We start from the raw sequence: 43,824 nt of genomic DNA, 5'->3' as shown, positions 1-43,824 counted from the left end.
CACCTCCAACGCGATAGCAGACCTGTCGAGCTTCCCATTGGCATTACGCGGCAATCCATCCCGCCACAGATACATCCCCGGCTGCATGAAGCTCGGCAGTGCCGCCCGCAACCGCGCCCGCAACGCCGTCTCCGCGCCACTATCCCCGGCCAGCATCACCACGATCGCCTGCCCCAACCGCTCGTCCGGCACCCCAACCGCGACCGCCTCGCGAGCCTCCTCGCCTGCCAGCACCGCCTCCTCGATCTCCAACGGGCTGATCCGGTTCCCCGCGCTCTTGATCATCTCGTCATCACGCCCGACGAACCGGAGCAAGCCGTCCTCACCCTCGACCACGGTATCCCCCGACCACACCGCCATGCCGTTGCCGTCAGGCGCAGGCCGAAACCGTTGCGCCGTCCGCTCCGCATCCCGCCAATAACCTTGCGCAACGAGCGGCCCGGCATGCACGAGTTCTCCCGCCTCGCCCGGCGCAGCGCGCGTGCCGTCGGGCTTCACCACCGAAACCTCCGCAAACGGGATCGCCCGCCCCATCGCATCAGGATGAGCATCGATCAGCGCCGGGTCGAGATACGTCGACCGGAACGCCTCCGTCAGCCCGTACATCGCGTACAAATCCGCCGCCGGAAAGCGCTCGCGCAGGCCCCGCACGAGCCGCGGCGTCAGCGCGCCGCCCGAGTTGGTCAGCCGCTTCAACCGCGCCGCAGTCTCCACCGGCCATTCCGCCTCCAGCAACTGCACCCACAAGGGCGGCACGCCCGCCAGCGTCGTCGCCCCGACCCGCTCGACCGCCTTCACCACGTCGCGCGCGACCAGATAATCGAGCGGCGCCACCGACGCACCCGCCGCCCAGGTCGAGAAAAGCTGGTTCTGGCCATAGTCGAACGACAGCGGCAGCACGCCGAGCACGCGGTCGTCGGGCTCCAGCTTCAGATAATGCGCAACAGAAATCGCCCCGAGCCACAGGTTCGCATGGCTCAGCATCACGCCCTTCGGCCGCCCGGTGGACCCCGAGGTGTAGAGGATCGCAGCCAGACCGTCCGTATCCGCATCCGATGGCCCCATCATCCGGTTCCCCCGCGAAGGCGGGGGTCCAGGAATCACGGGCGGTGCACTCTGCAATCCTGGCCCCCCGCTTTCGCGAGGGAACGAGAGTAGCTCCACCTCGTCCACGATCGAACACCCATCCGGAACATCGCTATCATCCAGCGTCCCGGCCCGCGCGCCCTGAGTTACCAGCAACAGCGCCCCGCTATCCCCAAGAATATGCGCGACCTGCGCCCGTCGCAGCAGCGGATTGACCGGCACATGCACCAGCCCCGCCCGCGCCACCGCCAATGGCATCAGGCACGCGACGCGCGTCTTGGGCAGCCACGTCGCCACCCGATCACCCGCCGCCAGTCCCCGACCGGCAAGCCACCCCGCCAGCGCCCCGACCCCAGCCTCAAGCTCGGCAAACGTCATCGCGCCGGCCTTGTCGACCAGCGCAACGGCGTCAGGCGCACCACGCAACGCGATGTGGTCGATAGGGTATGGCTTGGGGTCGAGCGCGATCATGGGGCCCTAATAGCGCCAAGCCCCCTTGGCGCGAACCCGTTGCCGAATTCACCCCCACACGCTAGCGGGGCCCGGTTCGTAACGGTTCAGGCGATGCTCGTGATTTTCGAAGGTACTTCCCAAGTCGAAACGACGGTACGCGCCGTCCTCGCCGACATCCTCGGCCTCAGCGCCGACCGAGTCGCGACGTTCACCGCCGACACCCCGCTGTTCGGTGCGCTGCCCGAACTCGATTCGATGGCGGTGGCGAGCGTGCTCACCGAACTCGAGGACCGGCTCGGCATCCTGATCGAGGACGACGAGATCGACGGCGAGATGCTCGAGACATTCGGCGCGCTCGTCCAGTTCGCCGCGGGCAAGGCGCTGGTCTAACCCTGACAGGTGGTCTAGCCTCCGCGGGAATGACCGGCCTCCGCTTCGATACCTATGACTGGAATGGTGGCCGCGAAGCGATGCTGCGGTTCGGGCCCGAGAGCGGCCCGATCGTCATCGCCGCCCTCCCTTTGTTCGAGGAAGCGAACCGGACGCGGCAGTTCACCTGCACGATCCTGCGCGCGCTGGCGGATCACGGCATCGGCAGCATACTCCCCGACGTCCCCGGCTCTGGCGAAAGTGTCGTAGCGACCATCGATGCGAAGCTGTCCGACCAGCGCCGAGCCTATCGCGCGCTAAAACAGAGACTTGGTACCCGTAGCTACGCGCTTTCGATAAGAAGCGGCGCGCTCCTCGATACCGACGCCGACCTCGCCGGCCGCTGGCACCTCGCTCCACAAACGGGCTGCGACCTCCTCCGCGACCTGGAACGCACCCGCGCCGCAGCGGGTAAGTCCGACCGGGGGGACGAGTATGCCGGCAACCGCCTGTCCCCCGAGATGCTCGCCGAACTGCGAGATGCCGTGCCGCGCGAGGACGGAGGACGGTACCGGGTCGTCCGCCTGGATACCGATCCCCGAGCCGCCGACGCAACCTACGCCGGAGCGCCGCTCTGGCGCCGGTCGGAACCCGGCAACGATATTGCCTTGGCGCAGCAGCTTGCGGCAGATATCTCGCATTGGATAGCATCATGCGAAGGCTGATCGGGTTTGCGTGCGAAGGCGAAACGCTCGCCGCCACGCTGGACGAAGCGCCCGGCACGACAGGCCTTCTCATAGTCTCCGGCGGCAACGAAATCCGCAGCGGCGCGCATCGCGGGATGGCGATTCTGGCCCAACGCCTCGCCGCCACCGGCACGCCCGTCTTCCGCTACGACCGCCGCGGCGTTGGAGACTCGACAGGCCACAATGGCGGCTTCCTGAGCGCAGAGCCCGACCTGATCGCAGCCGCCGCCGCGTTCCGGAACGCGGCCCCGAATGTCACCCGCCTGATCGGCTTCGGCAATTGCGACGCGGCCAGCACGCTGGCGCTGTTCGGACGATCGGCCGGCTTCGACAAGGTCGTCCTCGCCAACCCCTGGGTCATCGAACCGATCGACGACCTCCCGCCCGCCGCCGCCATCCGAGCCCACTACCGCACAGCATTGCGAGACCCAGCAACATGGCGCCGAGCGCTGTCCGGAAAGCTGAATTTCACGAACCTTATCAAGGGCTTGTTGAGGATAGTTCAGACAGATCAGGAAAGCCGAAACCCGCTAGCCAGCCGGGTCCTGACCGCGATCGCAGCTTGGCAAACCGACGCCGCCGTCATCCTGGCCCGCGGCGACGCGACCGCCATCGCCTTCGCGGCGGCAGCCGGCGCCGCCGTCCCGTCAGAGACGATCGACACCGACTCGCACAGCTTCACCGGCCCGGCGGCCGCCGCGCTGGAGACCGCACTTAGGCGTAACCTGGCCTAATCTTCTTTCCCGATAATGCCGGTTATTCAGCGGCTTCGGCAAGCTCCGCAAACTCGGCCGCCGCCAGGAAGCGCTCCGCATCCAGCGCCGCCATGCAGCCCGTGCCCGCCGCGGTCACTGCCTGCCGGTACACCTTGTCCGCCACGTCCCCGCACGCGAACACGCCCTCGACGCTGGTCCGTGTCGAGCCCGTCTCGACCGAGATATAGCCGTCCGAATCGAGATCGATATGCCCGCGGAACAGCTCGGTCGCCGGATGATGCCCGATCGCCACGAACCCGCCATCGACGTCAAGTCGCGACCGCTCGCCGGTGACCGTGTCCTCCAGCTCCAGCGCGACCAGCCCCGCATTGCCGCCGCCATCGACGAACTCGCGAACCTCCTTGTTCCACAGCACCGTCACGCCCTTGTGCGCGAACAGGCGCTCCTGGAGGATCTTTTCCGACCGCAGCGAATCGCGACGGTGGATCAGCGTCACGTCGGGCGAGTGGTTGGTGAGGTACAGCGCCTCCTCGACCGCGGTGTTGCCGCCGCCGATGACGGCCACCTTCTTGCCGCGGTAGAAGAACCCGTCGCAGGTCGCGCAGGCGCTGACGCCCTTGCCCTTCATCGGCTCCTCGCTGTCGATCCCGAGCCACTTCGCCTGCGCGCCGGTCGCGATCACCAGCGTGTCGCCTTCATAGACGTCGCCGCTGTCGCCGATCAGGCGGAACGGGCGGCTGGTCAGGTCGACCTGCACGATCGTGTCCCACATCATCAGCGTGCCGACATGCTCGGCCTGCGCCTGCATCTGCTCCATCAGCCACGGGCCCTGGATCACGTCCTTGAAGCCGGGATAGTTCTCGACATCGGTGGTGGTGGTCAGCTGGCCGCCGGGCTGGATGCCCTGCACGACGATCGGCGCCATCCCGGCACGCGCGCCATAGATCGCAGCCGAGAGCCCGGCAGGCCCCGAGCCGAGGATAAGCATGCGGGTGGTATGGGTCGTCATCATTGTTCCTTGGAGATTCGAGACTGCATCTAGGGGATGCGCGCCCGGATTTGAACCGCCGGTAAATCTGTCTCGCCTGCATCGAAAGCTTTGCCGCTTCGTTGGGGTATAAAAGCGGAGATGAGCATGAGCGACGACCGGACCGTAGAGATCGAGGACTACACGGCACCAGCGGGCGGCTGGGGCTCGATGAAGTCGCTCGTCGAGATTTCCGCCCGCGAGAAGGTCGGGCCGGAAGTGATCCGCGAACTCGCTCGCCAGAACAAGCCAGACGGCTTTGCGTGCGTCAGCTGTGCGTGGGGCAAGCCCGCGCATCCCCATGTGGCGGAGTTCTGTGAGAACGGGGCGAAGGCGACCGCATGGGAGCTGACCTCGTTCCGTGTCACCCCCGCATTCTTCGAACAGCATACCGTCAGCGAACTGATCGGCTGGAAGGATTACGATCTCGAACAGGCCGGGCGCCTGACGCATCCGCTGAAATACGATCCGACCACCGACAAATACGCCGCGTGCAGCTGGGACGAGGCGTTCGCCGGGATCGGTGCCAAGCTGAAGACCTACGACCCGACCAAGGTCATTTTCTATGCCTCGGGTCGCGCCAGTCTCGAGACGTCGTACATGTATAGCCTTCTCGCGCGGATGTACGGCAGCCACAACCTGCCCGACAGCTCGAATATGTGCCACGAGACGACCTCGGTCGGCCTCAAGTCCGCGATCGGTTCGGCGGTCGGCACCATCCATCTCTCCGACTACGAGAAATGCGACGCGATCTTCTACTTCGGGCAGAACCCCGGCGTGAACAGCCCGCGGTTCCTGCATCCCTTGCGCGATTGTGCAAAGCGCGGGGTCGAGATTGTCGTGTTCAACCCACTCAAGGAGCGCGGGCTGGAGAAATTCCAGGACCCGCAGAACCCGATCGAGATGGTGACGGGCAAATCGACGCCGATCGCCTCGCAATATCACCAGGTGAAGACCGGCGGCGACGTCGGCGCGATCATGGGCATGTGCAAATACCTGATCGAGGCCGACGACCACGCCCAGCGGATCGATGGCCTGCGCGTGCTGGATCATGCGTTCCTCGCCGAGCACACGACCGGGTTCGACGCGTTCGCCGACGTCGCGCGCAAGACCGAATGGTCGGTGATCGAGCATGAGAGCGGCCTTACTCGCGCCGAGATCGAGGCGGCCGCCAAGGTCTACGCCAAGTCGAAGGCGGTCATCGCTGTGTACGGCATGGGGCTGACCCAGCATGTCGGCGGGATCGACAACGTCCACATGGTCGTCAATTTGATGCTGCTCCGCGGCAATATCGGCAAGCCCGGTGCGGGCATGGGGCCGGTCCGCGGTCACTCTAACGTGCAGGGCCAGCGCACCGTCGGCATCACCGAGAAGCCCGAGCTCGCGCCGCTCGACAAGCTCGCCGAGCAATATGGCTTTGAGCCGCCGCGCGAAAAGGGCTGGGATACGGTCGAAGCGTGCGAAGCGGTCCTCGACGGCACGGCGCAGGCCTTCATCGGGCTTGGCGGCAATTTCGTGCGCGCGATCCCGGACCATGCGCGGATGGAGCCGAAATGGCGCGGGCTCGACTTGACCGTGCATATCGCGACCAAGCTCAACCGCTCGCACTTGTTGCCCGGCGAGACGTCGTACCTGCTCCCCTGTCTCGGCCGGATCGAGACGGATATGCAGGGCACCGGCCCGCAGAGCGTGTCGGTCGAGGATTCGTTCAGCCAGATCTACGGATCGAAGGGCAAGGCGACGCCGGCCGCCGAAACGCTCCTGTCAGAACCCGCGATCGTCGCCGGGATCGCCAAGGCGACGCTCGCACCCAATCCGAAGCTCGACTGGGATGCGTGGGTGCGCGATTATGCGCGCGTTCGCGATGCGATCGAAGTGACGTATCCGGAGCTGTTCAAGGACTTCAACGCGAAGATGTTCACGCCCGGCGGCTTCTGGAAGGGTGTGCCCGCAGCGCATCGCGAGTGGAAGACCGAGAGCGGCAAGGCGGAGATCAACGTGCCGCAATCCCTCAACGTCACCGGGTTCGAGGAGGCGGAAGGCCGTTTCCGCCTGATGACGCTGCGGTCGAACGATCAGTTCAACACGACCGTCTACGGTTATCACGACCGTTTCCGCGGCGTGAAGGGCACGCGCGACATCGTCTTCATGAACCGCAGCGACATGATCCGGATGGGGATCACCGACGGCGACGACGTCGATCTGGTCGGCGATGCGGGCGGCAATTCGGATCGCCGCCTCAACAAGCTGCGCGTGGTCGAATATTCGATCCCCGAGGGCTGCGTCGGTGCCTATTACCCCGAGAGCAACCTGCTCATGCCGGTCGCGCACCATGCCCGCGAAAGCCATGTACCGGCGGCGAAGTCGGTGCCGGTACGGATCGAGAAGACGCGCTGACCGACACGCATATCCTCGGCGTCGTGCTGGCCGGCGGGCGATCGTCCCGGTTCGGTTCGGACAAGGCACGGGCAATGTTTCGAGGGCGTACGCTGTCCGAGCATGCGCGCGACCTGCTGGTGCCGTACGTCGATACGGCGGTCATCGTTGGCAGAGACGGCCCGATCGCCGACCTACCCGGCCCCGATCTCGGCCCTTTGGGCGGGATCGCCGGAGCCTTGTCCTATGCCGGCGAACGCGGCTTCACGTCGGTCCTGACGATCGCCTGCGACATGCCGGTGCTCCCCGACGGCTTGCTGGCCGCGCTCGCAGGTGAAGCGCCCGCCTATTGCCCGGATGCGCCGGTGCTCGGCCACTGGAATACCGCGTCGCTGGAGGCTCTGCTCGAGCATATCGCGACATCGCCACGCCGGTCTGTTCGCGGTTGGGCGGAGGCGATCGGCGCCGTGCCGATCGCTGCGCCCGCGCCGATCCCCAACATCAATTCGCCGGAAGACATCGCTGCCCTATGACGACCTCTCGCACATTGCCGATCAAGATCCTTCGCCCTGATTCGGTCATGGCGGGAGAGCGAACGATCGCGGTCGAGGTGCCCGTCGCGATCGAGATCGACGGGCTCGGCTATGCGGTGATGATGATGACGCCGGCCGATCTCGCCGAGTTCACGACCGGGTTCCTGCTGACCGAGCGGCTGGCCGACAGCGCCGAGGACGTGCGCGACATTGACGTGTTCGAGGCGGAGGCGGGCTGGATCGTCCGCGTCGGCCTGTCCGAGCGGTGCAAGGGGCGCATTCACGACCGTGTCCGCCATCGGACCAGCGACACGAGTTGCGGGCTTTGCGGGATATCCGGGCTCGAACAGCTCCGCAAACCTGTCCCTCGAACGCCACCGAAGCCCGACACGCCTGTAAGCGCGTTGTTTGCCGCACTCAGTGGCTTGCGCGCGCATCAGCCGCTCAACGCCGCCACGGGCGCCATTCACGCGGCAGCGGCATGCGATCGTGAAGGCCAGGTCGTTGCCGCCTATGAGGACGTCGGTCGCCACAACGCGCTCGACAAGCTGGTCGGAGGACTGGCGATAAAAGGCCACGCGATCGACGGGTTCATCCTCGTCACGTCGCGGATCAGCTTCGAGATGGTCGACAAGGCGCTGATCGCCGGCGCGCCGATGCTGGTCGGGATCTCCGCACCGACCAGTCTCGCGATCGATCACGCGCGCGCGCATGGCCTGACGCTGCTCGCCCTCGCGCGCAGCGATGCGATCCTGGTGGTGAACGATCCCTGGAAGGTCTTCGACTAGCCGCAGACGATGCGGCTAGTCGAAGCAGGCCTCACTTGGTGGCCGTCACGACATCGGTCTTGGCCGCCACGAGATAGCCTCCGACGACGAACACCAGCCCGCCGATGATGTTGCCGACGCTGACGATCGCGAGGTTGCGGATCATACCCGCCATATCGATCGAGGCGTTCGGGACGAGCAGCCCCAGCGTCAATGCAGTCATGTTGGCGACCGAATGCTCGAACCCGGCCGCTACGAAGGCCAGCAGGATCCAGGCCATGCCGATGCACTTGGCGGCATCGCCGGTCATGCGGGCCGCGGTCCAGATCGCGAGGCAGACGAGCCAGTTGCAGAGGATGGCACGTGCCAGCAGCGCAGTCGCATCCACGGACACCTTGTGCTGGACATAGCCATGGAACATCGCATCGGCGTTGGCGAAGATCGCGCCGCCGCCGCCCGCCGCAAATACGAGCGACAGCACCACACCGCCGACGAGGTTACCGATCCAGACGACGACGGTCAGCTTCACGGCGTCCGCGACGGTGATCGTCCGCTTGGCCAGACCGAAGCCGAGATACATCACATAGCCGGTGAAGAGTTCGGCGCCCGCGAAGACGGTCAGGATCAGCCCCAACCCGAAGGTCGCCCCCATCACCAGCGGGCGCACGCCCGGTTCGAGCCCCGACCCGGTGCTGAGCGCGAGGATCATCGCGATACCGATATACGTACCCGCAAGGATCGCCCCGGCGAAGAACCCTGCCGGAGAGCGCCGGAGCGCATCCGCCTTGGTCGCGGCGAGGGTAGCGTAGGTGTCGATCGTCGACGTGTAACCGGTGCTCATGCGCCAATTTTGCTTTTCTGGCCGACGATCCCGGCACGCACCACGCCGCGATCCGAACCCATGTCGGCCGCCGCGGGACGGACGGTCACCGGAATGGATTTGTAGGAGGGTGTGAAGCTCTGCGGATCGTGATCCTCGAGCGCGATCAACGGCTGCGTCTCGGGGTAGTAGGAGGCGACGCAGCCATCGGGCAGCGCGTACCGGACCAGCATCAGCTTCTGCACGACGCGATCGGGCCGCGCGAACTGAAGCGCGGTGGCGATGTCGACGACGTCGCCTTCCTTGTGTCCAAGCCGTGCCATGTCGCGCTCGTTCATGAACAGGATGTCGCGACGTCCGAACACTCCGCGATAGCGATCGTCGAGGCTGTAGACGGTGGTGTTGTACTGGTCGTGCGCGCGCAGCGTGGTGAGCCGCAGCACGGTCGGATCGCCCGCGCTCTCGTCCTTCTCCACGCCCTGGGTGACGATGAAGTTGGCCTTGCCGCTATCCGTCTTCCACTCGCGCATCGCCGCCGAATTCGGAAGGTGGAAGCCGCCCGGCTTGCGGATGCGTGCGTTGTAATCGGCAAACGCCGGGAACACCGCTTCGATCTTGTCGCGGATCAGGCTGTAGTCGCCGACATAGGCATCCCAGTCGATTGCGATCGGCGCGCGGCCCTTGGCGGCGAAGGTCGCCTTGGCGATCTCGCCGACGATCCAGATCTCCGACTTCACGTTCTCGCCCGGCGGCATCAGGAAGCCGCACGAAGCGTGGACCATCGACATCGAATCCTCGACCGTCACCGCCTGCTGGCCGGTCGCCTGCATGTCGAGTTCGGTCCGACCAAGACATGGCAGGATGTACGTAGACTTCGCCATCAACAGCATCGTGCGATTGAGCTTGGTGGTGATGTGCACGGCAAGATCGAGGTTGCGGAACCCTTCCGCGCAGGCCTGCGGATCGGACGAGGCGATCGCGAGATTGCCACCGAGGCAGACGATCGCCTTGGCCTTGCCGTCGCGCATCGCGGCGATGCTCTCGACCACCGAATGGCCGTGCTCGCGCGGTGGCTCGAAGCCGAAGACGTCACGCATGTTGTCGAGCAGCATCGGCATCGGCCGCTCGGTGATGCCGACGGTGCGGTCGCCCTGGACGTTGCTGTGGCCACGCAGCGGACAGATACCCGCGCCCGGCTTGCCCATGTTGCCACGCAGGAGGAGCAAATTGGCGATCTGCTGGACGTTGGTGGTGCCGGTGCGGTGCTGGGTGACGCCCATGCCGTAGCAGCAGATAGCCGCTTTCGACTTCGAATAGGCGAGCGCCACCTCTTCCAGATCGGTGCGCGAGAGCCCGCTGGAGCGTTCGATGTCCGCCCATTCGGTGGTCGCGAGGTCGGCGATATAGTCGTCGAGCCCCGCGGTATGCTCGGCGATGAACGCGTGATCGAGCGCGCGTTCGCCGCCCGACACCTTCGCGGCCTCGTCGAGCGCAACAAGCGCCTTGGCGATACCCTTCAGCGCGGCCGCGTCGCCGCCGACCTTCACCTGGTAATAGCTGCTGGCGATCGGGGTCGCCGACATCGTCGCCATCTCGACCACCGACTGCGGCGATTCGAAGCGTTCGAGCGAGCGTTCCTTGAGCGGGTTGAAGACGATGATCTTGCCACCGCGCTTCGACACTTCGCGCAGCGTCGCCATCATCCGCGGATGGTTGGTGCCGGGGTTGTGGCCGATCGACAGGATCAGGTCGGCGTGGTCGAAATCCTCGAGGCTGACGGTGCCCTTGCCGATGCCGATCGACTTGGGAAGGCCGACCGAGGTCGCCTCGTGGCACATGTTCGAGCAGTCGGGGAAGTTGTTGGTGCCGTACAGCCGCACGAACAGCTGGAACAGGAACGCCGCCTCGTTCGAGCAGCGGCCCGAGGTGTAGAATTCCGCCTGGTTCGGGTCCGGTACGGCGGCGAGGCCAGCGCCGATCCCGCGCATCGCCTCGTCCCAGCTCACGACCTCATAGTGATCGGTCGCGGCGTTGTAGCGAAGCGGCTCGGTGACGCGGCCCTGGTCCTCGATCCAGTGATCGCTCTGCTGCCAGATGTCGGAGACGCTATGCGCGGCGAAGAAATCGGCGCCGATCGTCTTGGCGGTCGATTCCCACGCGACGGCCTTGGCGCCGTTCTCGCAGAATTCGAACGACGAAGTATGTTTCGGGTCTGGCCAGGCACAGCTTGGGCAATCGAAGCCGTCCGGCTGGTTCGACTTGAGCAAAGTCTGGCCGCCGCGCACGACGATCTGCTGCGCCTTCAGCGAGACGGCGACTGCCTTCAGCGCTCCCCAGCCGCCGGCCGGACCCGTATAATCGGCGATCCCATCAGGGCGCCCATCAGGGCGTTTGTCACGCATACTCGTATCTCCCGTAAGGCCGGGCCGACGCGTGCGCTCGAAATGCGGCACACAGGCTGACCATTAACCCAAGGCAATAGAAGCGCATTTTGCGATTGCGAAGACGAGTTTCCCGCAGTTGGTGATCGCCTGCGTCGGTCTGCGGGAAATATGCCGGCGGCGCCTTGCGCCAGGTCCGAAATGGTAGCGAAGGAGGGACTTGAACCCCCGACCCCAGGATTATGATTCCCGTGCTCTAACCAACTGAGCTACTTCGCCGTACCGTCCGTCAGGGAAGCATTCTTCCCTGCGAGGCGCGGCCTATAGGAAGCGGTTTCCAGACGGTCAAGCGAACATATGCCGGGAAATCGCTTCCCACGGTCCGCCGCGATACCACCATGCGCCCAGACCGGCGATTTCGACGTCCTTCGGGGCGAAATCGCGTTGCAGATTGCCGAGCAGGAGCTTGGCCACCTGGGGGCTGACCTTGTTCTGGATCGTGACGTGCGGCCGCCAGCCGCCCGCGTCCTGCGGCGTCAGCATGCCGGTGAACGCGTCGGCGAGGCGCGCGCGGATGCCGACGAGGTCGGGGGATTCGATCCGATAGGCGACACCGCGGCCGAGCGACATCAGGCCGCCGATCCGCGCTTGCGGCGCGCGGATGCCGCGGGTTTCCTGGTTGAGGCGGTGCTTCAGCTCGTCGAGCCCTGAGGGCGGCAGGTGGTGGAACAGCGTCAGATGCGCGTCGAGCTGGTTGCGCTCGGGCGGGAAATGCTCGCGGCGCATGGCATCGAAGAACGCGGTGTCCTGGCGACCGAACAAGGCGGTGACGATGATCGGGGCGACTTCGGACGGACCCGTCATGGGAGAGCCACCCCCCCGGCGAAGGCCGGGGTCCAATTGGGAAACGTCAATGACGAAGGCCGCGCTCCGTTACGGCAACCTCTCCAATTGGGCCCCGGCCTCCGCCGGGGGGGCGCAAACGTCTGGAGGATAGGCGCGCCGAGCGAGTCCGGGATATCGACCAAACGAGCCATCAAATCTCGACCTGGCTACCCAGCTCGACAACGCGATTCGTCGGCAGCCGGAAGAACTCCATCGCGCTCTCCGCGTTGCGCAGCATCCACGCGAACAGCTTTTCGCGCCAGATCATCATGCCGGGCTTGTCGGACGCGAGCAGCGTCTGGCGCGACAGGAAAAAGCTCGTGTCCATCATCTTGAAGTCCGCACCGCAGCTATGGACCTGGCGCAGCGCCGCGGGCACGTCGGCATCCTCCATGAAGCCATAGCGCAGGATCAGCCGGTGGAAGCCGTCGCCGAGATCCTCGCGCACCGCACGATCATTGGCGGGCCAATAAGGCTGGCCGACGATCTTGACCGTCAGCAGGATGACGCGCTCGTGCAGAACCTTGTTGTGCTTGAGGTTGTGGAGCAGCGCGTGCGGCACGCCATCCGCCGTCGAGGTCATGAACACCGCGGTGCCGGGCACGCGTGACGCCGACCCCGCCGCCGACCCGATGAACACCTTGATCGGCATGGCGGCCTCGTGCATCCGGTCGATCATCAGCTGCCGCCCCTTCGACCAGGTCGTCAGGAAGGTGAAGATGATGAAGCCGACCAGCAGCGGGAACCAGCCGCCCGCCGGCACCTTGGTGAGGTTCGCCGCGAAATAGGCGCCGTCGACGGTGAAGAAGATCGCGAGCAGCGGGATCGCCGCGATCTTCGGCCAGTTCCAGAGGCGGAACAGCACCACGCCGAGCAGGCAGGTATCGATGAACATCGCCCCGGTCACCGCGATCCCGTACGCGCTGGTCAGGTTCGACGAGGTGCGGAAGAACAGCACGAGCAGGATCACCATCACCATCAACGCGCCGTTGACGAGCGGGATGTAGATCTGGCCGGCGGTGGAGGCACTGGTGTGCTCGATGCGGAGGCGCGGGATGAAGCCGAGCTGGATCGCCTGCTGGGTCACTGAGAACGCGCCGGAAATGACCGCTTGCGACGCGATCACCGCAGCCATCGTCGCGAGGATGACGAGCGGAAGCTGGAGGCTTTCGGGCGCGAGATTGTAGAACGGACTGACCAACGCCGCCTGCCCGTCGCGGAACAGCAGCGCGCCCTGCCCCATGTAATTCAGGATCAACGCCGGCAGCACGAAGAACAGCCACGAGATGCCGATCGGCTTGCGGCCGAAATGCCCCATGTCCGCATACAGCGCCTCGGCACCGGTGACCGCGAGCACGACCGAGCCGAGTGCGAGGAACGCGCGCTCCGGGTCTATGATGAAGAACTCGACTGCATAATGCGGCGACAGCGCCCAGAGCACGCCGGGGGTTTGGACGATGCTGAGGATGCCGAGCACCGCAATTACGCTGAAATACACCAGCATGATCGGCCCGAACACGAGGCCGATGCGCGCGGTGCCGCTCTTCTGCACCCAGAACAGCGCGATCAGGATAACGATCACGATAGGCAGCACCAGGCCGGCAAAGGCTGGCGCTGCGACGGCGAGACCTTCGACCGCAGACAGCACCGACACCGCGGGCGTAATCATGCTGTCGCCGTAGAACAACGCCGTCGCGAACACGCCGAGCAGGATGATGCCCTTGCTCCAGCGCCTCGTCTTGGTCTTGCCCGAGACGAGCGCGAGCAAGGCGAGGCTTCCGCCCTCGCCCTTGTTGTCGGCGCGCATGATGATGATGACGTATTTGACCGTCACGACGATCATCATCGACCAGAACATCAGGCTGATGACGCCCATGATGTGCGCCGCGTCGAGCGCGAGCTTGTGGTGGCCGGCGAAGGTCTCGCGAAAGGCATAGAGCGGGCTCGTGCCGATATCGCCGAAGACGATGCCGATCGCCCCGAAGGCGAGCTTCAGCATGCCGTCCGAATTGTGATGCCCCGTCTCGAGATCGAGATTGGCGGGTGGCACGGTCGAAGCCGCGGCGGTCTGGTCGACGCTCACTGGACGGTGAATCGACCCGGAAGTGCAGCAATCTTCATCGAATTTCCGATTTCACCCTGTGCCCCAAGCGCGCGCATTTAGCATGAGGGGTAAAGGGCGGCAACGGCGGCGCGGTTAGCGTGGATTAACCGGGGCTGATCACTCATGTTCTCCTGCGCACGCAGGAGCCCAGGGTAACGGGGGATATCGCTCGTGATCCTGGATTCCTGCGTGCGCAGTAAAACGTCAGCGGGAGAAGTTCTCCCCTCCCTGAAAGGGAGGGGTTGGGGGTGGGTCGGTCCGCTTGTGCCGCCGACGTCCGACAATACGGAAGCCGACCCACCCCCGCCCCTCCCTTCCGGGAAGGGGAGAAGAGCCGCGGGCCTTCAACGCGTGACGACCTCGCGGATCACGAAGTGCGACGCCAGCCGCGTCACCCCCGGCAGTTGCGACAACGTCTCGCGGTGAATGCGCTCGAACGTCTCGCCGTCGCGGATCTCGACATGGAGCATGTAATCCGCCTCGCCGCTCATCAGGAAGCATTGCACAACCTGCGGGCAGTCGACGATCTCCGCCTCGAACGCGGCCATCGTCTCCTTGCGCTGGTCCCGCAGCGTCACGTTGACGAGGACGATGCTCGGGTCGCCGCGCGCGGCCCTCGACAGGACGGCACGGTAGCCGGTGATCGCGCCGCTCTCCCGAAGCTGCGCGACCCGGCGATGCGCGGCGCTCGCCGAGAGGCCGACCGCGTCGCCGAGTTCGGCGCTGGTCAGGTCGGAATTGGCGGCGAGCAGGTCCAGAATCCTGCGTTCGATCGTAGCGCTCAAGATTCTCTCGTTCTGATGGCGATTGATGCACGCATCTTGCAAACGCGCTACCGTATCGAAACGAGTTTGCGAACCCTTCCCGTCCAAGGCGCGCTAGTATCGCGCAAACGATAATGGAGTGGAATCAATGCGCGTCGGTGTCCCCAAGGAAATCAAGAACCACGAATATCGCGTCGGCCTGACGCCGCCGTCGGTCGCCGAACTGGTCGCCGCCGGTCACGAGGTCGTCGTCGAGACGCAGGCGGGTGCCGGCATCGATTTCGAGGACCAGGACTATATCGACGCGGGCGCGACGATCCTGCCGACCGCGGCCGCAGTGTTCGCCGGTGCCGACATGATCGTGAAGGTCAAGGAGCCGCAGCCGGGCGAGATCGCGATGCTCGAACCGCGCCACCTGCTGTTCACCTACCTCCACCTCGCCGCCGACAAGCCACAGGCCGAGGGGCTGATGAAGTCCGGCGCGACCTGCATCGCGTACGAGACCGTCACCGACAATCGCCGCGGGCTGCCGCTGCTGAAGCCGATGTCCGAGGTCGCAGGCCGCATGTCGGTGCAGGTCGGCGCGCATTATCTCGAGAAGGAGCAGGGCGGACGTGGCGTCCTGCTCGGCGGCGTGCCCGGTGTCGCGCCGGCCAAGGTCGCGATTCTGGGCGGCGGCGTCTCGGGCGTCAACGCCGCGCAGATGGCGGTCGGCATGCGCGCCGACGTGACGATCTACGACATCTCGAACGACCGCCTGGCCGAACTCGACATGTTCTTCTCCAGCCAGATCAAGACCGCCTATGCCTCGAAGGCAGCGATCGCAGCGGCGGTGAAGAACGCGCATCTGGTGATCGGCGCGGTGCTGGTGCCGGGGGCCGCTGCACCGAAGCTGGTGACACGCGAGATGCTCAAGACGATGAAGCGCGGCTCGGTGCTGGTCGACATCGCGATCGATCAGGGCGGGTGCTTCGAGACGTCGCACGCGACGACGCACGAGGATCCGGTGTTCGAAGTCGACGGCGTGATCCATTACTGCGTCGCCAACATGCCCGGCGCGGTCGCACGGACATCGGCGTTCGCGCTGAACAACGCGACGCTGCCGTTTGCGCTGAAGCTCGCGAATCTTGGCGCCGAGGCCGCGATGAAGGCCGACCCGCACCTCGCCAACGGGCTGAACGTCTACAAGGGCAAGATCGCCTACAAGGCGGTCGCCGATGATCTAGGTTTACCTTACGAGGCATGGGCCGGCTGACTCGGGAACGGATACGGAACACGGGTGTTGGACAGGGGAAAGGAATTACCCATGTCCGACACCCCGAACCCCAAGTCCGAACCGTTCTCGAACGCCGAGAAGGACCCGGACGACTGGACCACCGGCGACGAGAAGATGACCGGTGCGCAGGCGAGCTACCTCAAGACGCTGTCCGAGGAAGCACACGAAGAATTCGACGAGACGCTGACCAAGGCGGATGCGTCGAAGAAGATCGACGAGCTTCAGGCGAAGACCGGCCGGGGACAGTAAGGGGCCGCCAGCCAGAGATTATCGCTACCCGGCCCCGGACCTTCCCCAATGCCGTCATCCCGCGGAGGCGGGGATCCATAAACTCCAGACTCGGTGATCGATCGCCATAGTTTGCCAATATGGATCCCGGCTTCGGCGGGAATGACGAGATCTTCAGGGTCGTCCCGGAACGTCCTGCGCCGCCAGCAATCGATCGAGCAACGCCAGTCGCGTCGCGATTTCGCCACGATACGAAATGTCAGCCGGCGTCAGCGCCAGTGCCTTCGCCCAATACGGCCGAGCCTTGGCGAACTCCCCTGCTCTGACATACGCCAGCCCCAGAAAGAACGGCGGCGCGGGATGTTTCGGGGCTAGTCGCATCGCCTGCTGAAACGCAAACAACGCGGGCGGCGAAACCTGGTTCGCATCATGTGCGGACAGCGCATTTGCCAACCCCGTCCACAGCACCAAGCTCTTCGGCGCGATCCGGATCCCGCCGAGCAATACCTGCACCGCCGCGCGGCGGTCGCCGATCCGCGTCATCGCATCGGCAGCCACCAGATATGCCGCCGCACCGGTATACCGCTCCAGCATCTGGTCGCGCAGCTCGAGCATCGCGCCATCGTCGGGCGTCGGCGCAAGCCCGGTGGCGACTGGATGCCCGGCGAGCCCCGGCTGCCCCTGCAACGCATAGCCCGCCGCGCCCAGCATCAAAGCCGACGCAACCATCGTCCACAACAGCCGATCGACCTTCAGCACCGCGAGCAGCGCAAACACGCCCGCACCGATCACGGCAAGCCATACCCAGCCCATCAGCGTGTCCTCCGCCGGAAGCTCGACCGCGCGATCCAGCCGCCGACGCCCAGCAGCAGGATCGGCGCGAGCCACAGCGGCCATGTCAGCCCCGACAGCGGCGGATCATAGGTCACGTAATCGCCGTAGCGCGCAATCAGCCAGTCGCGGATCGACGCGGGCTTCTCCCCACGCTCGATCCGTTCGCGGACGAGCGCGCGCATGTCGGCGGCCATGTCGGCATCGCTGTCGGCGATCGACTGGCCCTGGCAGACGAGGCACCGCAGCGTCTCCATGAGCGCGCGCGCGGACGCTTCCTTGGCGGGATCGGCGAGCTGCACGTTTGCATAACGGGCTGGCGGCGTGACCGGCTGCGCGAATGCAGGCGACATGCACAGCAACAGCGCCGCAAGAACCTCCCCTCCCGCTCGCGGGAGGGGTCGGGGGAGGGCATGACGCGAACGCGCGCTCGTTAAGCGGGGAGAAGCCCCTCCCCTAACCCCTCCCGCAAGCGGAAGGGGAACTAGGTTACGCCCGTTCACCGCGCGTCCTTCACAGCTTGCACGATCTCCGCCACATTCTCCGGCCGGATATCGCCGATGATCTGCTTCACGACGATTCCGCGACCGTCGATCACGAACGTCTCCGGCACGCCCGACGAGCCGAGTGCCAATTGCACCTGGCTCGCCTTGTCGCTGCCGATCCGCTCGTAGGGATCGCCATTACGCCGCAGGAACCCGGCGATCGCCGGCGCGGTATCGCGGATCGCGATCGCGTCGACCGGCACGCCCATCGCCTTCAGCCGCATCAGTTGCGGCGCCTCGGCGATGCACGGGATGCACCAGCTCGCGAACACGTTGAGCAACCGCGGCTTGCCCTGCCGGAACGATGCGCTGCTCAAGCCCGGCTTGCCGGGGACCATCGCCGGCAACGCGAAATCGGGGAGCGGCTTGCCGATCATCGCCGACCGCACCACCTTCTCCGCCGGCCGGAACAGCCCGCTCGCCACCACCGCGAACAGCAGCGCAAAGATCGCCAGCGGCGCCCAGAGTACGAACCGCTTCATGCCCATTGTGTCCGCATCGTCGCCCGCCGCTCGCGCCGCACCCGGCCGAGCAACGACAGCATGCCGCCCAGCGCGATCAAGACGCCGCCGAACCAGATCAACGTCACGAACGGCTTCCACCACAGTCGAAGCTGCCACCGTCCCTGCCCGTCCGGCTGGCCGAGCACGGTATAGAGCTGACCGTCGAGCACCGTCAGGATGGCGGACTCGTTGGTGCTGGTCGGCGGATTGGCGAAGAAGCGGAGCTGCGGGCGGAGGATGCGCTCGCTGCTGCCGCGCGTCGCGGTAAGGCGCGCTTCCAATGCCGACCAGTTTTCGCCGATCACCGGCGCGATGCCGTCGAGCGTCACGGTGTAGGGACCGACCCGCGCCGGCTCGCCCGTGCGTACCGCGACCAGGGTTTCCTGGGTGAAGGCGCTATCCGAGGCCATGCCGGCAAGACTGACCGCGATGCCGAGATGCGCGATGACCATGCCGTAGGTGAACAGCGGCGTGCGCTTGAGATTGCGCTTCCACAGCGGCGCGACGCTGGCGACCGCAAGACCGGCTGCAAGCGACAGCCCCGCCCAAGGTAGCACGCCCGGCCAGACGAACAGCAGTGCGATCGCCGCGACCAGTGTCGCACCGATCGGCACCATCACACGGCCGAGCACCGCCTTCGCATCGTCGCGTCGCCAGCGCAGCAGCGGCCCGACCGCCATCACCGCGACCAGCAGCAACGCGATCGGCCCCGCCGCCTTGTTGAAGAACGGCGGTCCGACCGATAGCTGCACGCCAAAGCTCGCCGCGACGATCGGATAGAGCGTGCCGATCAGGACGATCCCGAGAATCACCGACAACAGCAGGTTGTTCGCGACCAGCGCGCCCTCGCGGCTGACCGGATCGAAGGTCGTGCCGGCGCGGACGGTGCCGATCCGCGCCGCAAACAGCGCCAGCGCGCCGCCGATGTAGATCGCCAGCAACGCCAGGATGAACGCGCCACGCTCCGGATCGACCGCGAACGCGTGGACGCTCGTCAGGATGCCCGAGCGGACCAGGAACGTGCCGATCATCGACATCGAGAACGCGACGACCGCCAGCATGATCGTCCACGCGCGCAGGCCGTCGCGCGTCGCGAGCACCGTCACCGAGTGAAGCAGCGCGGTCGCCGCGAGCCACGGCATCAGGGAGGCGTTCTCGACCGGATCCCAGAACCACCAGCCGCCCCAGCCGAGTTCGTAATACGCCCAATACGACCCCGCGGTGATGCCCAGCGTCAGGAATATCCACGCGATCAGCACCCAAGGGCGCATCGCTTTCGCGAACGCTGGCCCCACATCACGCGTGACAAGGGCACCAACCGCGAACGAGAACGCGACCGAGAGCCCGACATACCCCGTGTAGAGCGTCGGCGGATGGAACGCCAAACCGGGGTCCTGCAGCAGTGGGTTGAGCCCCAGGCCATCCGCCGCCGCCGGGTTGAGCCGCGCGAAAGGGTTCGAGGAGAACAGCAGGAACGCGTAGAAACCAAGCGCGATCGTCGCCTGCGCGCCAAGCGTCGCGGTCAGTGTACGTTCGGGCAACGAGCGCTCGAAAATTGCGACCGCCCCGCCGGCGAGCCCGAGAATCGTCACCCAGAGCAGCATCGAGCCTTCGTGATTCCCCCATGCGCCGGCGAACTTGTAAAGCCAGGGCTTGGCGGAATGACTGTTCTCGACGACCAGCTTCACCGACATGTCAGACTCGAGGAACAGCTCGATCAGGAGCGCCATCGCCAGCAGCGCAAGCAGCCCCTGGACGATCGCCACAGGTCGTACCGCCGCCGCCACATCGTCACGATCGCGCGCGATGCCGATCGCCGCCATCACCAGCTGCAACGCAGCCAGCGCGCCCGCGAACCAGAGCGCGGCGAGGCCCGCTTCGGCGATCACTGCTTTGCGTCCGGTTCGAGCGTCTTGGTCTCGTGCATCTTGCCGGCCATTTCCGGCGGCATGTATTTCTCGTCATGCTTGGCGAGTAGGTTCGAGGCGACGAAGCTACCGTTCGGCTGGAACTGGCCCTCGGCGACGACGCCCGATTTCTCGCGGAACAGGTCGGGGACGATGCCGGCGAACACGACCGGCGTGGTTGCCTGCCCGTCGGTGACGACGAAATGGACGGTGATGCCGTCGGCTGCGCGCTTCACTGAACCGCCCTCGACCATCCCGCCGAGGCGTACCGCGCGACCGAGCGGCAGTCCATCACGACGCACGTCGGACGGCGCGTAGAAGAATGCGGCCTGGTCCTTGAGGGCCGACAGCGCCAGCAGGCCTGCGACGATGACGGCGCCGACTGCGAGCAGTGCAAGGGTGAGACGTTGATGCTTGGCCTTCATTTCTCGGCCCTACGCATCGCCACATAGCTCAGCAAAGCGATGATCGCGCCGCCACCCAAAGTCACGACATAAGCAGCGGTCACAAACGGCCACGGGTTCATGATCTGGCCATCCGGCGCATGCGGGCTTCGGTTTTCGCAACGGCGAGCATCGTCCGCATCCGCATCAGCACGATCCCCGCGAACACGAAGGTGAAGCCGGCCAGCATGATCGGCAGCGGCCACAGGATCGAGCCGTCGATCGTCGACTTGGTCAGCCCGATGCTGGGGCCCTGGTGGAGCGTGTTCCACCACACCACCGAATAGCGGATGATCGGCAGCAGCACCGATCCGGCGATCCCGTAGAGTGCCGGCACGCGCCCGTCGCCGCCTCGATCCGTATCGGCCTTCGCGAGCGCCATATAGCCGAGATAGACGAAGAACAGCAGCAGCATCGAGGTCAGCCGGCCATCCCATTGCCACCACGTTCCCCAGGTCGGCCGCCCCCAGATCGAGCCGGTCATCAGGCACAGCGCCGCGAACACCGCGCCGGGCAGCGCGATCGCACGCGCGGCGACGCTGGCCAGCGGATGGCGCCAGACGAGGAACATGATGCTGGAAATCGCGATCCCGCTCCATCCGCCCATGCCCAGCCAAGCGGCGGGGACGTGGATGTAGAGGATGCGGACCGTCTCGCCCTGGAGATAATCGGGCGGGGTCTGGGTAAGGCCCGCCCAGCACCCGAGGACGATGAGCGCGACGCCGGCCCAGAAGAGCAACGGCGTCAACGGCTTGGCGATCTTCAGGAAGCGCGCGGGGTTTGCGAAGGCGTGTAGGGTGGCCACTGGGTGTAGCCAATATGGCAACAATACGAGGCTGTCACCTCGGACTTAGTCCCCTCTACCCACCGAGCGGGAGGAACCCATTCCCTGCACGCCGTCATCCTGACGAAAGTCAGGATCCAGAGTCGCACAGGGTGGCGCTTCGTTTATCTGGATCCTGACTTTCGTCAGGATGACGGGACGAGTTGGAACACCCCCCAGCAGGCGGGGTAGGCTCCCTTGTTTTACCTTCCGATCAGGCGCTTGGCGATCGAGTCCGCGACGTCCGACGATGGCTCGCCCGAGCGATCGCTTTCGTCCCAGACCTGGGTCAGACGCTCGGGGATACGCGCGATCCGTGCCTTCACCTCGGCCTCGTCACCATGACCGAGATATTCGAGCCCGACGTTGATGATCCCGCCCGCGTTGATCACGTAGTCCGGCGCGTACAGGATACCGCGGGCATGCAGGCGCGCACCGTCCTCGCGCACGCTCAACTGGTTGTTCGCACCGCCTGCAACGACCTTCGCCTTCAACGCCGCGATCGACATTTCGGTCAGGATCGCACCCAGGGCGTTCGGGCTGAAGATATCCGCCTCGGTCGTCAGGATCGCCTCGGCCGCAACCGCGGTCGCGCCGAGTTCACCGGCGAGCTTCTGCGCACGGCCTTCGTCGACATCGGCCAGCGTCAACACGGCACCGTCCTTGGCAAGCAACCGCGCGAGACCGCCGCCGACCGAACCGACACCCTGGATCGCGACGCGGATGCCCTTCATGTCGGTCGCGCCGAGGCCACGCTGCGCCGCCGCCTTTACGCCGAGATAGATGCCGAGCGCGGTGTACGGCCCGGGATCGCCGCCGGCAGCGCCGCTCGCGACCGGCAGCCCGGAGACGTAGCGCGTCTGCGTGGCGATCACCTTCATCCGCTCTTCGGACATGCCGACGTCTTCCGCCGTCACATAGCGTCCGCCGAGCGAATCGACAGCGCGGCCGAACGCCTCGAGCTGCGCCGTCGTGATGACATCGCCGGGCTTGGCCGCGAGGACCACGCCCTTGCCGCCGCCGAGTTCGAGCCCAGCCATCGCGTTCTTGAAGCTCATGCCGCGCGACAGGCGCAGCGCGTCGGTCACCGCGCGACCGTTATCGGCATAATGCCAGAAGCGCGTGCCGCCAGCAGCCGGCCCGAGCTTGGTGGAGTGCAGCGCAATTACCGCGCGCAGGCCCGATTCGGGATCGGTGAAGGCGTGTACGCCCTCGTGGTCGTCGAAATCGGGAAGGTCCCAAACCGCTGTCATCGCCGGCTCCTGAGGAGGAATAAAATTACCGGGAGGCGAAATATTATTTTCTGGGGCGTTTGACCAGCCCAAAGCGCCCGCGGCGCGGGGGCTCGTCGAAAATACTGAGATAATGGGGCGACCGACGGGACTTGAACCCGCAACATCCGGCATCACAAGCCGACGCTCTAACCAATTGAACTACGATCGCCGCGAAGGCGTCGCCCCTAGCGGGGGTCGTCGGTCCCCGTCAACCGCCGACTTGCACAAACGCGTCAAAATCGTCCTTCGATCGCGAGCCGGTAGCCGTTCGGGCCGTTTACGAAGCCGGCCTGTTCGAGCTTCTGGACGGCCAGCGGATCGGACGGGCGCAGCGACAGTTCGGCGCGGTAGGTCCCTGTCCCTTCGATCCTGAGCGCGATGCTTTCGGTCCCGGCCTGGCTGGCCAGCGGCAGGAGCAAAGCGGTGCCGTCGCAGCGCGCGGTGCCGCTCACCGACTGCGGCAGGGCGATCCCGCCGACGTCGCCGGCCAGTGTCGCACGGACGCGGCCCTCAGCGGCTTCGCACTGGCCATCGCGGAAGCGAACCGACACGTCGTCCAGATCGAGCGCAGAGACGGGCACCGGCGCGAACAGCCGGCCGGTCGCGACGGTGGCGGTCATGTGGTCGACGCCGAAACCGTGGCGGCTGACGCTCGCCGACCCTTTGAGAGGTTTGGCGGATACCGATTCGGGACCGGCGAAGACGATCGTCGCGCGACCGACCAGTAGCGGCAGGGGCGACAGCCGTGCGTGCAGGTTGCCGAGCGCAAGATCGCCGAACCGTGTGTCGGTCAAAGTCGCGCCCCAGATCGTGCCCGACACGCGCCGTGCAACCAGACCCTCGTCGCCGACACCGACCCAGCCGAGCACTGCGCGCATCGGCATGAACACGATCAGCGCAATCAACAGCATCCCGCCGAACAGCGCGGCGGGGCCGGTGCGCAAACGAATCCGCCTCATGCCGCACGTGCCTTCAACGTGAGTGCGACGCCGACGGTCTTGTCGCCCTTGTCGGTCATTGCCACCGAATCGACCAGAATCCCGAGCCGTTCGAGCCGCGCGAGCCACGCGGTCAGCGCGGCGGGCCGAGCCGACTGGATACCGACACGGACGCGGTCCGCACCATCTTGATCGAGCGACGCGAGCGCGAAACCGGCCTGGTCGGCCTCGGCACGCACCACGTCGGCGAGTGCCCCGGTCAGCGGCGTCGCGCGCGTCCGCTGGATATCGCGCAACGTGGCGACCTGTGCGCGAGTCTCGCCGAGACGCGTCACTGCGCTGGCATGACGCTCGCGGGCGCTCGACAGGCCATCGCCGACCGGACGGATGATCACCGCCCACAGCACCGTCAGCACCGCGAGCGCGGCCATCACGAGCAGCAGGCGCCGCTCCCTGAGCGAACGTCCTTCGAACCATGTCTTCAGGCCAGTCATCGTCCGCTCCCCGATGCTGGACTGATCGTAAGTTCACCCGTCACGCGCCCGGCCGCCGCCTGGAACACGCCAGCGCGAACGGTAAAGCCTGCCGCCTCCAGCGCGCGCTTGAGATCGGTAGCCAACGCCTCGCGCTCGACCGCTACCGACAGTCGCAGGTCGCCGTTCGCCTGGAAATCGAGCCCGGTGACTTCGGTGCCGGGCGTGGCGCGCACCGCCGCGAACGCCGCCGCGGTCGTATTGGTGAAACCGAGCCCCGGCCCGCGCACGCGCGACAGGCGCTCGTCCAGCTGGCGGGCCGCGTCGACCACGGTCTCGCCGCGCGGCAGGCCGGTGACGGCCACCGTGTTGGCTTCCGCCTCCAACGCATCGGCGCCGAAGCTGTATTTGGCGATGCGGACGAGCGAGATGGCCAGCGTCACGGCCAGGATCGTCAGCGACAGGAGGGCAAGCCGCCGGATCAGCCGCCAGTCGATCGCGAACCTGCGCCGCCGCGCGAACGGCCCCTGCCGCAGGTCGAGCGTTGGCGATGCGGCAGCGGCAACGATCGCCGCCTCCAGCGTATCGCGGTCGATCGTCGCCGGCGCGGTGCCGCCGGTCACGAGCTCGGTCAGCCGCGCCTCGTCGGCGAACCCGCTCGACATACCGCGCACAACGCCGCTGCCGGCAAGCTCTGCCCGCGCGTACCCCTCTTCCGGGCGCGGCAGGAGCATCGGCGCGGGGATGACGGCGACCGGATCGACGCCGGCCTCGGCGAGCATCCGCAGCCAGTCGCGCATCGTGGCCGCGCCGACGACGCCGATCGGACGGTCGCTCGCGCCCTCGTCCCCGACCGCGACATGGAGTTCGGCCAGCGGCGATGCGCTAGCCTCGGCCGCCAGTATCCGCGCGGCGGCGGTCGCCTGCGCCGTCGAGCGCGAGGGTAATTCCGCCCAGTGCAGCGTTACCGCATCGGCCGGCGCCACCGCGATCATCTCTTCGTCGATCGCGGCGGGGATGCCTTCCCCCTCCCCGACCACGCGCGCGTCCACGACGCGCATCCAGCGATATCCGGTCTCGCCGGCGGGAAGGAACAACAAAGTGGTCATGATGGCTCGCCCCATTGCCGCGATACGAGCTGCGCGGGAACCCGGCTAGCGTCGATCAGCGCACGTTCCTGCATTTGCGTGCGCCCCAGCGTCACGTCGATATCGAGCGTGAACCATTTCGAGACGACCGTGGCTTCCGCGCCTGGCCCGATCGCCGGCGCCCCGAGCAGCGACAGGCTCGTCTGCATCTGGCCGATCTCGCCATAGCCCTGTACCGGCCGCCGCAGCAGCGCCTGCTGCGCGTTGCCGATCGACAGCGTATCGGGATACATCATCGCCAACAGCACCGCCTGTTCGGGCAACAGCGTATTGACGTTGATCGGCGACGGTTTCGCGATCGGCAGCGTGCAGATCCAGGGCCGCAGCCTGGCGTAGATCTCAGGGGTCATGCCGAGCACGGCCCGCAACTCGCTCGGGTCGGTCATCAGCGTACCCGCGGTACGATACGGCGTCTCGCGCCCCAGATAGGCGCCATCCTCCGCGCCCATCTGCTCCTGATCCTGATCGGTGTCGATCCAGTCCGCCGTGCCTGCCGCGACCTGTTCGGCGACCTGTACCGGCACGTCGAGGAGCCGCATCAGGCGGACGAATTGCGGGCGGGCCTCGCGTTGCGTCGTGTAAACGCCGGGTCCGGTCATCCGCACCAGGCTGTTGAGGTTGAAGCAGTTCGCACCATCCCGCACGCGCGCGGTCGCGAAGCCACCGGGGACCGGCAGACCGAACGGGGTATTGCTCCAATTACCCGCGAGCGTGACCCGCTTCGAGCTCTGGCCGAGCAGATTCGAGATGCGGGTGAGCGCCATCGTCTCGGCGGCCAGCGCATAGGCGCGCGCCTGCTCGCCGGTCGCGGCATTCCCCGCCAACCGCGTCGACAGCCGCAGCTTTTCGAGCGCGGCGCCCGCCATCACGGCGATGATCGCGACCAGCATCAGCACGGTCAGCAACGCGGCGCCCCGCTCCGGCCCCCGCTCAATACCGCGCGATGGCAAAGGGTCAGTTTGCACCGGACGCCCCCTGTTGCGAGGCGGGGGTCGCCGGAGAACCAGCCTCGCTGATGTCGGCGGGCATCGGCGTGTAGCCGGTGCCGACCAGGAACATCTGGCGAAACTGCGTCCCATCGTCGCGTTGGACACGCAATTCCATCGCGTCGGGCAAGGGCGCGCCGCCTGCTCCGTCCCAGCGATCGCTCCAGCCGCCGGCGATCCGGTATCGAAGGCCGACCTGGCGCACGCGCGTCAGCAGCGCGGCCGGCGGCAGAGGCTGGGCACCGTCGATCATCGGATAGGCGATCCGCTGGAGCGTGCCCGCATCGACGCGGTAGGCGACCTTTTGCAGGTTGGACCGTGCGGTACCGTCGATATTGCTCCAGCCGGCGCGGACGAGGCGGAGCATCGGCGTGACGCCCGATCCGCTCTCGCCGACGAACGCCGGTATGCGCGTTCCGGCTTCGTCGCGCGTGACGCGATTCGAGGCCTGGGCAAGATCCGCGGAGAGGATCGACATCGTTCGGGTCAGCGCGCTGATATCGTCGAGCTTGGCGCCGGTCGAACTCTGTGCTCTGACGCTGAACGACAGAATGGCAACGCCCGCCGCGGCGATCATCCCGAAGATCATCAGCGAGACCATGACCTCGATCAGCGTAAAGCCCGCCTCGCCTGCCGACGTCGCCACCTCGTCCGTACCGATCGCAGTGTTGCGACGACCCCGGCTCATGATGTGGCCGCCTGCGGGGTCGCGACGTTCGGCGCGGGGCGGACCATCGTCAGGCGGCCGAGTTGGGTGCCGGTACGGTCGGCGACCACCACGTCGATCCGCAGCACGCGCGAGCCGCCGAGCGCGCTGACCTGCCGGGTCCAGGTCCAGGCCTGGCCGCCGTTCGTCTCGACGCCCGTGACGCGGCCTGCGGTTGGCGGTTGCGCGTCGGTCACCGCCTCGATCGCGACGTTGCGGGCGACCATCTGCGCAACGAGGGTTTCGTCGAGGATCGAGGCGCCGCGGATCGTCGCGCTTTCCAGACGCACGAGCGCCATCGCCGCGAGGCTGAAGACGGCCAGCGCGACCATAATTTCTATTAGAGTAAAGCCGCGCTCAGCCTGCATCGGCGCGCACGCTGCCGTCGGCGTCGATATGCACGGTCGCCGCAACCCCGCCGCGGTCGAGCCGGATTTCCGCGGGGCGATCGACAAGTCCGGTCGGGTCGAAGGTTACGCGCATACGACCGCTGGCGTCACCGATGCTGGCCCTGGTGCCGTCGTTCCAGCGTTCGACGCGCATCGGTTTCTCGGCGATCGGCGTCCAGCCCCCTGCCAGCCGTTGGTCGAAGCCATAGCCGCCGCCGGTGACCCAGACGCTGACCGGACGCGCGTCGACGATTGCCGAATCATGCGCGGCGCGGGTGCGCAGGGCGAAACGCGTCGCCTCGTCGAGCACACGGCCGCGCGGGTCGGGCATCACGAGCACGGCCACCGCCGATGCGAGGCCGATGATCGTGACGACGACCATCAGCTCGACCAGCGTGAAGCCGCGTTCGGCGTAGCGCCACGGAGGCGTGAAACCACTTTCGCGCCTCCGCGAAAGTGTCCCCGCGTCGGCGGGGACCCAGTCCAAGGACTTACTGCCAGCTGCCGATATCGGCATCGATCCCCTCGCCGCCTTCCTTGCCGTCGGCCCCGAAGGTCCAGACGTCGGCCTCGCCGTGCGTGCCGGGTGACGCGTAGAGATATGGGCGACCCCAGGGATCGTTGGGCAGCTTCTTGAGATAGCCGCCGCGCTGATAGCGCGAGGGATCGGTCAGGCCGGCGGGCGCGGTGACCAGCGCGTTCAACCCTTGCGAGGTGTTGGGGAAGGTCATGTTCTGGAGCTTGTACAGTTCAAGCCCGCCCTCGATCTGGGCGATGTCGGCCTTCGCCTTCTGAATCCGCGCGGTGTCGCCCGAGGGCAGCACGTTGAGCGCGACGATCGTCGCGAGCAGGCCGATGATGACGATCACCACCATCAACTCGACGAGGGTAAAGCCGGCCTCGCGGCGCTTCTTTTTGTCTTCTGGACGCATGTACGACCTCATTGTCCGGCCAGCGTGTTGAGCTGGAGGATCGGGAGCAGGATGGATAGCACGATCGTCGCGACGATGCCGCCCATCACGACGATGATCAGCGGTTCGAGCAACGAGAGTGCGGTGGCGGTGAAGCGGTCGAACTCGCGCTCGAGATAGTCGGCGGCGCGCTCCAGCATCTCGTCGAGGCGACCGGCGGCTTCGCCGCTCGCCGCGAGATAGGTCAGCAGCGGCGGGAAGACGCCGGCGCGGCGCATCGCGGCGGAAAGGCTGCCACCGCCGCGGATCGCGTCGACGATCTGGTCGGATGCCTGGCGCAGGCGGCGGTTGTGGATCGTGCTGGCGGTGAGATTGAGGCCGTCGAGCAGCGGCAGGCGGCTCGCGACCATCGTGCCAAGGGTGCGCGCCATGCGGGCCGCATGGAGGTCTCGGATCAGCCGGCCGAGCATCGGAATGCGGAGCAGCCAGCTGTCGAAAGCGAGGCGGAAGGTAGGGTCCTTGAGGGCGCGCCACAAAAGAAGGTTAGACAGGGTTAGGCCAAGAGCGATCACCCACCAATAGCCGACGAGGAAGGCGGAGAAGGCCATGACCATGCGCGTAAGTAACGGTAATTGCTGGCCAACTGTGTCGAATTGCTCGACCACCTGGGGCACGACGAACATCATCAGGGCGGTCACTACGCCCAGCGCGACGAGCGCGAGGATGGAGGGATAGGCCAACGCGGTGATGAGCTTGCCGCGGATTTCGGCCTGGCGTTCGAGCAGGGCAGCGAGGCGGTCGAGGATGGTCGGAAGCGAGCCCGAACTTTCGCCGGCCGAGACCATCGCGCGGTAGAGTGGCGGGAAGCTCTTGGGTTCCCGTGCCATTGCGTCGGCGAGGCGGCGGCCTTCGACGACGCCGGCGTGGACGTGCTGGACGATCGTGCGAACGCTGTCCTGCTCGGTCTGGCGGGTGATGGTACGGAGCGATTCCTCGAGCGGCGAGACGCGGTTCAGGGTGGCGAGCTGGCGGGTGAAGAGGGTGAGGTTCTTGCCCGACATCTTTGGCGTGCCGAGCTGGAGACCGAAGAGCGGGCGGCCCTTGGTTGCCTGTGGGGGCGCGCCGGGGGTGATCTTCACGACGTAGAATTTGCGCGCGTCGAGGGTAGCGCGCGCGACGTCGATGTCGGGCGCGGCGACGTGGCCGCGTCGCTCGGCGCCTTTGGTGTCGATCGCGATATAGTCGAAATCAGCCACGACCTGCTCCCCTCCCTGGAAGGGAGGGGTTGGGGGTGGGTTGGTTTATGACGCGGGGGGCGGTGGCCCGAGCCGGCCTACCCACTCCCGGCCCCTCCCTTTCAGGGAGGGGGGAAGAGGCGTTACGCATCGGTCACCTCGGGCACGACTTCGGTCGTGTCGCGGCGGGATACTCTTACCGCTTCTTCGGCGGTGGTCTGGCCGGACAGGACTAGGTCGCGCGCCGACTGCGCCAGGTTCGGGGATTTCGCGAAGGCGTGCGCGGTGATTTCGGATTCGTGGCCGTCGGTGTTGATCAGGCGGCGGATGGTGTCGTCGATGCGGACCGCTTCGAAGACGCCGATGCGGCCCTTGTAACCGGTCTGGTTGCAGTCGTCGCAGCCTTGCGCGACGTAGACGATCGCCTCGGGGGCGATGCCGAGCAACGGGGCGACGGTGTCCGAGGCGGGGACGGCCTTGCGACAGGTCGGGCACAGGCGGCGGACGAGGCGCTGGGCGATCACCGCGCGCAGCGTCGAGGCGAGCAGGAAGCTCTCGACCTTCATGTCGCGCATGCGGGTGATCGCGCCGATCGCGTCGTTGGTGTGGACGGTCGACAGCACGAGATGCCCGGTGAGCGATGCCTGCACCGCGATCTCGGCGGTCTCGCGGTCGCGGATTTCGCCGACCATCACGACGTCGGGATCCTGGCGGAGGATCGCCCGCAAACCTGCGGCGAAGGTCAGGCCGACCTTCGGGTTCACCTGAGTCTGGCCGACGCCGTCGACGGCGTACTCGACCGGGTCCTCGACCGTCAGGATGTTGCGGCTGCCGTCGTTGAGCAGGCGGAGCGCGGCGTAGAGCGAGGTGGTCTTGCCCGAGCCGGTCGGGCCGGTGACGAGGATGATGCCGTTGGGTTCGCTCAGCGCTTCGTTCAACAGCGCGAACAGCGCGGGCGGCAGGCCGAGCGCTTCGAGATCGATGCCGGCATTCTCCTTGTCGAGGATACGCAGCACCACCCGCTCGCCTGCGCGGCTCGGCAGCGTCGAGACGCGGACGTCGAGCAGCTTGCCGCCCAGCGTCAGCCCCATGCGGCCGTCCTGCGGCACGCGGCGCTCGGCGATGTCGAGGCGCGCCATCACCTTGATGCGGCTGACGACGACCGGCGCGACGTTGGGCGGCATCCGCAGCGTCTCGCGCAGCACGCCGTCGATCCGCATGCGGACAACTAGGCCGGTCTCGTAGGGTTCGATGTGGATATCCGACACGCCGTTGCGCGCGGCGTCGGCGATGATGCCGTTGATGAGGCGGATCGCAGGCGCGTCGTCGGCGGTGTCGAGCAGATCCTCCGCGGTCGGCATGTCGCCCGCGAGTAGGTCGAGTTCGTCGCCCATGCCGACCGCGGCGAGCGCGTTGGCCTGGCCGTCCATCGCGTAGACGTTGGACAGGAGGCGGTCGAAGGCGATCTGTTCGACGAAGGTCACGTCGAACGGGCGGGCGAGGTAGCGGCGGAGTTCGAGCAGGACTTTCGGGTCGGCGCCGGCGCGCATCGCGATCGTCAGGTGGGAATCGGTGTCGGTGTGGTCGATGACGACGCCGAATTTTCGGGCGAACGCGTAGGGGATGGTGATCTGGGGGATGTCGAGGCCACCACCGCTGGAGAAGACCACATCACTTCCCCCCTCCCGCAAGCGGGAGGGGCCGGGGGTGGGCTCGCGCTCTCCTTCAACGATACCGATCGAGGAGGTCGGGCGCCCACCCCCGGCCCCTCCCGCTTGCGGGAGGGGGGAAGGAAGAGCGTCGATCTCGTGGCCTTCGCGGATGATCATTTCTTGGGCCGGACGACCATCGTCGAGGTCCGTACCGGGACCGCGATGCGCGGGTCTTCGATGCTGCCGGGGGTCGGGCCGGACGGAATCGGCGGCGCGGCGCCCATGTAATCGCGGACGAGCTGGTCGATCGACGGCTCGGCGCCCGGCTCCTGCAAGCCCTGCTGCAGCCGGACATAGCCGTAGCGCTGCTCCGTCAGCTTGCGGCTGTCCTCCGCGGTGCGCAGGATCGTCGGGCGGATGAAGATCATCAGATTGGTCTTCGACCGCTGTTTCGCCTTCGACGTGAACAAATGGCCGAGCACCGGAATGTCGCCGAGCAGCGGGATCTTCTCGATCGTGCGGCGCTCGTTGTCGTCGAGCAGGCCGCTGATCACTGCGATCTGGCCGTCGTCGACGGTGCGGACGGTCTCGACCTCGCGCTTGTTGAGAATCAGGTCGCTGTTGTCGCTCGACACTGGACCGGCGATCGAGCTGACCTCGAGGCGGAGGTTCAGTTTCACCGTGCCCGACGAATTGACCTGCGGGCGGACGGTCAGTTCGATACCGACGTTCTGGCGCTGCGTGGTGCGGAAGGCGTTGTCGAAATTGGTGCTGAGCGCCTGCCCCGTGGTGATCGGGATTTCCTGGCCGACGAGGCTGTGCGCCTCCTGGTTGTCGAGCGTGACGAGGTGCGGAACCTGGAGCAGGTTCGAGGTGGTGTCGCTCTTCACCGCGTTGATGATCGCGCCGAAGAACGTGCTGCCGATCTTGCCGCCGAAACCGCCGAAACCGCCCGTCGCCGCGAGGATCGAGCTGATCGCCGACTGTTGGAGCGTGTTCGCGGCGTCGCTGGTGGTGTTGGTCGTCGTCGTGCTGCCGTCGGTGTTGACCGTCGTCGTGCTCGACGTGTTGAGCTGAGTCGCGCCGATCGCGCCGGCGATCTGCAGGATGTTGGGCGCGGAGTTGGAGAAGGTCGACGCGCCGAACGCGCCGCCGCTGGGGTCGCCGACGATGAACTGCGCGCCGAGCGTGCGGGCGGTCGAATCCGACACTTCGGCGACGATCGCCTCGACCAGCACCTGTTCGCGGCGGGTGTCGAGCTGGCGGACGACGTCGTTGAGCTGGCGCTGGATCTCGGCGGGGGCGGCGATGACGATCGCGTTGGCGCCGGCGAAGCGCGTCACGACCGCGGCGGTCTTGCCGCCAGCCGCGGTGATCGCGGGCTGGCCCGATCCGCCGCCCCCGCCGCTCGGGGATGGCCCCGACTGCGGGATCTGCGGCTGCGACATGTTCGACTGGCCGCCGGACGCCCCGTTGGTGCTGCTCGATCCGAAGTTCGAGCGCGACAGAGCCGTCTGCACGGGCTGGGTCGGGGTCTGGCCGACGAGTTCCTGGAGCACCGGCAGCAACTGCTCGGCATCGGCATTTTCGAGGAAGACGACCCTGATCTCGGTGCCGTTGCGCGCCTTCTGATCGAGGTCGGCGGCGACCTGCGCGAGGCGGGCGACGGTGGTCGGATCGCCGCGCAACGCGACCGCGTTCGAGCCTTCGACGGCGACGACCGAGGCGCTGGGGCCGGTCGCGGCTGCTCCGCCCTGCCCGCCCCCGGTGCCCGCGCCGATCAGGCCCTGGAGCGCGGTCGCGATTTCCTTGGCGCTGGCGTTCTTGAGCGCGACGACCCGCGTCGACGAGGTGTCGGTGTCGATCCGGCGGAGGACTTCGCGGATACGGCGGATGTTATCGGCGAAATCGACCACGACGAGGCTGTTGCCGCCGCGGTTCGCGCTGACCGAGCCTTGCGCGCTGACCAGCGGGCGGACGGTCTCGACCGCGGACTGCGCGTCGATCGCCCGGAGGCGGACGATCTCGGTGACGTAGCTGTTACGCGCGGCCCCCGCGACGCCGATCCGGCTCGGCTGCGAGGCGGCGTTGTCGAGCGGCTGGACGCGGAACGCGCCGTTCGAGGTCGGCACCGCGACGAGGCCGTTGGCGCGCAGGGTCGAGAGGAAGACCTCGAAATATTCGGAGCGCGACAGCGGGCGATCGGTGACCACGGTCACCTTCCCCGCGACGCGGTTGTCGATGATGAAGGTCCGCCCGGTGACCTTGGCGGCATCGGCGATGAACGCGCGGATATCGGCGTCGCGGACGTTGAGCGTGGTCTGTGCGTGGACGCTTGCCGCGAGCGCTAGCGCAACGACCGGACCGAGGATCAGTTTTTTCATGTGGCCGTTTTCATTTGGGTGGCGCGATCGTGATGGCGAGCGGCAGGGTATCCTGGCCGCGTTCTACGGTGATGGGGACGTTGCCGCCGCCCGCGAAATCCTTGGCGATCCGGTCGAGATCACCGGGGCCCGAGACGGGGCGCCCGCCGATCGAGGTGACGACGTCGCCGTCCTTGAGCCCGGCCGAGCGGAAGGCGTTGCCGGTGCCTTGCGCGCGGACGGTGAGCCCGCTGATGCGGCCGCCGTCGATCCGCGGGATGAAGCCGATCTCGCTGCGGAGCTGCGCGACCGGGATGCCGACTGCGGGAGCGCCGGACGACGCGGTTAGCGCGCCGACCGGAGCGGCACCGGGCGCGACCGGAGTGACGGCGCCGGACTGATCGAGGAACAGGTCCTCGTCGGCGCCGCCGCGATCGATCGTGACATGGTCGAACGCGACCGCCTTGAGCCGCACGCCCGGCTGGATCTCGTCGCCGATCGCGACGCTCTGCTGCACGCCGTCGGGGCCGGCGATGATCGCGGAGCTGCGCCCCATCGCCTCGTCCATGCGCGTGCCGAACAGGGTCAACTGGAGCGACGTCACGGTAGCCGGTGCTCCAGGCGCGCCGCCGAGCCGGAAGAACGGGTCGAAGCCACGGAGGAGGTCGGCAGGCGAACCGACCACCATCGCCGCGGCCGGACGCCAGTCGCCGAGCGGCGTGATCGGCGTCACGATCGTCCAGGCCAGCCGCGCGCACTGCACCGCCAGCCCGGCCAGCAGCGCGAGTTCGACGACACTATAGACATTCACGACCGGCATACGCCGCAAGATACGGCGCGCCCGCGCGTCCAGCTTCAATCGCATCCGCGACCCACCCCATTTTCCCGCATCTCGTCGCGTAGGCATGCCATGTTACAATTCCGCGTCAATGGCTTGCGCGTTGGTTGCCGCATTCCGATGGGGTAGCGCATCGCGTCCGGGGTTGGCAGAAGACGCGGATGTCCGAGCATCTCCCCTCCAGCGGCTCCGGCCTGCCCCCCGAACCGGTCATCGCGCGGCTGTCCGCCCCCGGCGTGCAGCGGGTGCCGAGCGCGAAGCTCGACCTGTTCGTGCGGAAGGACTTCCTGCCGCCAGAGCTGTGTGCGGCGCTGATCGAGCGGATCGATGCGGTGCGGCGCCCGTCGACGATCTCCGATTCGAACGGCGATGCGAGCTATCGGACGAGCGAGACGGGCGACCTGTCGGCGGAAGACCCTGCCGTGATCGAGGTCGAGCGTCGTATCCTGGCGCTGACCGGGCTCGATCCTGCGCACGGCGAACCGTTGCAGGGGCAGCGCTATGCGGTCGGGCAGGAGTTCAAGGGACACACCGATTATTTCGAGCCGAGCGGCATCGATTACCAGCGCTATTGCGGGGTCGCGGGAAACCGCACGTGGACCGTGATGGTCTATCTCAACCAGCCCGAGGCGGGCGGCGCGACGCGGTTCAAGGCGATCGACAAGATCGTCCAGCCGGAGACGGGCAAGCTGCTCGCGTGGAACAACCGTCGCGCGGACGGGAGCCTGAATGCGGCGACGCTGCATCACGGGATGAAGGTGCGCGCGGGGGTCAAATACGTGATCACGAAATGGTTTCGGGAGAAGGAGTGGGGGTGATGCGTCGGGCGTCAAGGTAGAAGCACCACCCCGGCGAAGGCCGGGGCCCAATTGGGACACGGCAATAACGAAGCGCATCGCTTCGTTATAACCACCTTGCCAATTGGGCCCCGGCCTTCGCCGGGGTGGAAATACGCTACGGTGTTCCGCCTTTAGAACTGCACGCTCGCCCCCAGCGTGAAGACGCGGCCCAGCTTGTAGCGGTTGATGTCGACTTCGTTGCCGTTCGAGAAGGTCTGGTACTCGCGGTAGCCGGTGCCGGTCAGGTTGCGGGCCTCGAACTTCACCTCGATCTGCTTGCCCGCCACCGGGATGCCCTGGCGCGCGACGACGTCGAAGCGGATGCCGGGCTTCTCGATCAGGTCGGGCAGGCGAACGCCGCCGCCGCCGCCGACCGGGCCGCGGTTCGTCACGCGGTCGCTGGCGTAGTTGAACAGCAACGTCAGCTGCGACAGGCTCGCCTTGTCCTCGATCCCGAGCTGCAGATTGACGAGGTGATCCGACTGGCCGGTCAGCGCCGCGCCGTCCTGGAACAGCACGTTGGCGGGGCGCAGGCTGGCGGTCGTGCCGTTGGACTGGATCGGGCTGGCGATCAGCTCGTCGCCAACCTGCAGCGCCGAATGCGTGTAGGTGTAGTTGGCGATCGCGACGAGGCGACGGGTCGCGAAGAAGTCCCCGTTCAGGCCATCGAGCGGGATGTATTTCTGAAGCTCGACCTCGCCGCCGTACAGGTCCGCGCGCGGGGCGTTGGCGAAGCCGGTCTGGAGCGTGTCGCTGCCGGCCGGGAAGAACGCGACCGCCTCGATCGGGTTGTCGATGCGCTTGTAGAAGCCCGCCAGATTGAACTTCTGGTCGCGCGCGAAATACCATTCGTAGCGCAGCTCGCCGTTATACAGCTGCGAGTCGGTCAGGAACGGGTTGCCGAAGAACAGGCGATCGCTCTCGAAATCCTGGTAGAGCTGGGGTGCGAGTTCGCGGAACTGCGGCCGGGCCAGCGTCTTCGACATATGCCCGCGAACCTGCATGTCGGACGCGAAATTCCACGTCACCGTGACGGCCGGCAGCCAATAGGACCGTGCGAGGTTAGTCTGCGCGAACGAGACGCCGACACCACCGCCCGGCAGCACCGTTTCCAGCGCGTCCTCGTAGCGGATGCCGACATTGGCGCGCAGGCCGTCGGTGATCTCGCCCTCGACCTGGGCATAGGCACCGTGGATCCGCAACGACGCATCGTAGGTCGGCGCGCAGGTCGGTGCGACGCAGGTGTTCGCGAGGCCGATGCCATAGGTCTGGAGGTTGAAGTCCGACAGCAGGAAGTCCGGGCGTTCCTGGGCGACGGCATCGTCCAGCGCGACGTTGCCCGCGGTCTGGTAGCGGAAGGTGTAGCGGCTCGAGGTACGATCGGTATCGCTATAAGCATAGCCGACCGACAGCGCGAACGGGCGGTCGAACGGCACGTTCCAGGTGAGGTTGGCCTGTCCCGACCACAAGGTCTCGTCGAGTTCGCTGAACGCGACCGTCGCGCTCTGCAAGCCGCTGAGGTTGTTCGTGTAGTCGCCGACATTCTCGTTATATTGATAGGTGAACTGGCGCTCGTAGGGCGAGTTGCGCTCGGTCTTGGCATAGCTGCCGCGGGTATCGAGGGCGAAATCGCCGAACTTGAACTCGCCGACCAGCTGCGTGTCCATCAACTGGCGTTCGAACCAGCTGGTGTTCTGGACGATGAACGGCTGGATGCCGGCGACGTCGCCGATGTTCGACGTCGAGCCGGTGCTGAGGCGACCCTGCTTCAGCGTGTCGTGGATGTAGAGGTTGGTCCAGCGGATCTTGTTCTCGCCGAACTCCGCGCCGAAGCCGAGCAAGCCGTTGACGATCGACCGGTTGTCGGTCAGCACCGTGCGGAAATCGCGCGTGAGGATGCCGCCGACGTCGTCGGTCGACTGCTGGATCGTGTCGCGCGTCCGCCACGTGTTGCTGATCCCCGCCGCGGCGATCACGCCGACCCGGGTGCTGCCGATATCGGCCGAGGTGCCGAAGCTGGTCTCGCCCGACAGATTGGCAGGGATCTGGTTGTTCTGTTGCAGCAACGTCGTCTTGGCGTTCGACAGCGCGGTGATCTGCGCGCCGGTCAGCGACGTGCCGTCCGCGCCCGCCGTCTTGATGAAGCCGGGGACCTTGCGCTCGCCACTGTCGAAACCGGTCCAGTCGTGCTTGCCGCCGTCATAGACATAGCCGAGTTCGCTGGTCGTGACGGTATCCGCGCCGACCGAGCCGCCGAACTGGAAGAACGTCTTTTCGGGGACCGCCTTGGTCGTCAGGTTGATGACGCCACCGCCGAATTCGCCCGAGTAATTGACCGAATAGCTCTTTTGCACGACCGCCGATGCGATCACGTTGGTCGGGAAGATGTCGAGCGGGACGACGCGGCGCAGCGGCTCCGGCGATGGCAGCGGCGATCCGTTGAGCAGCGACGACGAATAGCGATCGCCGAGACCGCGGACATAGACCAGGCCGTTGCCGACGACCGACAGGCCGGTCACGCGCTGGAGCGCGCCGGCGATATCGCCTTCGCCGGTCCGCGCGATATCGGCGGACGACAGCACGTTGACGACTTCGGCGGTGGCGCGCACCGCATTGGGCACGTTGCGCCCGATGACGACGATGTCTTCACCGCCCGAATTGCCGCCGGGGGTCGAGATCTCGACCTGCTCCTGCGCCTGAGCGGCCTCTGCCGTCGGGTTGGCACGGTCTTCGACCGGCGTACCCGCCTGCGGCGAGACGACGCTGCCGGCCGGAGCGCTTTGCGCGAACGACTGCGCCGGGACGAGCGTCGTCGTCGCGAGCAGGACGGAGACGAGAACGGATGACTTCATGGCTGCCCCGGCAACAAGAGGAATTCGGTAGGTAAAAGGCTGCGCGGCGGGCCCCCGCCCGCCGCACAGCCTCAGGCTTGCGTCGGTATCAGCTGGTCGGCAGCGCGGTGCAGGCGGTGCTGGTCGTACCGAAGCTCGCGCGGTTCGAGTTGCAGGTCCAGCCACGATACCAGGTATCGGTGCTGCCGTTGACCGCACCGACATAGCTCGTGTTCACGAGGAACGCGGAGCCCGACGGGTTGAGCGTCGCCGCGTTGAACGCGGTGGTCGTGGTGGAGACGCCAGCCGGGAGGAACGTGCCCGTGACGGCCGAACCGACGGCCGCGCTCTCGGTGTTGTTGGTGCCGGCACGGAACAGCGCCTGCTGCTCTTCGGTCGTTACGGTGACGCCGTTGACGGTGGTCGTCGCGTACGGCGTCAGGCAGCTGAACACGACCGAGTTGAACACCGGCGGGCCCTTGTCTTCCAGCGTCGTGCTGGCGGGCCGGATGGTCGTCTTGCCGCCTGCATCGGCGCCGGCGATGACGTTCAGGCATGCGCTGCTCGGGTTGCTGACGATGCCGTTGACGAAGGTCGCATCGGCACCACCGCGCAGACGGATCGCGGCGTTGGTCGCGGTCGAGGTCTGGATGAAGGTGAAGTTGGCGAGGTTGTAGGACTGGCGCGGCAACGCGTCTTCCGAACCGTTCGAGTCGATCTCGGTCGAGTAGTTGTCGGTCTGCGTGTTGGTCGGCTTCTGGATCGCGAGCACGAACTGCACGAAACCCTGCCAGCCGACATCGGTATCCAGGCCGTCGTCATCCGCGCCGGTGATCGCCAGATAGCGCAGGTTGCTGCGGCCACCGAAGATCTCGATGCCGTCGTCCGAGCTGTTGTGGATCTGGATGTGATCGAGCACGGTCGCGGACCCGGTGCCGCCGAGCGTCAGGCCCTGAAGCTCGTTGTTCGGGCTGATGACGGTGCCCGAATAGCGGATCTGGACGTAACGGATGGTGCCGCTGTTGTCGGTCGGGATCGCGCCGCCGTACAGCGCGGTGCTGGTGCCCTCGACGACGTTCTCGCAAGCCGCGTTACCGCCGGGGACGGTGGTGTTGCAGTTCGAGATCGGCGCGCGACCGGCGAGGATGATGCCGCCCCACAGGCCCTGCGTTTCGTCGGTGACGCCGCCGGTCAGGTTCGCCTGTGCGGTGAAGATGATCGGCTGAGTCTCGGTGCCCTCGGCGATCAGCTTCGAGCCGCGGTTGACGACCATGTAGTCGTTGTCCGCGTTGGTGGTGTTCGCATAGACCAGCGAGCCGGCGGCGATCGTCAGCGTGGTGGGGATGCCCGTCGGCGAGGTGCCGGCACCACCGATGTCGACACCGACATCGACGCGGCCGTTGATCTCATAGGCGACGCCCGCGACCTTCGGCAGGCTGAGCGCGGAGGTGATCAGCGACGGCAGGCGGCACGAACGGTAATTGCCGAGCACGCCGACGTCGGTGGTACCGGTCGGGCACGACGTGGCTGGCGTACCTGGGGTCGGCGTCGGCGTCGGCGAAGGGGTCGGGCTCGGCGTCGGCGTACCCGGAACGACGATCACGCCCTCACCCGGCGAGGCGACACTGTCAGCGCCATCGCAGGCCGAGAGTGCGAGGCAGGCAGTACCCGCCAGCAGAACGATGCTCGTGCGCTTGAAGATGGTCATTCGAGAGACTCCCGGTCGAAATCGTTGATCTGATGGATCGACTCAGGCTCCCCCCTGCCGACCTCGATTAGGCGACTATGCGGGGCGCGTGACGTTACGATGCGATTTGCGTGACGCTTGCATGACTGGGATATGACCGTTCGATGACAGCGCGCCCGGCAAGGGGGTGAAGCAAGGGGTTGAAATCGGCGCGCACGAACACATCTCTTCCGATCCGGCGCGCGATGATTTACAGGCGCAGCCAGAGTCACCGCTGGCGCATCCCTGCGACCGTGCGGCCAGACCATCATTACAGGATATCTCGACAACAATGGCCTCTTTCAAGGACCCCAGTTTCCAGGACCGCACGAGCAGCGCAGCCGCCGCCAAGCAGAAGGCGCTCGAAGCGCTGAAGGCGAAGCCGCCGATCGACGAAGCCGTCGTCGCCGAGCGCCTGGCTGCGCGCGAAGCCAAGGAACTCGCCGAGCGCGAGAAGCGCGCCGCCAAGCGTGCTGCCGAGGACGAGGCCAAGGCCGCCAAGAAGGCCGAGGCCGAGGCTGCTGCTGCCAAGAAGCGCGAGGCCGAGGCCAAGGTCGAGCTGACCGACGCCGAGAAGAAGGCGATTCGCGACGCCAAGTATGCGGCGCGGAAGAACAAGAAGAAGTGATTTTGGGGCGGCCGTGGTGCCGCCCCTGGGCTGTTGCCGATTGTGAAGCTACACCGGCGCTAGAAGTTGAGACCACCCCGGCGAAGGCCGGGGCCCAATTGGGAAACGTCGATGACGACGGGCTGTGCTCAATCACACGGGCCTCACCAATTGGGCCCCGGCCTTCGCCGGGGTGGTGTTGGAAAACGACGCAAATCCCTGACCGCCTTGTTCTCCCGCCTTCGCGGGAGAACAAGGCGGTCAGGTAAAATGGAATGGTAGAGGGTGCGCGGCCTACTCCGCCTGCTCCCAATCGCCCCTCAACGCCTCGAACAAAGCCACCGTAAGCTGCCGCCGTTGCGCATCGACTACGGCACGCGGCGACGCCGCGTTCCGGCGGCGTTCGACAGCGGCGCGAGGTATTCGGGCGCCGAGCAGGCGATCCCCGTCGCAATTCCGCCTCTCGTCGCCGTGACGAATGAGACGAAGGACATCTTGAACCACACCGACAGCGCCGTGGTCCGGCCGGAGAACTTCTCCGACCGGTTGCTCGGCTGCGCCGGTTGCGTGGCTTCGACGGAAACGTCCGACCCGGCGCCGCCGCCAGCCGGCGCGCTGGATCAGATCGAATTGTGCAACCGCATCTCGGCCAAGCTTCTCAATCGCCTGCGCTATCTGGTGGATCGGCTGGAAGCGACGGCGTGACGCCCGGTTTACCACCCCGTTTTGCGTGTACGGCGGGTGTCTGATCTGAATGATAAAGGCCACCAACTCATTGAGCTGGTGGCCTTTTTAGTGGTGGGCGCGGCTGGGATTGAACCAGCGACCCCACCCGTGTGAAGGGTGTGCTCTACCACTGAGCTACGCGCCCGAAACTCGTTCGGAAGCGGGCCTTTAGGCAGGGGACGCCTGCCTGTCCAGCCCTTAAGTGGCGATCGATTCGATCCTCCCCCGCAAGGGGCGGTGGCGGGCGCTTGCCAGACGGAGGGGGAGGAAAGAAAACCAGCCGTTCCGTGTCCTCCCCCTCCGTCGCCTCCGGCGCCACCTCCCCCTGGCGGGGGAGGATTTTAAGTCGCTTTAGTTGACCGCGTCCTTCAGGCCCTTGCCGGCCTTGAACTTGGGCTGGGTCGAGGCCTTGATCGTCATCGGCTCGCCGGTGCGGGGATTGCGGCCGGTCGACGCCTTGCGCTTCGAGATCGAGAACGTGCCGAAACCGACCAGGCGAACCTCGTCGCCCTTTTTCAACGATGCTTCGATCGCGTCGAACACCGCCTCGACCGCCTTGGTTGCGTCGGCCTTTACGAGCCCAGACGTATCCGCAACCGTCGCGATCAGCTCCTGCTTGTTCATATAATCCCCCGGGAAAAAACTCGAATCGGCCGCGATGGACTCGCGACCGCACTCAGCGCGCAATAATGCGGCGGCTCCGTCTGCTGTCAAACGAAACCGCCGCGTCGTCGCTTACGATCCAAACATGGATCAGTGGTGAAGGCCACCCCCGACCGGTGCGATCGGTGCCGGCGGCAGGGCCGCAAGCTCGTCTGCATCCGTCCACTCGATCGCCTCGAGCGGCTCCGTCAGCGCCAGACGAAGCACCTCGTCGACATGCTTGACGGGAATGATCTTGAGCCCGGCCTTGATGTTCGCCGGGATCTCCGCAAGGTCCTTCTCGTTCTCGGCCGGGATCAGCACCGTCTCGATACCGCCCCGCAGCGCCGCGAGCAGCTTCTCCTTGAGCCCACCGATCGGCAGCACGCGACCGCGCAGCGTGACCTCGCCGGTCATCGCAACCTCGCGCCGAATCGGCACGCCGGTCAGCGTCGATACGATCGACGTGACCATGCCGATCCCTGCCGACGGACCGTCCTTCGGCACCGCACCCTCGGGCAGATGGATGTGGATGTCCTTGCGCGCGAACAGGCTCGGCTTGATCCCGTAGCTCGGCGCGCGGGCCTTCACATAGCTGAACGCGGTCTCGATCGACTCCTTCATCACGTCGCCGAGCGTACCGGTGAGCTTGGCCTGCCCCTTGCCCGCGACCGTCACGCTCTCGATCGTCAGCAGTTCGCCGCCGACCTCGGTCCAGGCGAGCCCGGTGACCGCACCGATCTGGTTCTCGGTCTCGCCGAGGCCGTGGCGATACTTCTGCACGCCGGCATATTCGCCGACATTCTCGGGCGTGATCGTGACGCTGGTCGTCTTGTTCTCGAGGATCTGGCGCAGCGCCTTGCGACACAGCTTGGCGATCTCGCGCTCGAGCGTACGCACGCCGGCCTCACGCGTGTACTGCTGGATGAGCGTGCGCAGGCCCTCCTGCGTCAGCGTGAATTCGCCCGGCTTCAGGCCGTGCGCCTCGATCTGCTTCTCGATCAGATGCCGCTCGGCAATCTCGACCTTCTCGTCCTCGGTGTAGCCTTCAAGACGGATGATCTCCATCCGGTCGAGCAACGCCTGCGGCAGGTTGAGCGAGTTCGCCGTGCAGACGAACATCACGTCCGACAGGTCGATATCGACCTCCAGATAATGATCCTGGAACTTGCCGTTCTGCTCCGGGTCGAGCACTTCGAGCAGCGCCGACGCCGGATCACCGCGGAAATCCTGGCCGAGCTTGTCGATCTCGTCGAGCAGGAACAGCGGGTTCGACGTGCCGGCCTTTTTCAGGTTCGTGACGATCTTGCCCGGCAGCGAGCCGATATAGGTGCGGCGATGGCCGCGGATCTCGGCTTCGTCGCGCACGCCGCCGAGCGACTGACGGATGAATTCGCGTCCGGTCGCCTTGGCGATCGACTTGCCGAGCGAGGTCTTGCCGACGCCGGGGGGACCGACGAGGCACAGGATCGGCCCCTTCAGCTTGTTGGTGCGCGCCTGCACGGCGAGATACTCGACGATCCGGTCCTTGACCTTCTCGAGCGCATAATGATCCTCGTCCAGCGTCACCTGCGCGGCGGCGATGTCCTTCTTGATCTTCGACTTCTTGCCCCATGGCAGGCCGAGCAGCACGTCGAGATAATTGCGCACGACGGTCGCCTCGGCGCTCATCGGTGCCATCGTCTTCAGCTTCTTCAGCTCGGACGTCGCCTTGCCGCGCGCTTCCTTGCTCATCTTGAGCGTCGCGATCTTCTGCGTCAGCTCGGCGATCTCGTCGCCTTCGCCCTCGCCGTCCTCGTTACCGAGCTCGCGCTGGATCGCCTTCAACTGCTCGTTCAGGTAATATTCGCGCTGCGTCTTCTCCATCTGGCGCTTGACGCGGCTCTTGATCTTCTTCTCGACCTGCAGGACGCCCAGTTCGCCCTCCATCGCCACCATCGCCATTTCGAGGCGCTTC

41 protein-coding genes and 3 tRNA genes (1 of these 44 cut by a window edge) are annotated in these 43,824 nt (G+C 66.4%); 11 read left to right on the top strand and 33 right to left on the bottom strand.

Going from position 1 to position 43,824, the window contains the following annotated elements; genetic code table 11:
• On the bottom strand, positions 1–1,557 hold a 1,557-nt coding region (locus NLI89_RS05075; protein ID WP_254686017.1), incomplete at its 3' end, for an acyl-CoA ligase (AMP-forming), exosortase A system-associated.
• Between the two features lie 93 nt (positions 1,558–1,650).
• On the opposite strand from NLI89_RS05075, the gene NLI89_RS05070 reads away from it, so the two are divergent.
• Genes NLI89_RS05070 through NLI89_RS05060 form a run of 3 tightly spaced genes read left to right on the top strand, consistent with a single transcriptional unit; the run spans position 1,651 to position 3,388 of the window.
• Entirely contained in the window at positions 1,651–1,929 is a 279-nt protein-coding gene (locus NLI89_RS05070) for an acyl carrier protein (RefSeq protein WP_132740135.1), read from the top strand.
• 29 nt (positions 1,930–1,958) lie between these two features.
• A complete protein-coding gene (locus NLI89_RS05065; protein ID WP_254686016.1) occupies positions 1,959–2,633 on the top strand; it encodes a hypothetical protein in 675 nt (224 codons plus the stop codon).
• A complete protein-coding gene (locus NLI89_RS05060) occupies positions 2,621–3,388 on the top strand; it encodes a hydrolase 1, exosortase A system-associated (RefSeq protein WP_254686015.1) in 768 nt (255 codons plus the stop codon). Before NLI89_RS05065 ends, NLI89_RS05060 begins: the two co-directional genes overlap by 13 nt.
• A 22-nt stretch (positions 3,389–3,410) precedes the next feature.
• Here NLI89_RS05060 and trxB read toward each other — a convergent pair whose 3' ends face one another.
• On the bottom strand, positions 3,411–4,379 hold the full coding sequence (trxB, locus tag NLI89_RS05055; protein ID WP_254686014.1) for a thioredoxin-disulfide reductase: 969 nt from the start codon (positions 4,377–4,379) through the stop codon (positions 3,411–3,413).
• 126 nt (positions 4,380–4,505) lie between these two features.
• Here trxB and NLI89_RS05050 point away from each other — a divergent pair, with 126 nt between their 5' ends.
• The 3 genes from NLI89_RS05050 to fdhD are packed head-to-tail and all read left to right on the top strand — an operon-like array spanning position 4,506 to position 8,094.
• Complete coding sequence (locus NLI89_RS05050; protein WP_254686013.1) at positions 4,506–6,794, top strand: FdhF/YdeP family oxidoreductase; 2,289 nt, start codon at positions 4,506–4,508, stop codon at positions 6,792–6,794.
• A gap of 23 nt (positions 6,795–6,817) precedes the next feature.
• A complete protein-coding gene (locus NLI89_RS05045; protein ID WP_368077242.1) occupies positions 6,818–7,306 on the top strand; it encodes a molybdenum cofactor guanylyltransferase in 489 nt (162 codons plus the stop codon).
• Positions 7,303–8,094 carry a formate dehydrogenase accessory sulfurtransferase FdhD gene (gene fdhD, locus NLI89_RS05040; protein WP_254686011.1) on the top strand — a complete coding sequence of 264 codons (792 nt, stop codon included), beginning with the start codon at positions 7,303–7,305 and terminating at the stop codon, positions 8,092–8,094. Before NLI89_RS05045 ends, fdhD begins: the two co-directional genes overlap by 4 nt.
• A gap of 31 nt (positions 8,095–8,125) precedes the next feature.
• On the opposite strand, the gene NLI89_RS05035 is transcribed toward fdhD, so the two are convergent.
• The 6 genes from NLI89_RS05035 to NLI89_RS05010 all read right to left on the bottom strand — a co-directional run bounded on the left by NLI89_RS05035 (position 8,126) and on the right by NLI89_RS05010 (position 15,048).
• Positions 8,126–8,914 (bottom strand): formate/nitrite transporter family protein, encoded by a 789-nt coding sequence (locus NLI89_RS05035; RefSeq protein ID WP_254686010.1) that lies wholly within the window; start codon positions 8,912–8,914, stop codon positions 8,126–8,128.
• Positions 8,911–11,295, bottom strand: a complete 2,385-nt coding sequence (locus NLI89_RS05030; RefSeq protein ID WP_254686009.1) for an FdhF/YdeP family oxidoreductase — start codon at positions 11,293–11,295, stop codon at positions 8,911–8,913. Before NLI89_RS05030 ends, NLI89_RS05035 begins: the two co-directional genes overlap by 4 nt.
• A gap of 181 nt (positions 11,296–11,476) precedes the next feature.
• Positions 11,477–11,553: transfer RNA gene (locus NLI89_RS05025), tRNA-Met, on the bottom strand.
• A gap of 66 nt (positions 11,554–11,619) precedes the next feature.
• The gene (locus NLI89_RS05020) at positions 11,620–12,138 is read right to left on the bottom strand and encodes a 2'-5' RNA ligase family protein (RefSeq protein ID WP_254686008.1); all 519 of its coding nucleotides are present in this window, start codon (positions 12,136–12,138) and stop codon (positions 11,620–11,622) included.
• A 172-nt stretch (positions 12,139–12,310) separates the two neighbouring features.
• Positions 12,311–14,209 (bottom strand): potassium transporter Kup, encoded by a 1,899-nt coding sequence (locus NLI89_RS05015; RefSeq protein WP_439144473.1) that lies wholly within the window; start codon positions 14,207–14,209, stop codon positions 12,311–12,313.
• 398 nt (positions 14,210–14,607) lie between these two features.
• On the bottom strand, positions 14,608–15,048 hold the full coding sequence (locus NLI89_RS05010) for an Lrp/AsnC family transcriptional regulator (protein ID WP_254686007.1): 441 nt from the start codon (positions 15,046–15,048) through the stop codon (positions 14,608–14,610).
• 127 nt (positions 15,049–15,175) lie between these two features.
• On the opposite strand from NLI89_RS05010, the gene ald reads away from it, so the two are divergent.
• Together ald and NLI89_RS05000 are read left to right on the top strand one after the other, a co-directional pair.
• Positions 15,176–16,282, top strand: coding sequence for an alanine dehydrogenase (ald, locus tag NLI89_RS05005; RefSeq protein WP_254686006.1), 1,107 nt, complete (start codon positions 15,176–15,178; stop codon positions 16,280–16,282).
• A gap of 51 nt (positions 16,283–16,333) precedes the next feature.
• Positions 16,334–16,552, top strand: a complete 219-nt coding sequence (locus NLI89_RS05000) for a DUF3072 domain-containing protein (RefSeq protein WP_248521178.1) — start codon at positions 16,334–16,336, stop codon at positions 16,550–16,552.
• 153 nt (positions 16,553–16,705) lie between these two features.
• Here NLI89_RS05000 and NLI89_RS04995 read toward each other — a convergent pair whose 3' ends face one another.
• The 20 genes from NLI89_RS04995 to NLI89_RS04900 all read right to left on the bottom strand — a co-directional run bounded on the left by NLI89_RS04995 (position 16,706) and on the right by NLI89_RS04900 (position 34,565).
• Positions 16,706–17,428 carry a tetratricopeptide repeat protein gene (locus NLI89_RS04995; RefSeq protein WP_254686005.1) on the bottom strand — a complete coding sequence of 241 codons (723 nt, stop codon included), beginning with the start codon at positions 17,426–17,428 and terminating at the stop codon, positions 16,706–16,708.
• Complete coding sequence (locus tag NLI89_RS04990; RefSeq protein ID WP_254686004.1) at positions 17,344–17,715, bottom strand: cytochrome c-type biogenesis protein; 372 nt, start codon at positions 17,713–17,715, stop codon at positions 17,344–17,346. The genes NLI89_RS04995 and NLI89_RS04990 overlap by 85 nt, the downstream gene beginning before the upstream one ends.
• A 146-nt stretch (positions 17,716–17,861) precedes the next feature.
• Positions 17,862–18,389 carry a DsbE family thiol:disulfide interchange protein gene (locus NLI89_RS04985; RefSeq protein ID WP_254686003.1) on the bottom strand — a complete coding sequence of 176 codons (528 nt, stop codon included), beginning with the start codon at positions 18,387–18,389 and terminating at the stop codon, positions 17,862–17,864.
• Positions 18,386–20,299, bottom strand: a complete 1,914-nt coding sequence (locus tag NLI89_RS04980) for a heme lyase CcmF/NrfE family subunit (protein ID WP_254686002.1) — start codon at positions 20,297–20,299, stop codon at positions 18,386–18,388. The genes NLI89_RS04985 and NLI89_RS04980 overlap by 4 nt, the downstream gene beginning before the upstream one ends.
• The gene (ccmE, locus tag NLI89_RS04975) at positions 20,296–20,742 is read right to left on the bottom strand and encodes a cytochrome c maturation protein CcmE (RefSeq protein WP_187504222.1); all 447 of its coding nucleotides are present in this window, start codon (positions 20,740–20,742) and stop codon (positions 20,296–20,298) included. The genes NLI89_RS04980 and ccmE overlap by 4 nt, the downstream gene beginning before the upstream one ends.
• A gap of 97 nt (positions 20,743–20,839) precedes the next feature.
• The gene (ccmC, locus tag NLI89_RS04970; protein WP_254686001.1) at positions 20,840–21,565 is read right to left on the bottom strand and encodes a heme ABC transporter permease CcmC; all 726 of its coding nucleotides are present in this window, start codon (positions 21,563–21,565) and stop codon (positions 20,840–20,842) included.
• A gap of 221 nt (positions 21,566–21,786) precedes the next feature.
• Positions 21,787–22,836, bottom strand: coding sequence for a Leu/Phe/Val dehydrogenase (locus NLI89_RS04965; protein WP_254686000.1), 1,050 nt, complete (start codon positions 22,834–22,836; stop codon positions 21,787–21,789).
• Positions 22,837–22,949: 113 nt separating this feature from the next.
• Positions 22,950–23,026 (bottom strand) — tRNA-His (locus NLI89_RS04960).
• Between the two features lie 64 nt (positions 23,027–23,090).
• Positions 23,091–23,816, bottom strand: coding sequence for a type II secretion system protein N (gene gspN, locus NLI89_RS04955; RefSeq protein WP_254685999.1), 726 nt, complete (start codon positions 23,814–23,816; stop codon positions 23,091–23,093).
• A complete protein-coding gene (gspM, locus tag NLI89_RS04950) occupies positions 23,813–24,289 on the bottom strand; it encodes a type II secretion system protein GspM (protein ID WP_254685998.1) in 477 nt (158 codons plus the stop codon). Before gspM ends, gspN begins: the two co-directional genes overlap by 4 nt.
• Positions 24,286–25,377 (bottom strand): type II secretion system protein GspL, encoded by a 1,092-nt coding sequence (gene gspL, locus NLI89_RS04945; RefSeq protein WP_254685997.1) that lies wholly within the window; start codon positions 25,375–25,377, stop codon positions 24,286–24,288. The genes gspM and gspL overlap by 4 nt, the downstream gene beginning before the upstream one ends.
• Positions 25,374–26,381 (bottom strand): type II secretion system minor pseudopilin GspK, encoded by a 1,008-nt coding sequence (gspK, locus tag NLI89_RS04940; RefSeq protein WP_368077241.1) that lies wholly within the window; start codon positions 26,379–26,381, stop codon positions 25,374–25,376. The genes gspL and gspK overlap by 4 nt, the downstream gene beginning before the upstream one ends.
• A complete protein-coding gene (gene gspJ, locus NLI89_RS04935) occupies positions 26,371–27,090 on the bottom strand; it encodes a type II secretion system minor pseudopilin GspJ (RefSeq protein WP_254685996.1) in 720 nt (239 codons plus the stop codon). The genes gspK and gspJ overlap by 11 nt, the downstream gene beginning before the upstream one ends.
• Positions 27,087–27,476 (bottom strand): type II secretion system minor pseudopilin GspI, encoded by a 390-nt coding sequence (gene gspI, locus NLI89_RS04930; protein ID WP_302675605.1) that lies wholly within the window; start codon positions 27,474–27,476, stop codon positions 27,087–27,089. Before gspI ends, gspJ begins: the two co-directional genes overlap by 4 nt.
• On the bottom strand, positions 27,466–27,984 hold the full coding sequence (locus tag NLI89_RS04925) for a GspH/FimT family pseudopilin (RefSeq protein ID WP_254685994.1): 519 nt from the start codon (positions 27,982–27,984) through the stop codon (positions 27,466–27,468). The genes gspI and NLI89_RS04925 overlap by 11 nt, the downstream gene beginning before the upstream one ends.
• Positions 27,985–27,988: 4 nt before the next feature.
• Positions 27,989–28,429, bottom strand: coding sequence for a type II secretion system major pseudopilin GspG (gspG, locus tag NLI89_RS04920; RefSeq protein WP_248521204.1), 441 nt, complete (start codon positions 28,427–28,429; stop codon positions 27,989–27,991).
• Positions 28,430–28,437: 8 nt separating this feature from the next.
• Positions 28,438–29,664: a type II secretion system inner membrane protein GspF gene (gene gspF, locus NLI89_RS04915; protein ID WP_254685993.1), complete on the bottom strand. Its 1,227-nt coding sequence runs from the start codon at positions 29,662–29,664 to the stop codon at positions 28,438–28,440.
• 122 nt (positions 29,665–29,786) lie between these two features.
• The gene (locus NLI89_RS04910; RefSeq protein WP_439144472.1) at positions 29,787–31,313 is read right to left on the bottom strand and encodes a GspE/PulE family protein; all 1,527 of its coding nucleotides are present in this window, start codon (positions 31,311–31,313) and stop codon (positions 29,787–29,789) included.
• A 155-nt stretch (positions 31,314–31,468) separates the two neighbouring features.
• Positions 31,469–33,679 (bottom strand): type II secretion system secretin GspD, encoded by a 2,211-nt coding sequence (gspD, locus tag NLI89_RS04905; protein WP_187504211.1) that lies wholly within the window; start codon positions 33,677–33,679, stop codon positions 31,469–31,471.
• Positions 33,680–33,689: 10 nt separating this feature from the next.
• A complete protein-coding gene (locus NLI89_RS04900) occupies positions 33,690–34,565 on the bottom strand; it encodes a type II secretion system protein N (protein WP_368077240.1) in 876 nt (291 codons plus the stop codon).
• Positions 34,566–34,657: 92 nt separating this feature from the next.
• On the opposite strand from NLI89_RS04900, the gene NLI89_RS04895 reads away from it, so the two are divergent.
• Positions 34,658–35,314 carry a prolyl hydroxylase family protein gene (locus NLI89_RS04895; protein WP_254685992.1) on the top strand — a complete coding sequence of 219 codons (657 nt, stop codon included), beginning with the start codon at positions 34,658–34,660 and terminating at the stop codon, positions 35,312–35,314.
• 152 nt (positions 35,315–35,466) lie between these two features.
• On the opposite strand, the gene NLI89_RS04890 is transcribed toward NLI89_RS04895, so the two are convergent.
• Entirely contained in the window at positions 35,467–38,187 is a 2,721-nt protein-coding gene (locus NLI89_RS04890) for a TonB-dependent receptor domain-containing protein (RefSeq protein WP_254685991.1), read from the bottom strand.
• 88 nt (positions 38,188–38,275) lie between these two features.
• Complete coding sequence (locus NLI89_RS04885; RefSeq protein ID WP_254685990.1) at positions 38,276–39,874, bottom strand: hypothetical protein; 1,599 nt, start codon at positions 39,872–39,874, stop codon at positions 38,276–38,278.
• A gap of 310 nt (positions 39,875–40,184) precedes the next feature.
• Between NLI89_RS04885 and NLI89_RS04880 the strand changes: the two genes are divergently transcribed.
• Both NLI89_RS04880 and NLI89_RS04875 read left to right on the top strand, forming a co-directional pair.
• Entirely contained in the window at positions 40,185–40,520 is a 336-nt protein-coding gene (locus tag NLI89_RS04880; RefSeq protein WP_132740214.1) for a DUF6481 family protein, read from the top strand.
• A 336-nt stretch (positions 40,521–40,856) separates the two neighbouring features.
• Positions 40,857–41,204 (top strand): hypothetical protein, encoded by a 348-nt coding sequence (locus tag NLI89_RS04875; RefSeq protein ID WP_254685989.1) that lies wholly within the window; start codon positions 40,857–40,859, stop codon positions 41,202–41,204.
• A 91-nt stretch (positions 41,205–41,295) separates the two neighbouring features.
• Here NLI89_RS04875 and NLI89_RS04870 read toward each other — a convergent pair.
• The 3 genes from NLI89_RS04870 to lon form a co-directional block, all read right to left on the bottom strand.
• Positions 41,296–41,370 (bottom strand) — tRNA-Val (locus tag NLI89_RS04870).
• 206 nt (positions 41,371–41,576) lie between these two features.
• Complete coding sequence (locus tag NLI89_RS04865) at positions 41,577–41,849, bottom strand: HU family DNA-binding protein (protein ID WP_131585619.1); 273 nt, start codon at positions 41,847–41,849, stop codon at positions 41,577–41,579.
• Between the two features lie 129 nt (positions 41,850–41,978).
• Positions 41,979–43,824: the 3' portion of an endopeptidase La gene (lon, locus tag NLI89_RS04860; RefSeq protein ID WP_254685988.1), read on the bottom strand. It continues 548 nt past the right edge of the window; the window shows 1,846 of its 2,394 coding nt (coding positions 549–2,394); its start codon lies off the right edge, out of view; its stop codon occupies positions 41,979–41,981.

This window comes from Sphingomonas faeni (assembly GCF_024273235.1).
Taxonomy (GTDB): domain Bacteria; phylum Pseudomonadota; class Alphaproteobacteria; order Sphingomonadales; family Sphingomonadaceae; genus Sphingomonas; species Sphingomonas faeni_A.
The sequence above is the reverse complement of the archived record's forward strand: the minus strand, read 5'-3'. Positions and strand labels throughout refer to the sequence as shown.

Bases quoted from the DNA above. Each gene is read 5' to 3' on its own strand.
- NLI89_RS05070 (WP_132740135.1), top strand. From the start codon at position 1,651: ATGCTCGTGATTTTCGAAGGTACTTCCCAAGTCGAAACGACGGTACGC.
- NLI89_RS05065 (WP_254686016.1), top strand. From the start codon at position 1,959: ATGACCGGCCTCCGCTTCGATACCTATGACTGGAATGGTGGCCGCGAA.
- NLI89_RS05060 (WP_254686015.1), top strand. From the start codon at position 2,621: ATGCGAAGGCTGATCGGGTTTGCGTGCGAAGGCGAAACGCTCGCCGCC.
- trxB (WP_254686014.1), bottom strand. From the start codon at position 4,379: ATGACGACCCATACCACCCGCATGCTTATCCTCGGCTCGGGGCCTGCC.
- NLI89_RS05050 (WP_254686013.1), top strand. From the start codon at position 4,506: ATGAGCGACGACCGGACCGTAGAGATCGAGGACTACACGGCACCAGCG.
- fdhD (WP_254686011.1), top strand. From the start codon at position 7,303: ATGACGACCTCTCGCACATTGCCGATCAAGATCCTTCGCCCTGATTCG.
- NLI89_RS05035 (WP_254686010.1), bottom strand. From the start codon at position 8,914: ATGAGCACCGGTTACACGTCGACGATCGACACCTACGCTACCCTCGCC.
- NLI89_RS05030 (WP_254686009.1), bottom strand. From the start codon at position 11,295: ATGCGTGACAAACGCCCTGATGGGCGCCCTGATGGGATCGCCGATTAT.
- NLI89_RS05020 (WP_254686008.1), bottom strand. From the start codon at position 12,138: ATGACGGGTCCGTCCGAAGTCGCCCCGATCATCGTCACCGCCTTGTTC.
- ald (WP_254686006.1), top strand. From the start codon at position 15,176: ATGCGCGTCGGTGTCCCCAAGGAAATCAAGAACCACGAATATCGCGTC.
- NLI89_RS05000 (WP_248521178.1), top strand. From the start codon at position 16,334: ATGTCCGACACCCCGAACCCCAAGTCCGAACCGTTCTCGAACGCCGAG.
- NLI89_RS04995 (WP_254686005.1), bottom strand. From the start codon at position 17,428: ATGGCCGCTGTGGCTCGCGCCGATCCTGCTGCTGGGCGTCGGCGGCTG.
- NLI89_RS04990 (WP_254686004.1), bottom strand. From the start codon at position 17,715: ATGTCGCCTGCATTCGCGCAGCCGGTCACGCCGCCAGCCCGTTATGCA.
- NLI89_RS04985 (WP_254686003.1), bottom strand. From the start codon at position 18,389: ATGAAGCGGTTCGTACTCTGGGCGCCGCTGGCGATCTTTGCGCTGCTG.
- ccmE (WP_187504222.1), bottom strand. From the start codon at position 20,742: ATGAAGGCCAAGCATCAACGTCTCACCCTTGCACTGCTCGCAGTCGGC.
- NLI89_RS04965 (WP_254686000.1), bottom strand. From the start codon at position 22,836: ATGACAGCGGTTTGGGACCTTCCCGATTTCGACGACCACGAGGGCGTA.
- gspN (WP_254685999.1), bottom strand. From the start codon at position 23,816: ATGAGGCGGATTCGTTTGCGCACCGGCCCCGCCGCGCTGTTCGGCGGG.
- gspM (WP_254685998.1), bottom strand. From the start codon at position 24,289: ATGACTGGCCTGAAGACATGGTTCGAAGGACGTTCGCTCAGGGAGCGG.
- gspL (WP_254685997.1), bottom strand. From the start codon at position 25,377: ATGACCACTTTGTTGTTCCTTCCCGCCGGCGAGACCGGATATCGCTGG.
- gspJ (WP_254685996.1), bottom strand. From the start codon at position 27,090: ATGAGCCGGGGTCGTCGCAACACTGCGATCGGTACGGACGAGGTGGCG.
- gspI (WP_302675605.1), bottom strand. From the start codon at position 27,476: ATGCAGGCTGAGCGCGGCTTTACTCTAATAGAAATTATGGTCGCGCTG.
- gspG (WP_248521204.1), bottom strand. From the start codon at position 28,429: ATGCGTCCAGAAGACAAAAAGAAGCGCCGCGAGGCCGGCTTTACCCTC.
- gspD (WP_187504211.1), bottom strand. From the start codon at position 33,679: ATGAAAAAACTGATCCTCGGTCCGGTCGTTGCGCTAGCGCTCGCGGCA.
- NLI89_RS04900 (WP_368077240.1), bottom strand. From the start codon at position 34,565: ATGCCTACGCGACGAGATGCGGGAAAATGGGGTGGGTCGCGGATGCGA.
- NLI89_RS04895 (WP_254685992.1), top strand. From the start codon at position 34,658: ATGTCCGAGCATCTCCCCTCCAGCGGCTCCGGCCTGCCCCCCGAACCG.
- NLI89_RS04890 (WP_254685991.1), bottom strand. From the start codon at position 38,187: ATGAAGTCATCCGTTCTCGTCTCCGTCCTGCTCGCGACGACGACGCTC.
- NLI89_RS04885 (WP_254685990.1), bottom strand. From the start codon at position 39,874: ATGACCATCTTCAAGCGCACGAGCATCGTTCTGCTGGCGGGTACTGCC.
- NLI89_RS04880 (WP_132740214.1), top strand. From the start codon at position 40,185: ATGGCCTCTTTCAAGGACCCCAGTTTCCAGGACCGCACGAGCAGCGCA.
- NLI89_RS04865 (WP_131585619.1), bottom strand. From the start codon at position 41,849: ATGAACAAGCAGGAGCTGATCGCGACGGTTGCGGATACGTCTGGGCTC.